Below are 56,234 nucleotides of genomic sequence, written 5' to 3'. Positions count from 1 at the left end.
GCGCCATGCCGATCCACCTGTTCGGCACCGAGGAGCAGAAGCGCGCGTGGCTGCCCCGGCTGTGCGCGGGCGAGATCCTGGGCGCGTTCGGCCTGACCGAGCCGGACGGCGGCAGCGACGCGGCGGCCACCCGCACCACCGCCCGCCTGGACCCGGACACGGACGAGTGGGTCATCAACGGCACGAAGTGCTTCATCACCAACTCCGGCACGGACATCACGGGTTTGGTGACGGTCACCGCGGTCACCGGCCGCAAGCCGGACGGCAGGCCCCGGATCTCGGCGATCATCGTCCCGTCCGGCACACCGGGCTTCACGGTGGCGGCGCCCTACTCCAAGGTCGGCTGGAACGCCTCCGACACCCGTGAGCTGTCCTTCCAGGACGTCCGGGTGCCGGCCGCCAACCTGCTCGGCGAGGAGGGCCGCGGCTACGCCCAGTTCCTGCGCATCCTGGACGAGGGCCGCATCGCCATCGCCGCGCTGGCCACCGGCCTGGCGCAGGGCTGTGTGGACGAGTCGGTGAAGTACGCGAAGGAGCGCCACGCCTTCGGCCGGCCGATCGGCGCCAACCAGGCCATCCAGTTCAAGATCGCCGACATGGAGATGAAGGCGTACACGGCCCGCCTGGCCTGGCGGGACGCCGCAGCGCGGCTGGTGGCCGGCGAACCCTTCAAGAAGCAGGCCGCCCTGGCCAAGCTGCACTCCTCCACGGTCGCCGTGGACAACGCCCGCGACGCCACGCAGATCCACGGCGGCTACGGCTTCATGAACGAGTACCCGGTGGCCCGCATGTGGCGCGACGCGAAGATCCTGGAGATCGGCGAGGGCACGAGCGAGGTCCAGCGCATGCTCATCGCGCGGGAGTTGGGACTGGCGGGCTGAGCCGGCCGGGCCGAGGGGCCGGGGCGACGGGGACGGCGACGGCCGCTGCCGCCGGGTCCCGGGCCCCGTCCCCGGACGGGGCCCGCCCCCTGGACATTACGTGAGGTTAGGCTAACCTACCTTCGAACTTGTCCGGCGGGCGTCCCGCCCCGTTCGAAAGCAGTCATACCCATGCCCCATGCCCGTGCCACCCACCTCACTCGCCGCGGTCTGCTCGCCGCCGGCGGCGCCCTCGGACTCGGCGCCGCGCTCACCGCCTGCGGGGACGACAAGGGCGCCGACAGCGGCTCCGGCGGGGGCGACGGGAAGGCGGCCGGCAGGTCCGGTCCCTGGTCCTTCCAGGACGACCGCGGCACCAAGGTGAAGCTGGACCGGATCCCGGCGAACATCGTCGCCTTCACCGGGGTCGCCGCCGCGCTGTACGACTACGGCATCCAGGTCAAGGGCGTCTTCGGCCCCACCAGGACCACCGCCGGCAAGCCCGATGTCCAGGCCGGCGACATGGACGTCAGCAAGGTGACGGTCCTCGGCAACGCCTGGGGCCAGTTCAGCATCGAGAAGTACGCCTCCCTCGCCCCGGACGTGCTCATCACGACGATGTTCGACGACGCCGGCACCCTCTGGTACGTCCCCGAGGAGTCGAAGAAGAAGATCGCCCAACTGGCCCCCAGCATCGGCCTCTCCGTCTACGACCGCCCGCTCACCCAGCCCCTGCAGCGCGTGTGGGACCTCGCCGAGTCGCTGGGCGCGGACATGAAGGCCGCCGAGGTCACCGGCGCCAAGAAGCGGTTCGAGGAAGCCGCCGCCCGGCTGCGCGCGGCCGCCAAGGCCAAGCCCGACCTCAAGGTGATGGTGGGCAGCGCCAGCGACCAGCTGTTCTACGTCTCCGGCAGCAACCTCTCGGTCGACCTGGAGTACTTCAAGTCCCTCGGCGTGAACTTCGTGGAGCCCCCGGAGAGCGCCAAGAAGCAGGGCGGAGGCTGGTACGAGTCGCTCAGCTGGGAGAACGTCGACAAGTACCGGGCCGACATCATCATGATGGACGACCGCTCCTCGGCCATCCAGCCCGCCGACATCAAAAAGGCCACCTGGAAGAAGCTGCCCGCGGTGAAGGCCGGGCAGGTCATCGCCCGTTCCCCGGAGCCGATCCTGTCGTACGACAAGTGCGTGCCGCTGCTGACGAATCTGGCCGAGGCCCTGGAGAAGGCCAAGAAGGTCGGCTGACCTCCGGCGGGCCCGCCGAGGGCCCGCCGGCGATGCCCTGAACCCCATCCCCGGGAGCCACAGATGACGACGGCCGTAGCCGCCCCGTTCCGGTTCTTCGCCCTGCAGGTCGTACGGACCAGGCGGCTCGGCCCGTCCCTGGTGCGGGTCACCTTCACCGGTCCCGATCTGCACGCCTTCCGCTCCGACGGCCGGGACCAGTCCCTGTCCCTGTTCCTGCCGCACCCCGGCCAGCGCGAGCCGGTCGTCCCGCTGGAACTGGGCGACGGCTGGTGGCAGGGCTGGCGCGAACTGCCCGAGGACGTACGGGCCGTGATGCGTTCGTACACCCTGCGGGCGCTGCGGAGCGACGCGTGGGGGCGGACGGCGGAGATCGACATCGACTTCGCCCTGCACGGCATCGGGCCCGGCGCGCCCACGCCCGCCGGTCCGGCCTCCCGCTGGGCGGCGCGGGCCGGCGCCGGGGACCGCGTCCTGCTGCTGGGGCCGGCGGTCGCCGACAACCGCGCGATCCGCTTCCGCCCGCCCGAGGACACCGGTCTCGTCGTCCTGTGCGGCGACGAGACCGCCGTGCCCGCGGCGACCGCCGTGCTGGAGTCGCTGCCCGCGGGCGCGCGCGCCCGGGCGTGGCTGGAGGTGCCGCACGCCGGGGACGTCCAGGAGGTGCACACCCGGGCGGACGCGGAGATCACCTGGCTGGTGCGGCACGACGGGTCCCCCCGGGCCGCCGAGGCGGTACGGGAGGCCGAACTGCCGCCGGCCGAGCGGCCGTACGTGTGGCTCGCCGGCGAGTCCGGGCAGGTGAAGGCGCTGCGGCGGCACTTCGTCGGCGAGCGCGGGGTGGACCGGCGGCGTATCACCTTCGTCGGTTACTGGCGGCAGGGGATGACGGAGGAGCAGCTCCGGGCGGCCGGATGACCCCGCCGCACGTGACGCCGGTCACGGACGGACATGCCCCACACCGATCAACTTAGGTTAGGCTAACCTAAGTTGATGTTCCGCCACGGACCGTCCCCACGGAGGACCCCCCATGCGCTCGCACCTGCTCAATGGCCTCACCGCGGAGCACTACCGCCGCTCCGTGACCGAAGGAGTGGAGCGGGTGGCGGCCAGACTCGCCACCACCGACCGTCCGTTCACCGGCGTCACCGTGGACGCCCTGGCCCCCCGCATCGACGCCATCGACCTCGACCGCCCGCTGGGCGACACCGCCGCCGTCCTGGACGAGCTGGAGGACGTCTACCTCCGGGACGCCGTCTACTTCCACCACCCCCGCTACCTCGCCCACCTCAACTGCCCGGTCGTCATCCCGGCGGTGCTCGGCGAGGCCGTGCTCTCCGCCGTCAACTCCTCCCTCGACACCTGGGACCAGTCGGCCGGCGGCACCCTCATCGAGCGCAGACTCGTCGACTGGACGGCCGCCCGCATCGGCCTCGGCCCGGCCGCCGACGGCGTCTTCACCTCCGGCGGCACCCAGTCCAACCTCCAGGCCCTGCTGCTGGCGCGGGAGGAGGCCAAGTGCGACACGCCCGCCCGGCTGCGCGTCCTCACCTCCGAGGCCGGCCACTTCAGCGTCAGCAAGGCCGCGACGCTGCTCGGCCTGGGACCGGACGCCGTGGTCACCGTCCCCGTCGACCGCGACAAGCGCATGCAGACGGTCGCGCTCGCCCACGAGCTGGAGCGCTGCGCGAAGGACGGCCTGGTCCCCATGGCCGTCGTCGCCACCGCCGGCACCACCGACTTCGGCTCCATCGACCCGCTGCCCAAGATCGCGGAGCTGTGCGCCCGGTACGGCGTCTGGATGCACGTCGACGCCGCGTACGGCTGCGGGCTGCTCGCCTCCCTCCGCCACCGGGACCGCCTCGCCGGCATCGAGCGCGCCGACTCGGTCACCGTCGACTACCACAAGTCCTTCTTCCAGCCGGTGAGCTCGTCCGCCGTGCTGGTGCGGGACGCGGCCACCCTGCGGCACGCCACCTACCACGCGGACTACCTCAACCCGCGCCGCATGGTGCGGGAACGCATCCCCAACCAGGTCGACAAGTCCCTGCAGACCACCCGCCGCTTCGACGCGCTGAAACTGTGGATGACCCTGCGGACCATGGGCGCGGACGGCATCGGACAGCTCTTCGACGAGGTCTGCGACCTGGCGCAGGAGGGCTGGGAGCTGCTGGCGGCCGACCCGCGCTTCGACGTCGTCGTCCGGCCGGCCCTGTCCACCCTCGTCTTCCGCTACGTCCCGGCGGCCGTCACCGACCCGGCCGAGATCGACCGCGCCAACCTGCACGCCCGCAAGGCGCTGTTCGCCTCCGGGGACGCCGTGGTCGCGGGCACCAAGGTCGCCGGCCGCCACTACCTGAAGTTCACCCTCCTCAACCCCGAGACCACGACGGCCGACATCGCCGCCGTCCTCGACCTGATCGCCGGCCACGCCGAGCAGTACCTGGGAGAGTCCCTTGACCGCGCGTCCTGAAGCCCACGGCACCGTCCACGACTTCGTGGGGATCGGGCTCGGCCCGTTCAACCTCGGCCTGGCCTGCCTCACCGAGCCCATCGCCGAACTGGACGGCGTCTTCCTGGAGTCCAAGCCCGACTTCGAGTGGCACGCCGGCATGTTCCTGGACGGGGCGCACCTGCAGACCCCGTTCCTGTCGGACCTGGTCACCCTGGCCGACCCGACGTCGCCGTACTCCTTCCTCAACTACCTGAAGGAGAAGGGCAGACTGTACTCGTTCTACATCCGCGAGAACTTCTACCCCCTGCGCGTCGAGTACGACGACTACTGCCGCTGGGCCGCCCACCAGCTGAGCAGCGTCCGCTTCGGCGCCACGGTCACCGAGGTGACCTACGAGGACGGGCTGTACGCCGTCCGCACCGGGGCCGGGGACACCTACCGCGCCCGGCACCTGGTGCTCGGCACCGGCACGGTCCCCTACGTCCCGCCCGCGTGCCGGGGGCTCGCCGGCGACTTCCTGCACACCTCCCAGTACGTGCCGCGCAAGGCGGAACTGCTGGAGAAGAAGTCCATCACCGTCGTCGGCAGCGGCCAGAGCGCGGCCGAGATCTACCACGAGCTGCTCGGTGAGATCGACGTCCGCGGCTACCAGCTGAACTGGGTGACCCGCTCCCCCAGGTTCTTCCCGCTGGAGTACACCAAACTGACCCTGGAGATGACGTCCCCGGACTACGTCGACTACTTCCGGGCCCTGCCCGAGGAGACCCGCTACCGGCTGGAGAAGCAGCAGAAGGGCCTGTTCAAGGGCATCAACTCGGACCTGATCGACTCGATCTTCGACCTGCTCTACCAGAAGAACGTCACCGGCGGCGGCCGTCCGCTGCCCACCCGCCTGCTCACCAACTCCACCCTGCGCACGGCCTCCTACGAGGACGGCGTGTACACGCTCGGCTTCCGGCAGGACGAGCAGGGCAAGGACTTCGAGATCCGCACCGAGGGCCTGGTGCTGGCCACCGGCTACCACTACAGTCCGCCGGACTTCCTCGCCCCGGTCCGCGACCGCCTGCGCTTCGACGGCCGCGGCCGCTTCGACGTCGCCCGCAACTACGCCGTCGACGTCACCGGCCGCGGCGTCTTCCTGCAGAACGCCGGCGTCCACACGCACAGCGTCACCAGCCCCGACCTGGGCATGGGCGCGTACCGGAACGCGTACATCATCCGTGAGCTGCTCGGCACGGAGTACTACCCGGTCGAGAAGACCATCGCCTTCCAGGAGTTCGCCGTATGACCTTCACCTTCCGCACCGTCGACCCCCTGAAGGACGCAGAGTTGCTGCACTCCTGGGTCACCCACCCCAAGGCCGCCTTCTGGATGATGCAGGACGCGAAGCTGGAGGACGTCGAGCGGGCCTACATGGACATCGCGGCGGACGAGCACCACCACGCGCTGTTCGGGCTGCGCGGCGAGACCCCCGTCTTCCTGATGGAGAAGTACGACCCCGCGCACCGCGAGCTGACCGGGCTGTACGAGGCGCGGCCCGGGGACGTCGGCATGCACTTCCTGGTGCCGGCGACCGACACGCCCGTGCACGGCTTCACCCGGTCCGTCATCACCGCCGTGCTGGCACACCTCTTCGAGGACCCCGCCGTGCAGCGGGTCGTCGTCGAGCCGGACGTGCGCAACACGGCCGTGCACGCGCTGAACGCCGCCGTCGGCTTCGTGCCGGAGCGGGAGATCCGCACACCGCACAAGCGGGCGCTGCTCAGCTTCTGCACGCGCGAGCGGTTCGAGGAGGCGGTGGCCGCGTGAACCCCGCCGACAGCGTCGCCCACCTGTCCCCGGAGCGCTGGGAGACCGCCAACCGGCTGCTGGTCCGCAAGGCGCTCGCCGAGTTCGCGCACGAGCGCCTGATCACGCCCGAGGAGGACGGCGGCGCGTACGTGGTCCGCAGCGACGACGGACGCACCGCCTACCGGTTCTCCGCCGTGCGGCGGGCCCTCGACCACTGGCAGATCGACGCCGGGTCCGTCACCCGGCACCGGGAGGGCGAGCGGCTGCCCCTGGCCGCGCTGGACTTCTTCCTGGAGTTCCGGCGGTCGCTGGGGCTGAGCGAGGACATCCTGCCCGTGTACCTGGAGGAGATCTCCTCCACCCTCTCCAGCACCTGCTACAAGCTCGCCAAACCGCAGGTGACCTCCGCCGAGCTGGCCGCGAGCGGCTTCCAGGCCGTCGAGACGGGGATGACCGAGGGCCACCCGTGCTTCGTCGCGAACAACGGGCGGCTGGGTTTCGGCGTCCACGAGTACCTGTCGTACGCGCCCGAGACCGCGCACCCCGTCCGGCTGGTGTGGCTGGCCGCGCACCGCTCGCGCGCCGCGTTCACGGCGGGCGCGGGGATCGAGTACGAGTCGTTCCTGCGGCAGGAGCTGGGCGAGGACACGGTGCGCCGGTTCCGCGCCGTGCTCACCGGCCAGGGCCTCGACCCCGCCGACTACCTGTTCATCCCGGTGCACCCCTGGCAGTGGTGGAACAAGCTCAGCGTCACCTTCGCCGCCGAGGTGGCCCGCCGGCACCTGGTCTGCCTGGGCGAGGGCGACGACGAGTACCTGGCCCAGCAGTCGATCCGGACGTTCTTCAACACCAGCGACCCGCGCAAGCACTACGTCAAGACCGCCCTGTCGGTTCTCAACATGGGCTTCATGCGCGGGCTCTCGGCCGCCTACATGGAGGCGACCCCGGCCGTCAACGACTGGCTGGCCCGGCTGATCGAGAACGACCCGGTGCTGAAGGCGACGGGTCTGACGATCATCCGGGAGCGGGCGGCCGTCGGCTACCGGCACCTGGAGTACGAGCGGGCCACCGACCGCCACTCCCCGTACCGCAAGATGCTGGCCGCGCTGTGGCGGGAGAGCCCGGTGCCGTCGCTCGGGGACGGCGAGTCCCTCGCCACCATGGCCTCCCTGCTGCACGTGGACCACCGGGGCGCCTCCTTCGCGGGCGCGCTGATCGAGCGCTCCGGCCTCGCGCCCGCCGAGTGGCTGCGCCGCTACCTGCGGGCCTACTTCACCCCGCTGCTGCACAGCTTCTACGCCTACGACCTGGTGTTCATGCCGCACGGCGAGAACGTGATCCTGGTGCTGAAGGACGGGGCCGTGCAGCGGGCGGTCTACAAGGACATCGCCGAGGAGATAGCGGTGATGGACCCGGACGCGGCCCTGCCGCCGGAGGTCCGGCGCATCCGGGTCGAGGTGCCCGAGGACAAGAAGCTGCTGTCCCTGTTCACGGACGTCTTCGACTGCTTCTTCCGCTTCCTGTCGGCCCTGCTCGCCGACGAGGGCGTGCTGGCGGAGGAGGACTTCTGGCGCACGGTCGCCGAGGTCACCCGCGAGTACCAGGAGGCCAACCCCGAACTGGCCGACCGGTTCCGCCGGTACGACCTGTTCGCGCCCGAGTTCGCGCTGTCCTGCCTCAACCGGCTCCAGCTGCGGAACAACCGGCAGATGGTGGACCTCGCCGACCCGTCCGGCGCGCTCCAGCTGGCCGGGACCCTGAAGAACCCCCTCGCGGGCCTCTGACGGCCGCGGACGGCCGCGGACGGCCTCTGACGGCCGGGCCCGCGGCGGCACGGGCCGGCGGGCGCCCCGGAGCACGGTCCTCCGGGGCGCCCGCCGGCGTGTGCTCAACCCGCCGGCCAGGCCACCTGCGGGGACCGGTAGTAGGCGATGCCGAGGGCGTCCCAGCGCGGGCCCTGGGCGGCCAGCCGCACCCGGTAGGCGTCCCAGTCGTGGGCGGCCGCCGGCGACCAGCCCAGCTCGGCGGCGCCGGCGAGCCGCGGGAACGCCATGTACGCGAGGTCGGCGGACGTCTTCAGCGTCTCCGTCCACAGGGGCGCCTCGACGCCCCGGACGGCGGACGCCGGGACGCCCGGCAGGTAGGCGCCCGGATCCCAGTCGTAGGACCGCCGGACCTCCACCAGGCCCGCCCAGCTCATGCCGAGGGGGGTGCTGCGCGTGTACTTCATGTCGAGGTAGACCCGGTCGGCCGGGGACAGGATCAGCCCGGTGCCGTTCCGGGCGGCCTCGGCGACCTGCGCCTTCTCCGCGGCGCTCGTGCCGTCCAGGCCCCAGTACTGGGCGAGGGCGCCCTTGGCCGGGTGGGCGCCGGTGAGCTGGTGCCAGCCGATGACCGTCTTGCCGTACCGGGCGACGACCGGCTGCACGCGGTCCATGAACGTCACGTAGTCGGCGTGGGCGGTGGAGTGCGCCTCGTCGCCGCCGATGTGCAGGTAGCGGCCCGGGGTGAGGGCGGCCAGCTCCCGGACGACGTCGTCGACGAAGTCGTACGTCACCTTCTTGGGCACGCACAGGGAGCTGAAGCCGACGGCGGTGCCGGTGTACAGCGGGGGCGCCACGCCGTCGCAGTTGAGCTCGGCGTAGGAGGCGAGGGCCGCGTTGGTGTGGCCGGGCATGTCGATCTCGGGCACGACCTCCAGGTAGCGGGAGGCCGCGTACCGGACGATCCGCCGGTAGTCGTCCTTGGTGTAGAAGCCGCCCGGGCCGCCGCCGACCTGGGTGGAGCCGCCGTAGGAGGCCAGCCGCGGCCAGGAGTCGACGGCGATGCGCCAGCCCTGGTCGTCGCTGAGGTGCAGATGCAGCTTGTTGACCTTGTAGAGGGCCACCTGGTCGATGTAGCGCTCGACCTGGGCGACGGTGAAGAAGTGCCGGGAGACGTCCAGCATGGCGCCCCGGTAGGCGTACCGGGGGCGGTCCCGCACGGTGCCGCCGGCGATCAGCCAGGGGCCGCTCTGCACGGTCTTGCGCTCGACGGCCGCCGGGAGCAGCTGGCGGAGCGTCTGGACGCCGTGGAAGAGCCCGGCGGGGGTGCGGGCGGTGAGGGTCACGCCGCCGGCGCCGCTGTGCAGCCGGTAGCCCTCGGCGCCGAAGTCGCCGTGGGCCAGGCGGAGCCGGATGCCTCCGCGGCCGTGGTCGGTGACGGGCAGCGGATAGCCCGTGGAGGGCCGCAGGATGCCGGCGAGGTAGGCGCCGATGCGGCGGACCTCGGCGGAGCCGCCGGCGCGGATGGCGGTCGCGCGGGTGATGCGGTACGGGGTGGCGGCCGGGGTGGCCGAGGCGGGCGCCGGGACGACGCGGTCCAGCGGCGTGGGGGCGGCGGCCCGGGCCGCCGGGGCGGCGCCGAGGGTGACGACGCCGGTCGCCGCGAGCAGCATCAGGGATCCGAGGATGCGGGCCGTTCGGGGAGTCGTGCTGTGGTTCCTTCTCACATGCGCTCCCTTCGGTGTGGTCGACCGTCAGATGCGGTCGGGACCACTCTCCCGCAGATGCGGCGGGACGATCCCCGCCCGGCTCCCGCCGGGCGGAAATCATCCGGAAGGGCGGCTCCCCGGCGCCCGGCCGCGGCCGGCCGGGCCCGCCGGCACCGCGCCGCCACGGGTGCCGGCGGGCGGGCAGCCGTCCGATGCGGGGCGCTGACGGAGGCTCACTTGGCCGTGCGGGACACCGTGAAGTGGTCGATGCGGGCGCCGGTCTCGGCGATGCCCGACACCTTCAGCACGGCCTGTCGGCCCTTGGGGGCGGGGACGACGTCCACGCGCAGGAAGGAGTAGTCGAGGTAGCGCACCCGGGACCAGGCGACGGTCTCGGCGGCCTTGCCGTCCGGCGTGTTGACGAACGAGGCCACCGAGTCGGTCCTGTGCTCGTGCCCCTCGTAGGAGTCCGGGGCGGTGAAGGCGTACAGGCCGCGGCCGGCCGCGCCCGCGGTGACGTAGACCACGCCGTCGGTCTCGGGGTGGGCCGTGCCGCCGATCGGCAGCTTCCTGGCGACCCGGCCCGCCTTGATGGCGTCGGTGCGCTCGTACTGGTGGTTGTGGCCGTTGATGACGAGGTCCACCGTGTACTTCTCGAACAGCGGCACCCACTCCCGGCGCACCCCGCCCTCGGAGGCGTGGGCGGTGGAGGTGCAGTAGGCGCAGTGGTGGAAGAACACCACGATGAAGTCGACGTCCTTCGAGGCGCGGTACGTCCGCAGCCGGTTCTCCAGCCACTTCGTCTGGGTTCCGCCGGAGATGCCCAGGTTCGCCGGGATCTCGAAGGAGACGTCGTTGGCGTCGAGCGAGACGACCGCCGTGTTGCCGTAGACGAAGGAGTAGACGCCCGGCAGGTTCTCCGGGTCGGGGCCGTTGTCCGGGAGGGTCCAGCGGGCCGCCTCGCCCCCGTAGCCGTTGGGCGAGTACCAGGCCTCCATGTCGTGGTTGCCGTAGGCGGGCATCCACGGGACCTGCTTGGCGACCGACTCGGTCTGGGCGAGGAAGGAGTCCCAGGTGCGCGCGTCGAAACCGGTGTCGCCGGTCCTGCCGGCGCCGGACGGGTCGGCGTACGCGATGTCGCCGGCGTGCAGGTGGAAGGCGGGGTTCTGGCCGAGCAGCAGGCTGTTGTTGGCCAGGCCGTGGTAGCCGACGCCCTCGTCGCCGAAGGCGGTGAAGGTGAACGGCGCCTTGTGGGCGGGGGCGGTGGTGAAGGTGCCCAGGGTGCCCGCCAGATGCGGCCTGGCCGGGTCGAAGCCCTGGTGGCCGACGCCGTAGAAGTACGTCGTGCCGGGGCGCAGGCGGGTGAGCTTCGCGTGCAGGTAGTACTGGGTGTGGTCGCCGCTCGCGCCGACGCCGGCCGGGGTGTGCAGGGTGCGGACCTCGGCCTCGATCTTCCGGGAGAGGTCCCAGGGGTGGACGCCGACGCGGAGGAACGGCTTCTGCACGGCGACCGGAACCTGCCAGGAGACGGTGATCTCGGTGCGCGGGTCGCGGCCCCAGGCCAGGTGGCGGCCGAAGGGGGCGACGAGGGCGCCGTCGACCGAGGCGGCGGCCGGCGTGACGGCCGGCGCGGTGCGCCGCGCCGGCGCGTCCGCCCGGGCGGCGGCGCCCGGCACGAAGGCGCCGCCCGTGACCGTGCCCAGCGTGACGGCTCCGCCCCTGATCAGGGTGCGCCGCGAGAATCTGGCCCGCAGGTACTCGTGCTGCTCGGCCATGCTCATGCGTGCGGCCAGCTTCTCGGGTACGCCCATACGAGGAATGTCCATGGCGTCTGAAACTCGTCCGCCCGGGCGACGCGACGCGGGACGCCGGATGGACGGCGTGCGAACAGAGCCCCATGAGAGATACAAGGAGCGCCGCCTGCCCGGAATCGGGCACGTTTCTTGCGAAACACGCGCCGGTACTCCAGGATCTACCGGGTGCACGACGAACTCGTTGATCATCTGACGCGGTCCACGCCCCTGAGCCGGGGCGAGGCGCTGCGCGTGGTCCAGGACGTGCTCGCCTACTTCGACGAGACGACCCAGGAGTTCGTCCGTCGCCGCCACCGCGAACTGCAGGCCCAGGGCCTGGTGAACGCGGAGATCTTCGAACGGATCGGGGCGGACCTGAAATACCGGGCGGTGGCGCCGCCGGAGCTGACGCTCAGGCAGCTGCGCCGCATGGTCTACGGCTGAGGAACCAGCCGTACCGGACCAGTGACAGCCAAGGGATACCTCTATACATGTGCGGAATTGTCGGATACATCGGGAAGCGTGACGTGGCGCCCCTCCTCCTGGAGGGCCTCCAGCGCCTGGAGTACCGCGGCTACGACTCCGCGGGCATCGTCGTCACCTCCCCGAAGACGCCCGGCCTGAAGATGGTCAAGGCCAAGGGCCGGGTGCGCGACCTGGAGGCCAAGGTCCCGGCGCGCTTCAAGGGCACCACCGGCATCGCCCACACCCGCTGGGCCACCCACGGCGCCCCGTCCGACGTGAACGCCCACCCGCACCTGTCGGCCGACGGCAAGGTCGCCGTCGTCCACAACGGCATCATCGACAACGCCGCCGACCTGCGCCGCAAGCTGGAGGCGGACGGCGTCGAGTTCCTCTCCGAGACCGACACCGAGGTCCTCACCCACCTGATCGCCCGCTCGCAGGCCGAGAAGCTGGAGGACAAGGTCCGCGAGACGGTGCGCGTCATCGAGGGCACCTACGGCATCGCCGTGATGCACGCCGACTTCCCGGACCGCATCGTCGTGGCCCGCAACGGCTCCCCGGTCGTCCTCGGCATCGGCGACAAGGAGATGTTCGTCGCCTCGGACATCGCGGCGCTGGTCGCCCACACCCGCCAGATAGTCACCCTCGACGACGGCGAGATGGCCACCCTCAAGGCCGACGACTTCCGCACCTACACCACCGAGGGCACCCGTACGACGGCCGAGCCCACCACCGTGGAGTGGGAGGCCGAGTCGTACGACATGGGCGGCCACGACACCTACATGCACAAGGAGATCCACGAGCAGGCCGACGCCGTGGACCGCGTGCTGCGCGGCCGCATCGACCACCGGTTCTCCACCGTGCACCTCGGCGGCCTCAACCTGGACGCCCGCGAGGCCCGGCAGATCCGCCGCGTGAAGATTCTCGGCTGCGGCACCTCGTACCACGCGGGCATGATCGGCGCGCAGATGATCGAGGAGCTGGCCCGCATCCCCGCGGACGCCGAGCCGGCCTCCGAGTTCCGCTACCGCAACCCGGTGGTCGACCCCGACACCCTGTACATCGCGGTCTCCCAGTCCGGTGAGACCTACGACGTCCTGGCCGCCGTCCAGGAGCTCAAGCGCAAGGGCGCGCGGGTCCTCGGCGTGGTGAACGTGGTCGGCTCGGCGATCGCCCGCGAGGCCGACGGCGGCATCTACGTGCACGCGGGCCCCGAGGTCTGCGTCGTCTCGACCAAGTGCTTCACCAACACCACGGTCGCCTTCGCCCTGCTCGCCCTGCACCTCGGCCGCACCCGGGACCTCTCCGTGCGCGACGGCAAGCGGATCATCGAGGGCCTGCGCAAGCTGCCCCGGCAGATCACCGAGATCCTGGAGCAGGAGGAGGAGATCAAGAAGCTGGCGGAGAGCTACGCCGACGCCCGCTCGATGCTCTTCATCGGCCGTGTGCGGGGCTACCCGGTGGCCCGCGAGGCCTCCCTGAAGCTGAAGGAGGTCTCCTACATCCACGCCGAGGCCTACCCCGCCTCGGAGCTGAAGCACGGCCCGCTGGCCCTCATCGAGCCGGCCCTGCCCACGGTCGCGATCGTCCCCGACGACGACCTGCTGGAGAAGAACCGCGCGGCCCTGGAGGAGATCAAGGCCCGCGAGGGCAAGATCCTCGCGGTGGCGCACCGGCACCAGGAGAAGGCGGACCAGACCATCGTCGTCCCGAAGAACGAGGACGAGCTGGACCCGATCCTGATGGGCATCCCGCTCCAGCTCCTGGCGTACCACACGGCCAAGGCCCTGGGCCGGGACATCGACAAGCCGAGGAACCTCGCCAAGTCGGTGACGGTGGAGTAGGCCGGGAAGCAGCCGGGCACACCGGACAGAACGGACCCCCACGTACGCCACCGAACACGTGGGGGTCCTCTCCGCGCCGCGCACATCGGCCGGTGGCCGTCACCCCCCGGCCCGCGGCACGTCCCGGAGGGGCCGCCGGCCGGCGCGGCTCCCTCGCCCGCGGACGAAGTCGCGCGCTGACCTGTATATGCCCTTCGCGGGCGCAGGGACACCTCCGCGCGGGCACGGCCGTGCGGCGGGGGGAGAGGTGACACGCCGTGAGGCGGGTCTACGGGATGACGATCACGGGCCGCCGCGCCCGCTTGGCGAGCCGGCCCGCGACGGAGCCGAAGATCCGGCCGACGATGCCGTGCGTGGAGCCGACGACGATCGCGTCGGCCTCGTACTCCCGCCCCACTTCTTCGAGTTCATGACAGATGTCCCCGCCCCGCTCGACCAGGATCCACGGGACCTCGGCCAGGTAGTCCGCGCAGGCGAGCTCCAGCCCGAGCACCTCGGTGCGGTGGTCGGGCACGTCCACGAAGACGGGCGGCTCGCAGCCGGCCCACACGGTGGTGGGCAGCCGGTTGGCGACGTGCACGATGATCAGGCCGGAACGGGAGCGGTGGGCCATGCCGATCGCGTAGGCGAGGGCGCGCTCGCTGGAGGTGGAGCCGTCGAAGCCGACGACCACGCCGTGACGGAAGGCGGGATCGCAGGAGGGGCGTGACTCGGCCGCCGCCAGGGGATCGGCCGCCGTCGGATCGGCGACCGGCCGCTTGCGGTCCGCGGGTTCGAAGAATTCGTGACCGGCCATGACTGTCTCGGCGTTGTGATCCTTTATGGGTGGGACAGTGTGCGGCGGAAGTGTGCGGCGGAGCTGTGTCCGGGAAACATCTTCCCAACCCCATACCCCCAAGGGTACGGCGGCACGCCTCCTGAGCCCAGATCCCGCGCACGCTCCGTAAGCGGTCCCCCGACGTCCGTAGGGGTTCACCGGAGCATGCACGAGCCACGCCCGTAACGCAATGGTTGCTGCCCCGTACAGGCGGTTTGCGCGGAGTTCACAGATGCGCGGCCGGTGACCGGCCGGCCGCGGGGGCGCCGGGCCGGGGTGGACCGGCGCCACAGGGAGCACGAGACGCCCGCCCGCCGATGCCCCCGCACCCCCCACCCCGCACCGCACCCGGTGGGCGATGTGCTGTGCTGGGCGGTCTCAGCTGCGTGCTCGCGCCCGTGGTCCCCGTCCGGCACGACGCCCCGCCGGCCGGCGCCGCGGGCGCCGCGCCGGGCCTCGCGGCCGCACGGCCGCCTGCCGGGTGCCGCCGCGCCGCCGCGAGCGCGGCGCCGCGCGTTGCTCCGCGCAAAGGGGCGGGCGTCGCACCCGGGCGCGGACACCGGTCGATTGACCTGTTTCCGTATCCCGGAGCGCTGGTTTTCAGCCAACTTCTGGATATCGGCCAGGAGGGGTCCCGACCGCCCTCCAACCCCCGTTCCACCTGCACGGAAAGGGTCCACGGCCCGCTGCGCACCCTACGCGGTTTGGCCACGGCGACAAGGCGCACTTCCCTGCGCGGCTCCCGAGTGCAACGCTTCGTGATCGAATGCTTCACGCCAAGTTGTCATGTCGACAATCTGCGGCGTGTCGAACTGGTCACCGTGCGATCGCGGAAGCCAGTAGATTCGATCTTGACTGTCTTACGGCGGGGGACTCGTGCAGGACCGAGGGGAAACGTGCAGGAGCGACACAACCGAGGAGCCGCGACCACCGAGGGGGGCTTAGCAGTATGAGCCACGACTCCACTGCCGCGCCGGAAGCCGCGGCCCGGAAACTGTCCGGGCGACGCCGCAAGGAGATCGTCGCGGTGCTGCTGTTCAGCGGCGGCCCCATATTCGAGAGTTCCATTCCGCTTTCGGTGTTCGGGATCGACCGCCAGGACGCCGGAGTGCCGCGCTACCGCCTGCTGGTGTGCGCCGGCGAGGAAGGCCCGCTGCGGACCACAGGGGGCCTGGAACTCACCGCACCGCATGGGCTGGAGGCGATCTCGCGCGCCGGCACGGTCGTCGTGCCGGCCTGGCGCTCGATCACCTCGCCGCCGCCGGAGGAGGCGCTCGACGCACTGCGCAGAGCGCACGAGGAGGGCGCCCGGATCGTCGGGCTGTGCACGGGCGCGTTCGTGCTCGCGGCGGCCGGACTGCTGGACGGCCGCCCGGCGACCACGCACTGGATGTACGCGCCGACGCTGGCCAAGCGCTACCCGTCGGTGCACGTCGATCCGCGGGAGCTGTTCGTCGACGACGGCGACGTGCTGACGTCGGCCGGCACGGCGGCGGGGATCGACCTGTGCCTGCACATCGTGCGGACGGACCACGGCAACGAGGCGGCCGGCGCGCTCGCCCGGCGCCTGGTGGTGCCGCCGCGCCGCAGCGGCGGGCAGGAGCGGTATCTCGACCGGTCTTTACCGGAGGAGATCGGCGCCGACCCGCTCGCCGAGGTCGTCGCCTGGGCGCTGGAGCACCTCCACGAGCAGTTCGACGTGGAGACGCTGGCGGCACGCGCCTACATGAGCCGCCGCACGTTCGACCGCCGGTTCCGCTCGCTCACCGGCAGCGCTCCGCTGCAGTGGCTGATCACCCAGCGGGTGCTGCAGGCGCAGCGGCTGCTGGAGACGTCGGACTACTCGGTGGACGAGGTGGCGGGCCGGTGCGGGTTCCGGTCGCCGGTCGCGCTGCGCGGGCACTTCCGCCGCCAGCTCGGCTCGTCCCCCGCCGCGTACCGGGCCGCCTACCGGGCCCGCCGGCCGCAGGGCGACAAGCCGGGCGAGGCGGAGCAGGCCGTGCAGCAGTCCGGCCAGCAGGGCTCGCCCGCGGGACTGCCCGGCCCCGGACCGGTCGGCCCGCCGCCCGCCCTGCTGCACCCGGAGCGGGACGGCGGGGTGCCGATGCAGAGCCGGCGGTCCGCGGCCGGCGCGGTGAGCCTGCTGCCGGGGCCGCGCAGCGGCGGCTGAGCGGGCAGTGACGGCAAGGGGGGCGTGGTCGCGTGACCGCGCCCCCCTTCCCGCTGCACCCCCCTTCCCGCCGCGCCGCCGCATGGGCGCGCCCCGTGCCGGTCTGACCGCGCACCGACAAGGTGGGGACGGCCCGGGTCCGGCGCACGGCGGCGCGCCGTAAGGTGAGACGCATGAACGATCGCATGGTGTGGATCGACTGCGAGATGACCGGCCTCTCGCTGTCCGACGACGCGCTCATCGAGGTGGCCGCCCTCGTCACCGACTCCGAGCTGAACGTGCTGGGCGAGGGGGTGGACATCGTCATCCGGCCGCCGGCCCGGGCGCTGGAGACGATGCCGGAGGTGGTGCGTCGGATGCACACCGCGTCCGGACTGCTCGCCGAGCTGGAGAACGGCACGACGCTGCGGGACGCCGAGGAGCAGGTGCTCGCCTACGTCCGCGAGCACGTCAAGGAACCCGGCAAGGCCCCGCTGTGCGGGAACTCCGTCGGCACCGACCGCGGCTTCCTGCTGCGCGACATGCCGACCCTGGAGAACTACCTCCACTACCGGATCGTCGACGTGTCCTCGATCAAGGAGCTGGCCCGCCGCTGGTACCCGCGGGCCTACTTCAACAGCCCGGAGAAGAACGGCAACCACCGGGCCCTCGCCGACATCCGCGAGTCGATCGCCGAGCTGCGCTACTACCGCGAGGCCGTCTTCGTCCCGCAGCCGGGCCCGGACTCGGACACCGCCAAGGCGATCGCCGCCAAGCACGTGGTGCCCGCGCGCTAGCCGTCCGCGGGGTCCGCCCGGGGCGCGCGGAAACCTGTGCGCGAGCACCCCTTCGGACCCTGTAGACTTCTTCTCGGCCGGTCGGGGAGAGCACTCCTCAGCGCCGGTCATGGTGGGTGTAGCTCAGCTGGTAGAGCACCTGGTTGTGGTCCAGGATGCCGCGGGTTCGAGTCCCGTCACTCACCCTGTGCGATCAGCCGGTGACTTCGTCGCGAGACGGGTCACCGGCTGCTTCCGTTCCGGGGGCGCGGCCGGCGTCACGACGACGCCCGTGCCACCAGTTCCGTCGGCAGCACCGCCCGGCGGCGCTCCAGTCCGCGGGACACGGCCGGGCGACGGTCGGCGATCTCCGCGAGGAGCAGGTCGATCATGGCGCGGCCCATCTCCTCGATGGGCTGGCGGACGCTGGTGAGCGGCGGGTCCATGTGGCGGGCGATGGCCGAGTCGTCGTAGCCGACCAGCGCGACGTCCTCGGGGATGCGGCGGCCCCGCTCGCGCAGCACCTGCCGGGCGCCCGCCGCCATCACGTCGGAGCCGGCGAAGACGGCGTCCACGTCCGGGTGGCGGTCGAGCAGGACCGCCATCGCACGGCGGCCGCCCTCCTCGGTGAAGTCACCCGGCTCCACCAGCAGCTCGTCCACCGGGTGGCCCGCGTCGCGCAGGGCGTCGCGGTAGCCGTCGACGCGGCGCTGGGCGCCGTAGACGTCCAGGCGGCCGGTGATGTGGGCGATGCGGCGGCGGCCGCGGCCCAGCAGGTGCTCGACCGCCGAGCGGGCGCCGCCGTAGTTGTCCGAGTCCACCGAGGTCAGCGTCTCGGCCGCCGAGCGCGGGCCGCTGATCACCGCGGGGATCTCCAGCTGGGCCAGCAGGTCCGGCAGCGGGTCGTCGGCGTGCACCGAGACCAGCAGGACGCCGTCGACGCGGTGGGCCGCCAGGTACTGGGCGAGCCGCTGCCGCTTGCGGTCGTTCCCGGCGAAGATCAGCAGCAGCTGCATCTCGGTGTCGGCCAGCTCGGCGCCGACCCCGCGCAGCATGTCCGAGAAGTACGGCTCGGCGAAGAACCGGGTCTCCGGCTCGGGGACGACCAGGGCGATGGCGTCGGTGCGGTTGGCCGCGAGGGCGCGGGCGGCGGTGTTGGGGACGTAACCGAGCTCGGCCACCGCCGCCTCGACCGCCGCGCGGGTCGCGTCGCTGACCCGGGGCGAGCCGTTGATCACCCGGGAGACCGTGCCCCGGCCGACCCCGGCCCGGGCGGCGACCTCCTCGAGTGTCGGCCGCCCCCCGCTCCGGCCCCGCCCTGAGTGGCTTGCCATGGGCTCCGCCTTTCTCGACCTCTGCATCACGGCTGGCTGGAATCTAACAGCCCTGGCCAGGGAGGCGAGGAGGGCCGGGACGTCCGCCGGGGGGCGCCCGACGGCCGGACAACCGAACGCAACGCATCGCGTCAGCTGTCTTGACACCCCGCGCCGGAGCGACGACTCTTCACTTCATCACTGGTGGGAGCGCTCCCACAGTACCTGACACATACACATCCCGCACGTTCCCCGCCCGAGCCGCAGCGAGTACAACCGGGCCCGATCCATGCAGTTGGCCGGGGGGTCGGCACGTCAGGCAACAGGAGGACGCAATGCGCACGAGCATCCGCCGGTCCCAGCGGCTGATGGCCCTCGCGGCCGTCGCCGCGCTGACCACGGGGCTGCTGGCCGGCTGCGCCGACGACTCGGACGACGACTCGTCGGGCAACTCGGGCGGCGACGGCAGTGGCAAGGGCAGGACAACGCTGACCATCGGGACCTTCGGCGTCTTCGGCTACAAGGAGGCCGGCCTCTATGACGAGTACATGAAGGCGCATCCCGAGATCAATATCAAGGAGAACGTCACCACTCGCACCGACGTCTACTGGCCGAAGGTGCTCACCCGCCTCCAGGCCGGGTCCGGCACCGACGACGTCCAGGCCATCGAGATAGGCAACATCACCGAGGCTGTGCAGACCCAGGCGAACAAGTTCGTCGACCTCGGCAAGGAGGTCGACAAGTCGCAGTGGCTGGGCTGGAAGCTCGCGCAGGCCACCACCAAGGACGGCAAGCTCATCGGGCTCGGCACCGACATCGGGCCGATGGCGGTCTGCTACCGCAAGGACCTGTTCCAGAAGGCCGGGCTGCCGACCGACCGCAACGAGCTGGCGAAGACCTGGAAGGGCGACTGGGCCAAGTACGTCGACCTCGGCAAGCAGTACATGAAGAAGGCCCCCGGGGGCAGCAAGTTCGTGGACTCCGCCGCCTCCATCTACAACGCGGCCCTCGGCGGCGGCGACCAGCGGTACTACAGCGACGACGGCAAGGTCGTCTGGGACCGGTCCGACGACGTGAAGAAGTCCTGGGACGTCGCCATGAGCGTCGCGACCAGCGACATGTCGGCCAAGCTGAAGCAGTTCGACAAGCCCTGGGACCAGGGCCTGGCCAACGGCACCTTCGCCACCGTCGCCTGCCCGGCCTGGATGATCGGCTACATCCAGCAGAAGTCCGGTGAGTCCGGCAAGGGCAAGTGGGACGTGGCGGCGGCCCCGACCGCGGCCAACTGGGGCGGCTCCTTCATCGGGGTGCCGACGGCGAGCAGGCACCGGAAGGAGGCCATCGCGCTGGCGAAGTGGCTGACCGCCCCCGAGCAGCAGGCCAAGGTCTTCGCCAAGCAGGCCAGCTTCCCGTCCACCCCGTCGGCGTACCCGACCCTGAAGCCCGCCGCGGAGACCACGGCGTACTTCTCGAACGCGCCGATCACCCAGATCTTCTCCGACTCGGCGAAGACCATCCCGACGCAGTACTACGGCATCAAGGACCAGCCGATCAACACCGCGCTCACCGACGTCGGCATCCTCCAGGTCGAGCAGCGGGGCAAGTCGCCCGAGCAGGGCTGGAACGCCGCGAAGAACGAGATCAAGGACGTGCTCGGCCAGTGAGCAGCTCCAAGCAGGCTCTCGCGCATCCCGCGTCGAGCGCCGAGGCCGCGCCCGGCACCCCGCCGGGCGCGGCCCGGGGCGCGCACGGTCGCGGTGGGCCGGCGGGCGCCGACTCCTGGCGCAGCCGGCTGTACCGCTGGGACATGAAGGCGTCGCCGTACGCCTTCATCGCCCCCTTCTTCCTCCTGTTCGGGGCCTTCTCCCTGGTCCCGCTGCTGTACACGGCCTGGTACTCGCTGCACGACGTGCAGCTGTCGGCCCTCGACCACCAGACCTGGGCGGGCCTGGACAACTACGAGAACCTGCTGTCCTCGGACTTCTTCTGGAACGCCCTGCGCAACACCCTCACCATCGGCGTCATCTCGACCGTGCCGCAGCTGCTGGCCGCGATCGGGCTCGCGCACCTGCTGAACTACAAGCTGCGCGGCTCGACCGCGTGGCGCGTGGTGATGCTGACCCCGTACGCCACCTCGGTCGCCGCGGCGACCCTGGTGTTCACGCTGCTGTACTCGTGGGACGGCGGCATGGTCAACTGGGTCCTGCACTTCTTCGGCGTCTATCCCGTCAACTGGCGCGAGTCGGACTGGGGTTCGCAGTTCGCGGTGTCGTCGATCGTGATCTGGCGGTGGACGGGGTACAACGCGCTGATCTACCTGGCCGCCATGCAGGCGATCCCGGCCGACCTGTACGAGTCGGCGGCGATCGACGGCGCCAACCGCTGGCAGCAGTTCCGGCACGTCACCATTCCGCAGCTGCGGCCGACGATCCTGTTCACCGTCGTCGTCTCCACCATCGGCGCCACCCAGCTGTTCGGTGAGCCGCTGCTGTTCGGCGGGGTCAGCGGGTCCAAGGGCGGCTCCGAGCACCAGTACCAGACGCTCGGCCTGTACATGTACGACCAGGGCTGGATCATCGGCAACCTCGGCAAGGCGTCCGCGATCGCCTGGACGATGTTCCTGATCCTGCTGCTCGTCGCCGCGGTCAACCTGCTGCTCACCCGACGGCTGAGGAAGTCCCAATGAGCCAACTGACCCTCCCCCGGACCGTGCGCAAGGAACCGGAGCGGCAGCGGCGCCGCGGCCGCACGCGGGCCGGCAGGCAGCTGCACGCCGGCCCGACGACCTACGTGGTGCTGACCGTCTTCGCGCTGGTCTCGCTGGCCCCGCTGGTGTGGACGGCGATCGCGGCCTCGCGCAGCGACCGGCGGCTGGCCCAGACGCCGCCCCCGCTGTGGTTCGGCGGCAACCTGTTCGAGAACCTCCAGGCGGCCTGGGACGAGGCCGGGCTCGGCACCGCGATGCTCAACTCGCTGATCGTGGCGGGCACGATCACGGTGAGCACCGTGCTGTTCTCCACGCTGGCCGGCTTCGCCTTCGCCAAGCTGCGGTTCCGCTTCTCCGGCGTGCTGCTGCTGCTGACCATCGGCACGATGATGATCCCGCCGCAGCTCGCCGTCGTCCCGCTGTACCTGTGGATGTCGGACCTGGGCTGGTCCAACCAGTTGCAGACGGTGGTCCTGCCCAGCCTGGTCACCGCGTTCGGCACGTTCTTCATGCGGCAGTACCTGGTGCAGGCGCTGCCCGGCGAGCTGATCGAGGCGGCCCGGGTCGACGGGGCGAGCAGCCTGCGGATCGTCTGGCACGTCGTCTTCCCCGCGGCGCGCCCCGCGATGGCGGTGCTGGGCCTGCTGACGTTCGTCTTCGCCTGGAACGACTTCCTGTGGCCGATCATCGCCCTGACCCAGCAGAACCCGACCGTGCAGGTGGCCCTGAACTCGCTCGGCACCGGGTACGTCCCCGACCAGGCGGTGATCATGGCGGGTGCGCTGCTCGGCACGCTGCCGCTGCTGATCGCCTTCCTGCTGTTCGGCAAGCAGATCGTGGGCGGGATCATGCAGGGCGCGATCAAGGGCTGATCCCCCCGACCGGCTTCACGGGGGCCGGGCCACCGCCGCCCCGGCCCCTCCCGCCCACTCGTCCGTCGGTCCCTCCGACCGTTCATGGGAGCGCTTTCATGCCTGACTCCGTTGTGTCGTCCGTGGCCTTCCCCCCTGCCTTCCTCTGGGGCGCCGCGACCTCGGCGTACCAGATCGAGGGCGCGGTGCGGGAGGACGGCCGCACCCCCTCGATCTGGGACACCTTCAGCCATACGCCGGGCAAGACGGCCGGCGGCGAGACCGGGGACGTCGCCGTCGACCACTACCACCGCTACCGCGAGGACGTGGCGCTGATGGCGGAGCTGGGCCTGAACGCGTACCGGTTCTCCGTCTCCTGGTCCCGGGTGCAGCCGACCGGCCGGGGGCCGGCGGTCCAGCGCGGCCTGGACTTCTACCGCCGCCTGGTGGACGAGCTGCTGGCCGCCGGCATCAAGCCGGCGCTCACCCTCTACCACTGGGACCTGCCGCAGGAGCTGGAGGACGCGGGCGGCTGGCCGGAACGCGACACCGCGTTCCGGTTCGCCGAGTACGCGCAGTTCGTCGCCGAGGCGCTGGGCGACCGGGTGGAGCAGTGGATCACCCTCAACGAGCCGTGGTGCAGCGCCTTCCTGGGGTACGGCTCCGGGGTGCACGCCCCCGGCCGCACCGACCCGGTGGCGTCCCTGCGCGCCGCCCACCACCTCAACCTGGCGCACGGACTGGCCGCCTCGGCCCTGCGGTCGGCGATGCCGGCCCGCAACCAGATCGCCGTCAGCCTCAACTCCTCCGTGGTCCGGCCCCTATCGCAGGACCCGGCCGACCTGGCCGCCGCCCACCGGATCGACGACCTGGCCAACGGCGTCTTCCACGGCCCGATGCTGCACGGCGCCTACCCCGCGACGCTGCTGTCGTCGACCGCGTCGATCACCGACTGGTCGTTCGTCCGGGACGGCGACGTCCGCACGATCAAGGCCCCGCTGGACGCGCTGGGCCTGAACTACTACACGCCCTGCCTGGTCTCCGCCGCGCCGGGCGGGGTCAGGGGGCCGCGCGCGGACGGGCACGGCGCCAGCGACCACTCCCCCTGGCCGGGCGCCGACGACGTCCTGTTCCACCAGACCCCCGGCGAGCGCACGGAGATGGGCTGGACGATCGACCCGACCGGCCTGTACGACCTCCTCATGCGCTACACGCGCGAGGCGCCGGGGCTGCCGCTCTACGTCACCGAGAACGGCGCGGCCTACGACGACAAGCCCGACTCCGACGGCCGCGTCCACGACCCCGAGCGCATCGCCTACCTGCACGGGCACCTCGCGGCGGTGCGCCGCGCCCTCGCCGACGGCGCCGACGTCCGCGGCTACTACCTGTGGTCGCTGATGGACAACTTCGAGTGGGCGTACGGCTACGGCAAGCGGTTCGGCGCGGTGTACGTGGACTACGCGACGCTGGAGCGGACGCCGAAGTCGAGCGCGCGGTGGTACGGGGAGCTGGCGCGGACCGGCGTGCTGCCGGCCGCGGTGCCGGTGGCCTGACCGGGCGGGGCACGGCGGGGTGCGGCGCTCCGTGGGGGGCGCCGCGCCCGTGGCGGTCCGCCCCGCCCTTGCGGGGGTGCGGGGACGCCACGAGCCCCGGCCGGGGGTGGGGGGACGCCACGAGCCCCGGCCGGGGGTGGGGGGGAAGTCCGGCCGGGGCTCGTTCCCCGTTGTTCCTGGCGGTCTCAGGTCACTTGTAGGCGCCGAACGCCTTCGTGAAGGCGAACTGGTCCTGGGTGACGGAGCTGCACGTCGCGTCGGCGGTGGGCTTGGTGCCGCCGGCGCACTGCTTGTCGCGGGTCGCGGACCACATCGACAGCCAGCCCAGGCCCTTGGACTTGGCGAAGTTCACCAGCTGGGTGGCGTCCTCGACCTTGAAGACCTCGGAGGCCACGTCGTTGACGCCGATCATCGGGGTCACGGCGACGGTCTTCCAGGCGGCCGTGTCGGACAGGCCCAGCACGCCCTTGACCTGGGCCTGGGTGGCGGTCGCGGCCTGCTCGGCGTAGGTGCCCATGTCGCCGCTGTACGCGGGGCCGTAGTCCATCGCCATGATGTTGACGGTGTCGATGCGCACGCCGTTGGACTTGGCGTCGGCGAGCAGGTTCACGCCGTCCTGGGTGAGGCCCTCCGGCATCACCGGGAGGGTGAAGGAGACGTCCAGGTCCGGGTGCTGGGCCTGCAGCTTGGCGATCGCCTGGGCCCGGCGGGTGTTGGCCGCGGTGTTGGGCAGCGCGCCGCCCTCGACGTCGAAGTCGACCTTGGTCAGCTTGAACGCGTCGACCACCTTGCCGTACGCCGCCGCCAGCGCGTCCGCCGAGGAGCACGCGGTGGCCAGCTCGGAGCCGGAGGCGCCGCCGAAGGAGACCCGGACGTCCCCGCCCTTGGCGCGCAGCGAGCCGATCTGCGCGGCCACGCCGTCGCCGGTCAGGTCGGTGACGCCGCCCCACTTGGGGGTGCAGCCGCCGCCGTCGGTGATGAAGGCGAGGTTGAAGTTCTTCACGCCGGTCGCGTCCGCGGCGCCGAGGAGGTCGAAGGCCGGGTAGAGGGAGGTGTCGACGTACGGGGCGAAACCGGCGGACGAGGCGGTGCCGGCGCCGGTGCCGCCGGTGGGGGCGGGGGCCGGGGCCGTCTTCTCCGGCTCGGCCGGGGGGGTCGGCGCGGGGGTGGACGGGCGGCCGCTCGGCTCGGGGGTCGCCCCGCCGTCCGCGGAACACTGCTCGCCGTCGATGCGGCAGCCCGTCGGGTCGCCGCTGCCGTTGACGACGAAGCCGACGGTGACCGACTTGCCCGGGGCCAGGCCCTCGCCGTCCCACTTGGGGGCCTTCACGGTGACGTGCCGGCCGCTCACGTCCGACTGGCCGTTCCAGAGGGAGCTGAGCGTGGCGCCCGCCGGGAGGTCGAACTCCAGCGTCCACGTCTTCTCCGGCGCACCGGTGTTGTTGGTGACGACGTACTGCGCGGAGTAACCGGTCGACCAGTCACTGGTCTTGGTGTACGCGGCGTTCACGCCGGCCGCGTTGGCGGTGCCGGTGAGCACGACCGCGCCGCCGGCCGCCACCGCCGCGGCCACCAGACCGCCTATCGCCTTGTTCCTGCCGCTGATCCTGCGCCGGTGCGTGCTCATGCGCGTGCCTGCCTTCACTGCTCACGGGGGGCCACAGAAGTTTGGGGACCTGTGGGACGAGGCAGCACGCTAGCGAGCCGGATTCGGACAATCCCCCTGATCGGGGCGGTGGTTGAAGACTTTATGGTGCGCTTAAGGAAGCGATCGGGATCGGTTAATGGTCAGGGCCGGCCGGCCCGGCCGACGGCGGCGCACCGCTCCCCGGTGCCCCCGGCCCGCCGGTTTCCGTCCGGCCAGCTGGAACCAGATCCGCACCTCCGTGCCGCCCAGCACCGAGGCGCCGATGCGGACGTCGCCGCCGGTGGACTCGGCGAGCCGGCGCACGATGTCCAGGCCCAGTCCGGTGGAGCCGGTGTGCCCGGAGCCCCGGCCGCGGGCCATGGCCGCCTCGGGGTCGGGTATGCCGGGGCCCGCGTCGGAGATCAGCACGATCACCGCGTCGTCGCTGGTGTGCACGTCGACCGCGAAGGCGGTGCCCTCCGGGGTGTGCCGGAAGACGTTGCCGAGCAGGGCGTCGAGCGCGGCTGCCAGGTCGGCGCGGGCCACGGGTATGCGCACCGGCCGCTCGACGCCGGCGACCCGCCACTTGCGGCCCTCGTCCTCGGCGAGCGCCGACCAGAACTCCATGCGCTCGCGCACCACTTCGGCCACGTCGCACCCGGCCACCGGGCCCGCCGGGGCGGTGTGCGGCTTGGCCTCCCGGGCCGTGCGGATGATGGTGTCCACCTCGCGCTCCAGCTGGGTGACGGCGGCCCGGGTCTGCTCGGCGGCCGGTGAGGCCCCGAGGGAGGCGGCGTTCAGCCGGAGGACGGTGAGCGGGGTGCGCAGCCGGTGCGAGAGGTCGGCGGCCAGCTCCCGCTCGTTGGCGAGGAGTTGCACCACCTGGTCGGCCATGGAGTTGAACGCCACCGCGGCCATGCGCAGTTCGGTCGGGCCCTCCTCCGGCACCCGCGTGCCCAGCCGGCCCTCGCCCAGCTCCTGCGCGCCCTCGGCGAGCAGCTGCGCGGGCCGCACCATGCGCACCCCGAGCCGGTCGGCCACCGCGACCGAGCCGACGATCAGCGCGATGCCGACGGCCGCGAGCACCGCCCAGGCCGTGCCGACGCCGTTGGTCACCTCGGACTCGGGGACGTACACCTCGACCACGGCGATCGCGCCGGTGCCGAGAGCGACCGGCTGCAGCAGGGTGGAACCGCCGGGCACGGGTGTGGTGGAGGCGCGGCCGAGTTTCCGCACGGCCTCGATGTCGCGGGCGGGGGCGTGCCGCCGGCCGATGTCCAGCGCGGCCCGGCCGCCGTCGGCGGGCAGGTGCACGGCCATCCCGGAGTCGGCGCCGGCCGAGGCCACCACCCGCTCCAGCTTGTCCCGGTCGGTGGTGATGGACAGCGCGGGCGCGACGGCGGCGGCCTCCCGTTCCGCGTTGGAGAAGGCGCGGTCGCGGGCCATCTCCTCGACGACCAGTCCGAGCGGCACGGCGAACGCGACCACGACCATCGTGGTGACCGCCAGGCAGACCTTGACCAGGGCCCATCTCATCGCTGCGCCTCCGCGTCCGCGGGGGGCTCCAGCTTCACGCCGACACCGCGCAGGGTGTGCAGGTAGCGCGGCCGGGCGGCCGTCTCCCCCAGTTTCCGGCGCAGCCAGGACAGATGGACGTCGATGGTCTGGTCGTCGCCGTAGGACTGCTGCCAGACCTCGGCGAGGAGTTCCCGGCGCGGGACGACGACACCGGGCCGGGCGGCCAGGAAGGCGAGCAGGTCGAACTCCCGGCGGGTGAGGTCGAGCCGGGCGCCGTCCAGTTCGGCCTGGCGGCGCAGCGGGTCGACGGTGAGCCCGCCGACGCGGACCGCGCACGAGGGCGGGGCCTCCACGCCGCCGGAGCGGGTCCGGCGCAGCACGGCCGCGATGCGCGCGGAGAGGTGCTCGACGGAGAACGGCTTGGTGAGGTAGTCGTCCGCCCCGGCGTTCAGCAGCCGGACGACCTCCGCCTCGTCGTCGCGGGCGGTGGCGATGATGACGGGCACGTCGGTGATGCCGCGGAGCATCTTCAGGGCCTCGGAGCCGTCCAGATCGGGCAGTCCCAGGTCCAGGATGACCACGTCGAAGCGGAAATGGGCGACCTCGCGCAGCGCCTCGAGTGCCGTGCCGACGCTGCGCACGGTGTGCGCGGCGTCGGTCAGATGCCGGATGAGCGCCGAGCGTACGAACTGGTCGTCCTCGACCACGAGCACACATGCCATGCGCCGCACCGTACGCCATGCGGGCGGCAACGGGCGGACGCCTGTGGACAACTCGGGGCGCGTGCGCTCGGCGGCGCCCTGAGGCAGTATGGCCGCGATGCGCAGAGGACTCGTACACGTACTGGCGTGGCTGCTCGCCACCGGAGCGGCGGTGACGCTGTCGTGGTGGGGCGTGCACACGGTGATGGCGGGCACCGCGTACGACCCGCCGCGCGCCCTGCCGGTCACGGCGGCCGAGGCGACCACGCAGCGCTCCAAGCCGCTGGATCCGCCGGCCGTCCGGGCGTCGCCGTCCACGCCTGCCGCCCCCTCCCCGTCCCCGTCCTCGTCGTCGTCGGGCCCGGCGTCCGAGGCGCCGGCGCCCTCCCCCTCGCGGACGCCGGCCCGCACCCCCAGCGCCTCCCCCACCGCCGCCGCCCCGGCCTCCGGCCAGGTCAAGTCCTACGACACCGACGGCGGACGGGCGGTGTTCGACCTGGGCGCCTCCGCCGCGACCCTCGTGTCGGCGACGCCGGGGACGGGCTGGTCGATGCAGGTGTGGAAGACGCAGAGCTGGATCCGGGTGGAGTTCAGCCGGGACGCGGACCGGGTGTCGGTGTTCTGCACGTGGCACGACGGGCCGCCGCGGGTGGAAGTGGTCACCTACTGACCCCCGGGTTCTCTCGCGGCCCCGGGCTGGCCCGGTCGGGTTCCCCCTAGTGGAACACCGAGGGCGGCGGCGCCGGGGAGGCCACCGCGTCCTCGTCCGTCACCGGGGCCGCGCCGCCGGTGAAGTCGGTGAGCGGCCTGCCGTGTTCGACCCGGGCGGGGTGCGGGTCGCAGGCGGCGCGGCGGGTGAGTTCGGCGAGCGGCAACGGCAGGTCGGAGGCGACCAGGATCGCGTTGCCGAAGCGCCTGCCGCGCAGCACCGCCGGGTCGGCGATCAGGGCGAGTTCGGCGAACCGGGCGGCGGCGGTGGCGATCTGGCCGCGCAGGTGGGCGAGCGGCGGGCCGTCGGCCACGTTGGCCGCGTACACCCCGGAGGGCTTCAGGGCACGCCGGACCTCGTCGAGGAACTCGGTGGAGGTGAGGTGGGCCGGGGTGCGGGCGCCGCCGAAGACGTCGGCGACGACCAGGTCCGCCCAGCCGTCCGGCACCTTGGCGAGTCCCTCGCGGGCGTCCGCCGAGCGCACCCGTATCCGCGCGTTCGGATCGAGCGGCAGCTCGCGGCGGACCAGCCGGACGAGGCTCGCGTCGCGTTCCACGACCTGCTGGGTGGAGCGGGGGCGGGTCGCGGCGACGTACCGGGCGAGGGTGAACGCGCCGCCGCCCAGGTGCACCGCGTGCACGGGCCTGCCGGGCGGGGCGGCGAGGTCGATGACGTGCCCGAGGCGGCGCTGGTACTCGAAGGAGAGGTACGCGGGGTCGTCCAGGTCGACGTGCGACTGGGGCGCCCCGTCGATCAGCAGCGTCCAGGCCCGGCCGCGGTCCGGGTCGGGCACGAGCTGCGCGAGCCCGCCGTCGACCGGTTCCTCGACGGCCGCGACGGCGGCCTGCCTGCGCCGCGTGTTCCTGGACCTGCCCATCCGTCCATTCTGGCAGCCGGCCCGGCCGCGCCCGTCACCGGCAGCTGTCGGCCGCCGCGATCAGCCGGGCCGCCTCCCCCAGGGCCCGGCGCAGCACCGCCGGGTCGGTGGCCAGGTCGGTCTCCCCGGGCGGCAGCAGCCAGTCGGAGCCCTCCACCGGCGGCACGGGGTCCAGCCGCAGCCCGCGCCCGTCCGTCTCGGTGCAGGTGCTGCCCGGCACGTCCCAGCCGGCCGCCGTGCCGGCCGGCACCACGAAGCCGAGGGTGCCGCGGCCGTCGTCGTGGAACACGGGCCCCACCGCCTCCGCGGCCCCGCGCCGCAGGATGTCGACCGCCTCCAGGCCCTGCCGGGCCGGCACGGTCACGAGGTCGCATCCCGTGCCCCCGCCCGTGCCCCCGCCCGCGGACGACGCCGAAGGCGGCGACGACGGCGACGACGGCGGTGACGAGGGTGACGGCGGTGACGAGGGTGACGTACAAGGTTCGTTGCTCTGGCTGGTCTCCATGCCGGCCTCCACACAGCCCTGTTGCGGTCCGCAGGGTTCAACGCGCGAGCGGGCCGACGGCTACGGCACAGGTGCGCGGCAAAGGATGGCACTTCATGGCAGATCGTGGAGGAGTTATCCGTTTTGTGGCCGAACTCCGCGTGGCGGCACCTTCACAGCGGGTACGTTCATGCCCGCCGGAACCAGGGCGTCGCACGGGCAACTCGTCCGTGATTCGCCCCGGATCCGGCATGGTTCGACGGTTCGCACGAGAGGACCCGGCCATGACGTCGTCCACGGCGGCCTCGTCACAGCCCGAACGGCCACCCCGGCCGAACCTCGCCTTCCGGCGGCTGCGCGGCCGGCGTTCACCGGCGGAGTTCGCGGCGCTGGTTCGGCGGGCCGCGCGCCAGATCGGCGAGCGGGTGAGCTGTGACGCGCGCTACATCGGCAGGGTCGAGGCGGGCGAGATCCGCTGCCCCAACTACGCGTACGAACGGGTGTTCCTGCACATGTTCCCTGGCCGCACGCTCACCGACCTCGGTTTCGCCCCCCGCTCGTCGGTCCGCGGACGCGCGGCCCGTACGGCGGCGGCTCCGGGCGGCGCGTCCGGCGCCGTCGAGACGCCGGGGACCGGCGAGCCGTACGGCACAAAGCCGGCCGGGACGGACCCGAGCGGCGCGGAGGCGAGCGGCGCGGAGCCGGCCGGGACCCGTCCGTCCGGAACGGAGCCGTCCGAGAGCCCGGGCGCACGGATCCCCCACCCCGGCCCCCCGCCGGACGCGTACGGCCCGCACGAACCGTCCGCGACAGACCCACGGAACCACGAGGAGAGCGACGTGCTGCGTCGCGCGTTCATGACCGGCGGGGGCGCCACCGTGGCCGCCGCCACGCTGGGCCCGCTGGGGCTCACCACCGGCGCCGCGGCGGCGGAAGGGCCGCCGCGGCGGGCCGGGGCGTCCGAGGCGGCCGCCCTGGAGGAGGCCGTGCGCCGCATCCGGCTGCTCGACGACCGGCACGGCGCGGACGGCCTCTACCGGCGCGCGGCGGCTCCGCTGCGCGCGGCCTACGCGCTGCTGGACGCCGGCACGACCCGGCAGGCCACCGCCGACCGGCTGCACGCGGGCGCCGGCGAACTTGCCGTCTCCGTGGGCTGGCTGGCCCACGACTCCGGCCGGTTCGACGACGCCCGCTCGCACTACGCGGAGGCGCTGGCCACCGCCCGCATGACCGGTGACGCCGGACTGGAGGCGCACGCCTTCTGCAACACCGCGTTCCTGGCCCGCGACGCGGGACGCCCCCGGGAGGCGGTCCGGGCCGCGCAGGCCGCCCAGCGCGCCGCCCGGCCCCTCGGCTCGCCCCGCCTGATGTCCCTGCTCGCGCTGCGCGAGGCGGGCGGCTGGGCGGCGCTCGCCGACCGCACCGGCTGCGAGCGGGCACTGGCGCGCGCGCACGCCCTGTTCGCGCGCGGCCGCGCGGACGCCGACCCCGAGTGGATGAGCTTCTACGGAGAGGCCGAACTGGAGGGCCTCGAGGCGCAGTGCTGGTCCGCGCTGGGCGACTGGCGGCGGGCCTCCCGGCACGCGCGGCGGGCGGCGCGGCTGCAGGATCCGCACTTCACCCGCAACATCGCGCTCTACACCGCGGAACTGGCCGACGACCTCGCCCGCGAGGGCCGTCCCGACGAGGCGGCCGAGGCGGGACTGCGGGTGCTGTCCCTGCTGGACCAGGTGCAGTCCTCGCGCATCCACTCCATGCTGGCGGGCACGGCCCGGGTGCTGCTGCCGCACCGGCGGGTGCCGGGGGTCTGCGCGTTCCTGGACCGGCACGCGTCCCTGCCGAGGACCGGAAGGTCGTAGCCCGCCCCCGAGACGGACGTCCACCGCGCCCCCGGGCCGGCGTGCCCGGCGTGACCGGCTGGGGACGCCGGGCCGTCAGCCGGCCAGATGGCCCACGTCGTTCCAGGTCTCGATGGCCGGCTCCCCGTACGCCCATCCCAGCACGGACAGGGACGTCGGGTTCAGCCGTATCCGGGCCGCGAAGTCCAGCGGCAGGCCCAGCCACCGCGCGCCGATGGACCGCAGGATGTGCCCGTGGGCGAAGACCAGCACGTCGCGGTCGGCGGAGCGGGCCCAGGACACCACCTCGTCCGCGCGGGCGGTGACCTCGGCGAGGGTCTCCCCCTGCGGGACCCCGTCCCGCCAGATCAGCCAGCCGGGCCGGACGGCACGTATCTCCTGCGGGGTCATGCCCTCGTACGCGCCGTAGTCCCACTCCATGAGGGTGTCCCACGGGGTGGCCCGGTCCCCGAACCCGGCCAGTTCGCACGTCTCGCGCGCGCGTGCCAGCGGGCTGGTGCGCACCTCCGCGCCCGGCAGTCCGTCCAGCGGAGCGCGCTGCAGCCGCTCCCCGAGCAGCTTGGCCCCGCGCCGGCCCTCCTCCAGCAGCGGCACGTCGGTCCTGCCGGTGTGCTTGCCGGACAGCGACCAGGCCGTCTGTCCGTGCCGGGCCAGCAGGATGCGCGGTGCCATGGGGAACCTCTCCGGAAGACGCGTGGATGCGGGTCCCTCCATCATCGCGCACCCCCCTGCGGGGCAACCCGGCGGGCGATCCCGGCGTCTTGCAGGGCTGAGCGCCCGACCGGAAGGACACGGGAGGCGTCACCGCAGCGGCCCTCCTGGGCGGCGCACGGAACACCGTAAAGTGACACGGTCGCCCGCCGGGCGGGCCGTACAGCAGAAGGGGGAGGGCGATCGGATGCCGCAGACCGAGACACCGGGCACCGAGGCGGTCCCGCGATCCCGGCTGCGCTGGTGGACCGAGCTGCCGCTGATCCTGCTGGTCTACGGCTGCTACTCGGCCGGCCGGCTCCTGGCGCGCGGCGACGTCGGCAGCGCCGTCGACCACGGCCTGGCGATCCTGCGCGTCGAGAAGGCGCTGCGCCTGAACGCCGAGCACCCGCTGAACCGGCTGTTCACGCGGGAACCCTGGATCGGCGTGCCGGCCGACTTCTGGTACGCCTCGCTGCACTACCTCGTCACGCCCGCCGTGCTGGTCTGGCTGTTCCGCGCGCGCGCCCGGCACTACCGCGCGGCCCGCACCTGGCTGATGACGTCCACGTTCATCGGCCTGGTCGGCTTCACGCTGCTGCCGACCTGCCCGCCCCGCCTGCTCTCCGCCGGCCACGGCTTCGTGGACACGATGGCCCACTACAGCGCGTACGGCTGGTGGGGCGGCGAGGCCAGCGCCCCGCGCGGCATGGGCGGCATGACCAACCAGTACGCGGCGATGCCGAGCCTGCACGTGGGCTGGGCGCTGTGGTGCGGTGTGATGGTGTGGCGGCACGGAGGCACGCGCCCGGCCAAGGCGTTCGGCGTCGCCTACCCGCTGCTGACCGCGATCGTGGTCATGGGCACGGCCAACCACTACTTCCTGGACGCGGCCGCGGGCGCCGCCGTGATGGGCGTCGGCCTGCTGCTGGCGCCGCGCGTGATGCGGGCCGCGGACCTCGCGCGGGCCCGTCTGGCGCGGCCCGTCGCACCGGTCGCGGGCGGTGCCGTTTCCCCGATTGTCAGTGCCGGATGCCAGACTTCCGCGGGTGAGCGAATTCCACGGCAGCGCGCGTCGCAGTTCGACCCCGTCGCCGGACCGGACGCCTCCCCCACCGACGCGGGCGAGGGGGCTCCGGCACCGGCTCGCTGAGCTGCGCGGTCCCGAGGTGCCGGCCAAGCCCCTGGACGCGCGCGCCCTCGCGGCGCTCGCCGCCAACCCGGGGTGCGCCCGGCGGGCGATCCTGGACGGCGCCGGGGTGGACAAGGCCCGGCTGGCGACCGCGCTGGGCGCGCCGTCCGGCTTCGGGCAGTCGCAGTTCGCGCTGACCCGGGGCAACGCGTTCGAGGCGCGGGTGAAGGCGGACGGCGGCGCGGAGCTGCTGCGGCTGGCGCACGCCCGCCTCGACCCGGGCGCCGAACCGCCCGCCGCGGCGGCCGTACCCGACCTGAGCGCGCACGGCCCGGAAGGGCGCACCGCCCGTACGGCGCTGGCGCTGCGCGAGGCCACGCGGGCCGGCGGCTGGACGCTGCTGGACCACCCGATGCTCGCCCTGGACGTGGCGGGGTCGCTCGCCTTCCTCGAGCCGGACGCGGTGGTGGTGCACCCGGACGGGAGCTGGTCGGTGGTGGAGATCAAGTCCTTCCCGATGGTGGACGGTTCCGCGGACCCGGCGAAGGTGGGCGCGGCGGCCCGCCAGGCGGCGGTGTACGTGCTGGCCCTGGAGGAGGTCGCCGCCCGGCTCGGCGCGGAGCCTGGAGAGCGCGCCGACGGCGGCCCGGCCCCGCGGGTGCGCGACCGGGTGCTGCTGGTGTGCCCGAAGGACTTCTCCAACCTGCCCACGGGCTCCGCCGTGGACGTCCGCAAGCAGCGTGCGGTCACCGCGCGGCAGCTGGCCCGGCTGACCCGCGTCGAGGAGATCGCAGGCGCGCTGCCCGAAGGCACGTGCTTCGCGCCCGACCGGCCCGCCGAGGAGCTGACGGCCGCCGTGGACGCGGTGCCGGCGACGTACGCGCCCGACTGCCTGTCCGCCTGCGAACTGGCCTTCCACTGCCGGGAACGCTCCCGCGCGGCCGGCGCCGTCACCCGCCTCGGCCGGCCCCTGCGGGCCGAACTGGGGGGCCTCGACACGGTGGCGGACGTCCTCGCGGCGGCCCGCGGCGAGGCCGGCGACCCGGACGACCCGGCGGTGGCCGCCCTGCGCCGGGCGGCGGCCCTGCGCGCCGAGGCCCTCGGGGCGGCCGGTCGGGCCGCGGCGGCACGCGCCCAGGCACCGGCCGGGGAGGCGCTCGCGTGTCGCTGATCACCACCCTCGCCCGGCTGGAAGCCGTCGAATCGGGCCGGGCGCAGCCCGCCGCGACCGTGCGGCACCGGCATCTGTCCGACCGCCCGCTGGTGTTCGTGCCGCTCACCACGGCCGGTGAGACCGGCGCCCCGCTCGGCGCGCTGGTCGGCGCCGACCGGGACGCGCCGCGGCTGCTGGTCGTCCCGCAGCCCCGCGACCGCGAGCTGCGCTTCCAGTTCCTCGCCGACCTGGCCGACGTCGTGCTGCCGCACATCGACGCCCATGCGCGGTCCGTGGAGGCGGCCGAGCGCACAGAGACGGACCCGGAGACCGGCAAGCGGGTCAAGGTCGAGGTCGAGCTGTGCGCGGACGCGCCCCAGCTGATCGTGCCGAGCCGTGCGGGTGTGGAGTTCGTCCGGCTCCTCGGGCGTTCGATGCGCTTCCGGCGCACCGCCGAGCAGGACCCCGACGCGCCCTACCCGGCGCCGCCCCGGGTGCCGCTGCTCGGCCGCTGGCTCACCCACTACGGCGAGCGGGCCCGGGTGCCCGGCTCCTCGCTACTGCTCGCCCTCACCGACGTGCTGGCCCGGCACTGGGCGACCGGCCAGTCCGGCCTGGAGGACCAGCACCTGGGCGCGCTGCTCGCCTGGATCGACCCGCCGCGGGGGACGAGCGGCGCACAGGCCGCGCGCCGGGCCGAGCTGGAGCGGGACGCCGACGGGCAGTTGCTGTGCCCGCCGGCCGGACCCGCGACCGACCCGGCGTTCGACAACAAGCTGCTGGCCCCGGCGATCGAACGCTACGACCGGGCGCGCACCGCGCTGGCCGCCGCCGAGGACCCGCTGGAGGCCGACGACCGGCTGGCCGCGCTCGGCGCGGCCGAACGGGACGTCCGCGCGCTGGTCGAGAGCCGGGTCCGGCCCACGTGGGACGCGGTGTGGCGGGGCCTGGACCTGCTGCGGGCGCTGCCGGAGGGCGCGCACGTCGAGGAGCGCTGGACCCGGGACCGCTGGTCGTTCACCGGGCACCGGGACCGGGTGCTGGCCGGCGAGCCCCCGCAGCCGCGCCGGGACGACGCGGTGACGGCGGCGAACAAGCTGGCCACGCGCGAGCGGGAGCAGGCACGCCTTCAGGCGCAGGAGGCGCTGGACGATCCGCTGGTGATGGCGGAGCGGCGGCTGGCCGGGGAGGCGTTCGCGGGCGAGGTCACCGACGTCGTCATGGCGTACGGCGAGGGGAAGCGGCCGAGCCCGCGTCCGCTGGTGACGGTCCGCACCGAGGACCGGCCGCATCTCGGGGAGCGGACGCGGGTGTACCGCTCGCTGGGCGGCCGGCCGCAGTCGGCGGAGTTCGTCGGCCAGGAGGCCGACGGGGCGCTGGTGCTGCGCATCCTGGACAAGATGGGCCGCGGCAAGGAGCCCGAGCCGGGGTCGGTGTCGGAGAAGGGCGACCGGGTCTGCTTCACCCTCTTCGAGCACGAGCAGCGCGGCGGCGCGAAGCTGCCCGACCCGGAGCAGACGCCGTGGACGCACGGCGGCCCGCCGGGCGAGCCCGTGCCGGAAGCCCCCGACACCGTGACCGAGGAGGACGTGCTGTGACGGCCGTCGACTTCGACCCCGCGGCCGCGGCCGCGCGCGCCACCGACGCGATCCTGCACGACACCCTGCACGGCGCCGAGCGGGGCGTGGTGGTGGACTCCCCGCCCGGCGCCGGCAAGTCCACGCTGGTGGTCCGCGCCGCCCTGGAACTGGCCGACGCGGGCCGCCCGCTGATGGTGGTGGCCCAGACGAACGCCCAGGTGGACGATCTCGTGCTGCGCCTCGCGGAGAAGAACCCCGATCTGCCGGTCGGCCGCCTGCACAGCAGTGACAGCGACCCGTACGACAAGGCGCTGGACGCCCTGCCGAACGTGCGTGCGTCCGCGAAGGCCGCCGACCTGAACGGGCTTGCGGTGGTCCTGTCCACGGCCGCGAAGTGGGCGCACGTGAAGGTGGACGAGCCGTGGCGGCACGCGATCGTGGACGAGGCGTACCAGATGCGCTCGGACTCCCTGCTCGCCGTGGCCGGCCTGTTCGAGCGGGCGCTGTTCGTGGGCGATCCGGGGCAGCTCGACCCGTTCGCGATCGTCGGCAGCGAGCAGTGGGCGGGGCTGTCGTACGACCCCTCGGCCTCGGCCGTGAGCACCCTCCTGGCGCACAACCCGGGCCTCCCCCAGCACCGGCTGCCGGTCTCCTGGCGCCTGCCTGCCTCCGCGGCCCCGCTGGTCTCGGACGCCTTCTACCCGTACACGCCGTTCCGCAGCGGCACGGACCACGGCGACCGCCGCCTCACCTTCGCGGTCCCCTCCGACGGCTCCGGGCCCGACCGGGTGATCGACGAGGCCGCCGAGTCCGGCTGGGGTCTGCTGGAGCTGCCCGCCCGGCACACCCCGCGCACGGACCCGGAGGCGGTGCGCGCCGTCGCCACCGTGGTCCGGCGCCTGCTGGACCGCGGCGGAGCGGCCGTCTCCGAACGGGCGCCTCAGCGTCCCGCGCCCCTCACCGCGGACCGCATCGCCGTGGGCACCGCGCACCGCGACCAGGCGGCGGCCATCCGCGCGGCCCTGGCGGAGCTGGGCGTGCCGGACGTGACGGTCGACACCGCCAACCGCCTCCAGGGCCGCGAGTACGACGTCACGGTCGTGCTGCACCCCCTCTCCGGCCGCCCCGACGCCACCGCCTTCCACCTGGAGACCGGCCGCCTGTGCGTCCTGGCCTCCCGCCACCGCCACGCCTGCATCGTCGTCAGCCGGGCCGGGGTGACCGACCTCCTGGACGCGTACCCGTCCACCGAGCCGGTCCAGCTGGGCACGCTGGTGAAGTTCCCGGACGGCTGGGAGGCGATGATGGCGACGTGGGCCCACTGGTCCGCCCACCGGGTGGTGTGGCGGCGCCCAGACTGAGCACGCGGCCGACGGCGGCGCGACGCCGTCCGGGCCCGCCCCTTGCGGTCGCGCGGGACAATGGACGGTGGCCCACCCGAAGGCGGTGCCGAGCGGACCGTACGAGGAGGAGAGAAGACATGGCGGAGCCCAGGCCGCGTCGTGACGAACCGCGGCTACGCCCCGCGCCCCTGCTGTTCGAGCCCGCGGAGGCGGTCGCCGATCCCGAGCACTTCTTCGATCTGGAGTCGATCGAGGATCCGCGGGAGCTGCTGGCGCGGGCGACGGAGCTGACCCAGGCGTTCCGCGCGGCTGCCGACCGGGCGCTGGAGTTCCAGGCCCTCGCGGCGGCCCAGCTCGCCGACCCGCGCCGGTTCGACCGGCTCACCCCCGCGGACATCGCCGAGCGGGCGGAGTGGACCGAGGACTACGCGAAGAAGATGGTCGAGTTCGGGCGGGACCTGATGCGCGGGGAGGGCGAGGGGCGCACGTCCGCCGGTCCCGTGTGACCGGTCCCCGCCGTCCCGTCCCACCCCCACGGCATATGCCAGGCGGGCAAGATACTCCTCCCGTCCCGCTCCTGTCCCGAATTCTGGCGACTCCACGGAGAGGGGCGCTCACGGACGGTATCTGTGGATGTCATGAGCAGCGCATCGAACGTCACCCGAGCCCGTTCCGAGGGCGCCGCCTGGCTCGCCTCGGCAGGAACGTATCCGCGCAGCACCCTGGCCCTGTGGGAGGAGCGCCCGGACGCCCCGGTCGTCCTGTCCTGCGGGACCGTCTTCGACGTGGTCAGCGCACCGGCGGTCTTCGGGCGCCGGATGCTGGACCGACTGTGGGAGGAAGGGCCGGGATCGGGGCCCGTCGCGGTGTTCCGGGGCCGGACGCTGCTGTTCGCCGCCCCGGGCACGGCCCAGCGTCTGCCCTCGCTGCTGGCCTGGGAGGAGTGGGGGTCGCACCGGGCCGAAGCGGTGCCCCCGCTGCTCTGCCACGGCACGGGGGACGCGGTGACCGTACCGGCGCCGGGCGCGGACGACGCCCCCGGCGCCTCCCGCTGGCTGGTCGCCCCCGACACGCTGCGCCCCTGGCTGCCCGGCCCCGAGGTCCTGCTCTGGGCGGCCGTGCGGGCCGCCCGGACGGCGGTGCGGATATCGATTTTTCCTCCCGCCGACCAGGATGCTAAGGTCTACGACGTCAGCAGGCGCCGCTAGCTCAGTTGGTTAGAGCAGCTGACTCTTAATCAGCGGGTCCGGGGTTCGAGTCCCTGGCGGCGCACCATGACGAAGGCGAGCCCTTGTCGCGAAAGCGGCGAGGGCTCGCCTTCGTCATGCGCGCACGTCGGCTGTGCACGCCCTCGCCCCTCTGCCTCACCGCAGCCGTGACGCTCCCCGCAGCACCGGACACCGCCCTCCGCCGACACCTCCCTCAGGTCGCCCCCGTTCCCGGCGGAGCGGGTACGTCGCCCGCGTCCCGACAATCCGGCATCCCCGGCCCCTGCCCTCTGCGACCCGCGACGAAGCCCCCCAACCGGGGAAGCCCGCCCGCCGGGCCCCCGAGCCGACCGCACCCCATCGGGTCGCCCCCGCCGTCGGCAGGGCAGGTGCACCGCCCAGAGTTCGCCCGCGTCCCCCAGCCCCGGCACCCTCGGACACCGCCCGCCGCGTCCCCCAGCGAAAAGCCGCCCCACCGGGGAAGCCGTCCACCGCACGCCGCCGGGCCAGCGGGCCCCGCCGCCCCCCATCGGTCGCCCCCGTTCCCGGCGGGCTCGGGTACGCCGCCCCCGTCCCGACGATCCGGCACCCCGGCGACCCCGGCCCCCGCCCTCTGCGACCCGCGATCAAGCCCCCAACCGGGGAAGCCCGCCCGCCGGACACCTCACGCCGCTGACCCCGCGAGCCGACCGCACCCCATCGGGTCCCCCCGCCGTCAGCAGGGCAGGTGCACCGCCCGGAGTCGCCCGCGTCCCCCAGGCCCGGCACCCTCGGACACCGCCCGCCGCGTCCCCCCAGCGAAAAGCCGCCCCACCGCACGCCGCCGGGCCAGCGGGCCCCGCCGCCCACACCTCCCTCAGGTCGCCCCCGTTCCCGGCGGGGCGGATGCACCGGGCGGGGTCCGCCCACCCCGGCACCCCCTGCGACCCGCGACGAGGAGCCGTCCCACCGGGGGAGCCCGTCGCCCGACCCGCCCCGCGCCGCCCACACCCCCATCCCGGCGGACCCGGGTGGGCCGTCCCCGTCCCTACGAACCGGCACCCCCGGCACCCCCGGCATTCCCGGCCCCCGCCCTCTACGCCCCGCGACTAAGCCCCCCAACCGGGGAAGCCCACCCGCGCCCGCCCCGGCCGGGCCGCTCGCAGCTCCGTCGGGGCGCTTTCCGGTCGGCGGATCAGCCGAGGGGCCCCGGGGTGATCTTCACCGTCCACGCCCCCGACGCCGTCCGGTCCTCGACCTCCACCTTCACGCCCGCCCCGGGCACGGTGAAGCGCTCCCCGAGGGAGACCGGAGCGTCGGCGAGGGGCGGGTAGACCGACTCCTCCCAGCAGGCCTCGGTGCGCGGATGGGCGTCCACCACCTGGATCGGGCCGCCGCCGGACTCGGCGCCGCTGTGGACCCGGTAGACCAGGATCCCCTGCCGGCAGGACGCGTGGTCGCTGCCGGCCGCGCCGCGCGCCTCGAAGGCCAGCGCGCTGTCCGGGCCGGTGCGCACCACGGCCAGTTTGACCCCGTGGCCGAGGCCGAAGGCGGGGGCGCCGCCCGCCCCCCGGACCGGGACGCCCGGCCCGGCGGCGAGGGGTTCCAGGGTGAGCCGGGTCGGCCCGGCGCCGCGCACGCACACCACCTGGCGGGGATCCAGCCAGCCGAGCCGCCACTTGTGCCAGGCGAACAGGTCCGGCGCCAGCCCGAACTGGCTGCCCATCAGGTCCCAGTCCCCGACGTAGGTGTCCCAGTCGCCCTTGCCGTCGACCGGGCGGTGGTAGAGGTCGGGGAGGTCGAAGACATGTCCGGTCTCGTGGGCGAGGACGAGACGGTCCGGCGGGTGGTTCTCGAACACCGTGACGACCCGGCGCACACCGACGCCGTCCACCCGCAGGGGCGCGTCGAGGTTGACGACCTTCGTGGCGTCGGAGTCGACGCCGGGCGCGTCCGGGTCGGCTACCAGGTACACGACCTGGTAGCGGGAGAAGTCGACCTGCCGGTCGGCCACGGCGAACGCGTCCCGCAGATAGGCGGCCCGGTTCTCGGCGCTCCAGTCCCGCCTCATGGCGTAGGCCGTCGAGGGGCGCGGCATGCGCAGCCAATGCGGCACCGGATGCGGGTTCAGGGCGAACCTGCCGTAGGAGGCCTGCGCGAAGAAGCGGCTGGTGGCCGGGAAGTGGTCGGCGGCCAGCTGGGCGGGGGTGGTCCGCGGGACGGCGTCCGGGAAGGAGAGGAAGACCAGCACCGCGTCGAGCGTGCCGACGGGCCGGGTGTAGGCGGGGTTCCAGGAGTCCACGCCCTCGGAGTGGTGGGCCGCCGTCCGGTGCAGGGCACAGGGGGCCGGCGAGAAGGGCTCGGCGACCGAGGAGCCGGTGAGGATCGAGGTCGCGGCGAGCGCCGACATCGTGGTGACCACGGCGGCGGTGCTGCGCAGCTTGGGCACGGACATGACCTCCGGATGCGGTTCGGGGACCCGCACCCAGATTGATGGCATTCGTCATGTTCTGCCCTGTTCACCTGCACCAGAAGGGTGAATGCGCCCCTCGTGAGCGCCGGCGCGCTCCGGCGCTCGCCACCAGGAACACTCACGGAACGTCACAACCTGTCAGGCGGGCGAAGAACCCGTCCAGGACCGGGCAGAAACGATCTGTCAGAAACCGTGTTCCGTCCGGGACACTGGGAAGCGGCTGGAAGGGCCCGGGGCCAGCCTCTATGATCGGCACACTTTCCGGCACGGACAGCGATCGAGTGCACTGCGGGAGCGAGCGGTGAGCGGAACGTCCGAAGGGCCGACGCCCGCGGCAGACCTCGACCGGTCAGCCGTCACAGACAGTGATCACACCACCTACCACCATGTCTTCGCGACCGCCCCGCTCTCCATGGCCGTCGTGGACGGCGCGGGACTCGTCGTCAGCGCCAACGCCGCGCTCGGCGAGCTGCTCGGCGCGGATCCGGAGGCGCTCACCGGGCGGGTCGCCGCCGATCTGGTGGAGCTGGCCTCGGACGCCCGCAGCCGGTACGCGTACCAGGAGGTGCTGCGCGGCCGGCAGGCCCGCCTGCGCTGCACCCGCCGGCTCAAGCACCCCGAGGGGCACTCGGTGTGGGTGCAGATCACCGTCGCACCGCTGACCGGCGGCCGCCCCGGTGTGCTGATGTCGGTCACCGACATCAGCGCCCGCCGCGAACTCCAGGCCCGGCTGCGGCACTTGCAGATGCACGACCCGGTGTCCCGGCTGCCCAACCGCACGCTGTTCTTCGAGCGGCTGACGGCCGCGCTGGAGGCGCAGTCGTACGAGCTGGGCGGCACCGGCCGGATCGGCCTGTGCTACCTGGACCTCGACGGGTTCAAGGCCGTCAACGACACCCTCGGCCACCGCGTCGGCGACCGGCTCCTCGCGGCCGTCGCCGAACGCCTCACCCGGGTCGCCGACGAGGCCGGCTACGCGCGCGCCGCGACTCCCCTGGTGGCCCGGCTCGGTGGCGACGAGTTCGCCCTGCTGGTCGAGGACTCCACCGGCACCGAACAGCTCGCCGATCTCGCCGAGTCGGCGCTGAAGGCGCTCCAGGAGCCGTTCGACCTGGCCGGCCAGCGGCTGTCGTTGACCGCGTCCATCGGTGTCGTCGAGCGGCATGCGAGCGGCACGACCGCGACCGGCCTGATGCAGGCGGCCGACACGACCCTGTACTGGGCGAAGGCCGACGGCAAGGGCCGCTGGACGCTGTTCGACCCCGAGCGCAACGCGCACCGCATGACCCGCCAGGCGCTGTCCTCCACCCTGCGCCCCGCCATCGAGCGCGGTGAGTTCGCCCTGGAGTACCAGCCACTGGTCGGCATGGAGGACGGACGGCTCAGCGGGGTCGAGGCGCTGATCCGCTGGAACCACCCGCAGTTCGGCACGTTGACGCCGAATCGGTTCATCGGGCTGGCGGAGGAGGACGGTTCGATCGTGCCGCTCGGCCGCTGGGCGCTGAACACCGCCTGCCGGCAGGCCCGCCGCTGGCAGCTCGACCGCCCCGGCGAGCCGCCGATCTTCGTCAGCGTGAACGTGGCCGTGCGGCAGGTGTGGGACTCCGACCTGGTGGCGGACGTGGCGGAGATCCTCGCCGAGACCGGCCTGGCCCCGCATCTGCTCCAGCTGGAGCTGACCGAGTCCGCCGTGATGGGTTCGGCGGGCCGCCCGCTGCAGGCCCTGCAGGCCCTCAGCGACATGGGCGTGCGCATCGCCATCGACGACTTCGGCACCGGCTACTCCAACCTCGCCTACCTCAGCCGCCTGCCGGTGTCGGTCCTGAAGCTGGACGGCTCCTTCGTACGCGGCTTCCAGTACGAGGCCGACGCGAAGGCGGACGCGCCCAACCCCGCCGACGAGGTCATCGTGGAGGCGATGATCCAGCTCGCCCACCGCCTGGGGCTGACGGTCACCGCCGAGTGCGTGGAGACCGCCGCGCAGGCCGTCCGGCTGCGCCGCATCGGCTGCGACACCGGGCAGGGCTGGCTGTACTCGCGCCCGGTGCCGCCGGGCCGCATCTCCGAGCTGCTGGGGGCGCGTACCTACGCGGTCGGCAACCCGTAGGCGTCCGCGATCAGTTCGTAGGAGCGCAGGCGCAGTTCGCCGCGGTGGGCGTGGGAGGTGATCATCAGCTCGTCGGCGCCGGTGCGCTTGTGCAGGCCGTCCAGGCCGGCGCGGACCTCGTCGGCGGTGCCGTGCACGATGTCGGCCGTCCAGGAGGCGGCGAACTCCTCCTCCATCGGGCTGAACTCGTGCCGCGCGGCCTCCTCCGGGTCGGGGAACAGGCCGGGGCGTCCGGTGCGCAGCCGGATCATGTTCAGCGCCATCGCCCGGGTCTGCCGGCGGGCCTCCCGTTCGTCGTCCGTGGCGAGAGCGGACACCCCGATCAGGGCGTACGGCTCGGCGAGGACGGCGGAGGGGCGGAAGGTCTGCCGGTACAGGTCCAGGGCCGGGACGGTGTTCCGCGCGGAGAAGTGGTGCGCGAAGGCGAACGGCAGGCCCAGCATGCCGGCCAGGCGGGCGCTGAATCCGGAGGAGCCGAGCAGCCAGATCGGCGGGCGGTGCGGGGACTGCACGCCGCCCGGGGCGGTGCCCTGGACGGGGCCCGGGATGGCGTGGATGCGGCGGTAGGGGTGGCCGTCGGGGAAGTCGTCGTCCAGGAAGCGGGTCAGTTCGGCGAGCTGCTGCGGGAACTCGTCGGCGCCCTCGTCGAGGGTGTCGGTGCGGCGCAGGGCCGCGGCCGTGGCGCCGTCCGTGCCCGGAGCCCGGCCCAGGCCCAGGTCGATCCGCCCCGGCGCCATCGCCTCCAGCGTGCCGAACTGCTCGGCGATCACCAGCGGGGCGTGGTTGGGCAGCATGACGCCGCCCGAGCCGAGCCGGATGCGGTCGGTGTGGGCGGCGAGGTGGGCGAGGATCACGGCGGGCGAGGAGGAGGCCACGCCGGGCATGGAATGGTGCTCGGCGACCCAGTACCGGTGGAAGCCGCGGGACTCCGTGAACCGGGCGAGGGCGACGCTGGTGCGCAGGGCGTCGGTGGCGGTGCTGCCCGCGCCGACGGTCACCAGGTCCAGCACGGACAGGGGGACGGGGGCGGACCCGCGCGTCGTGCCCCGGATCTCGTCTGCCTCGGCTGCGGACACGGTCTGGGCCTCCTGTGTGTGGCGTGCGCTCTTCGCCGGGCCACAACAGGAGGCTGTCCCCGCTTATTCCGCGGGCGGGCCGGGAGGTCCCCGACCCGGCGCCCGGGGCCTACGCCTGCACCAGCGGCTCCCTGGTGAACAGCGTCCCCAGCACCGGCGCGTTCACCCTGCGGTCCGCCAGCCTGAGCCCCTCCCACACCGTGACCTGGTGGGCGGTGAGCACCGGCTTGGACAGCGCCTTCTCCAGCATCGGCAGGTGAGCGGCGGTGTGCAGCGCCGTGTCCGGCAGCACCACGGCCTGCGCGCCGGGGGCGTCCGCCGCCCGCGCCAGCGCCAGCACCTCCTCCTCCCCCCACGCCGCGGCCTGCGCCGCCGTGGCGGTCCCCGCGGACCGCACCCCGGTCACCTCCAGTCCGCCGGCCCGCAGGAAATCGGCGAACCGTCCGGTGACCTCCTCCGGGCAGGCGGCCCCGACGGCGACCCGCCGCACGCCGATCTCCCGGGCCGCGTGCACGAACGCGAAGGACGTCGAGGAGGCCGGCATGCCGGCCAGCCGGGCCAGGGTCCGCACCTGCTCCTGGGCGCCCTCCCAGCCGTGCGGGGAACCGGTGCAGGTGCTCGCCCACACGACCGTCTCGGCACCGGCCAGCCGCAGCCTCTCCACACCCTCGGCGAGCCGCTCGGCGGACCCGCTCCCGAGCGGGGCGCCGGCCCGGTACGCGTCCTCGCCGGCGTCCGTGCGCACCAGGTCCACCCGGATGTCGCTGCCCAGGAGCTGCTCGATGCGCGGGTAGTCGTCCTCGGCGAAGTGGCCCGGGTGGAGGATTCCGAGAGCGGTCATGTCCAGCCTTCCTGCTGTCGTTCGGGCGGTACGAGCCGTGTGCGGGCGGCACGTCCGGCAGCTCAGCACGGCTCGACGGCCGGGTACCCGTTCGGCGCGCCGCCGCCCCCACCGTGCCACCGGCCGGCGCCGGGGAGGCCGCGGCCCGCCGGACGCCCGGCCCCGCTCCGGGCCCGCTCCGGGCCCGCTCCGGCCGGCGCGGGGCGCGGACGTCTCCGCCCTTTCGTGCCGGCGCCGTCGGCGTGCCGGGACGGGAAGCGGCCAACGGGACGCCGGTACGCCCGTGTTGACGAAGGCGGGCCGGGGTGCGAGCGTGGTCCGTCCGAGCCCGCCGGACGCCGGGAGCCGCCGCGCATGACGCCGACCGTCCTCGTCCTCGACGCCGAGCCGCCGCCCCGGCTCGGCCGTCTCACCGGCCGTGCCCGGATCGTGCGGACGGACGCCGCGCACCTCGCCGCGCGGCTGCCGGAGGCGGACGTGCTGCTCGTCTGGGACTTCACCTCCCAGGCGGTGCGCGCGGCCTGGCCCGGCGACGGGCCCCGGCCCCGCTGGGTGCACACCGCGAGCGCGGGCGTGGACCACCTGCTGTGCCCGGAACTGGTCGCGTCCGACACGGTGGTCACCAACGCGCGCGGCGTCTTCGAGCAGCCGGTCGCCGAGTACGTGGCGGCGCTCGTGCTGGCCGTCGCCAAGGACCTGCCGCGCACCCTGGACCTCCAGCGGGAGCGGACCTGGCGGCACCGGGAGGGCCGGCGGGTGGCGGGCACGCGCGCCTGCGTGGTCGGCTCGGGCCCGATCGGCCGCGCGACCGCCCGCACGCTGAAGGCCCTCGGGGTCACGACGGCGCTGGTCGGGCGGGTGCCGCGGACCGGGGTGCACGGTCCGGCCGATCTGGACCGGCTGCTGTCCCGCGCGGACTGGGTGATCGCGGCGGCTCCGCTGACCGGGCAGACGTACGGCATGTTCGACACGCACCGCTTCGACGTGATGCAGCCGTCGGCGTTCTTCGTGAACGTCGGCCGCGGCGGGCTGGTCGACGAGGACGCCCTCGCGCGGGCGCTGACCCGGCGCTGGATCGCGGGCGCGGCCCTGGACGTGTTCACCGCCGAACCGCTGCCCGCGGACAGCCCGTTGTGGGGGCTGCCGGGGCTGATCGTGTCCCCGCACATGAGCGGGGACACCGTCGGCCGGTGGGACGAACTGGGCGAGCAGTTCGTCGCGCTGTACGAGCGGTGGGCGGCCGGCAGGTCCCTGCGGAACGTCGTCGACAAGGCACTCGGTTACGTGCCGGGCCACTGAGGCCTCCCCGTGCCGGCGCCCGCGCGCCACAGCCGGCGCGCGCCACAGCCGTCCGCGCCCCGGCGCGGTCGCGCGAACACGCCGGGTGAGGGGCGTGCGCGGGCGGGAAACAGCAGGCAGGCCGGCCGTTTCTTGCCCCAGGCACATGCCAGGGGACCTCCGGCCCAGTGGGGCACGCCGGAGAGCGCCGCCGCCGAACTTCCCGAGCTCCCCTCCCCGGGACCCGTCCGGCGGCTATCGTGGAGACGATCCGCTGACCTGGATCGCGGCCGAGGGGGACCTGCATGAAGATCGAGCCGACCGCCCCGTACCACTCCGCCCAGGACGCGCTGCGCATCCTGGAGACCGTGGCCCGGCACTCCGCCGGCCTGACCGACACCGAGCTGGCCCGCCGCACCGGCCTCGGTCCCGAACGCCTCACCGCGCTGCTGCGCATGCTGCGCCGCGAGGGCTACGTCGAGCAGATCGGCGAGGGGGCGTACGTGACCGGTGACACCCTGCGCCGGCTCACCTCGGCGCACGACCACGAGCGGGCCCTGCGCGACAAGCTGCAGCGCACCCTGTGCCGGCTGCGCGACCAGGTCGGCGCGGCCGTCTACATCAGCCGGTACGTGGACGGCGAGGTCCGGGTCACCCAGTACGCCGACGGGCCCGCCACCCCGGCGGTCAACGAGTGGGTGGACTTCCGCTGCTCCGCCCACGCCACCGCCGTCGGAAAGAGCCTGCTGACCCAGCTCGACCACAACGCCCGGCGCGACCACCTGGCCCGGCACAAGATGGCCCGCCTCACCTCGCGCACCATCACCAGCGACAAGCTGCTGCTGTCCCGGCTGGAGTCCCAGCCGCCGACGGTGCCGGTGCTCGACCTGCAGGAGTACGCGGTCGGCACGGTCTGCGCGGCCGTGCCGATCACCGCGGGCTCGTCGGTGGGCTGCCTGGCCCTCTCGCTGCCCGTGAAGGACGCGCACCGGCTCAAGCGAGCGGCGCAGGCCCTGAACCGCAACGCGGCGCCGGTCCTGCTCTCGCTGACGCTCTAGCGCGCCCGGTGGTCCTGAGCACCCCCTCGGACCAGGTACTATTTTCTGCGTCGCCCACCGCGGGAACCGCGGTCGGCGGGAGTCATGCGCCGCTAGCTCAGTTGGTTAGAGCAGCTGACTCTTAATCAGCGGGTCCGGGGTTCGAGTCCCTGGCGGCGCACGTCATCGAAGGGCCCCTCGTGGTACGGGGGGCCCTTCGGCGTCCCCGGGCTCGCGGGCGTGGCGGCGACCTGTCCGGCCGGCTCCGCCGTCGGCCTCAGGGGAGGCTCCGTTTCCTGGACCTGCCCGGACGGGGACTAGAACGTGACGTCCGAGCAGGCGTAGAACGCGTTGCCCGTGTCGGCGATCGTCCACACCGCGAGGATGACGTGGTGACCGCTCAGCCCGGTGGGCAGAGTGCCGCTGTGGCTGAGGGTGGCCGGCGGGCGCTGGCCGTTGTACGGCACGGTCAGGAACGGGGTGAGGTTGAGGTCCGAGCGGGCGAGGGCGTGGTCCTGGTTCCAGCCCGGCTTGGTGACGTAGTACCGGAAGTCGGTCGTGGCGTGCATGGCGGTGAACTGCCAGCGGAACGTGTACGACTGACCACCGGTCACCTTGGTGGTGGGCCAGGCCGCGCCCGACGGCGTCCGCGGCGCGCTGAGCTGGGCGAACTGTCCCAGGCCGGCGTTGCAGATCTGGCCGTCGGCGGGTCCGCCGGCCGGGAAGCCCTTGGGGCCCTCGACGCTCTGCGGCTCCCACTGGATCTGGCCGCAGTTCGCGACGGTGCCGTTCTGGCAGAGCTTCTGCCTGCTGATGGGGAGGTCGGTGTAGCCGTGGCCGCTGGCGCCGCCGGTGGAGAGCGCGAAGGCTCCGGCGGTCACCACGCCCAGCACGGCCGCGGACAACTTGGTCTTGGTGCGCATGCTGCCGCTCCTGGAGGGATGTGGGGAGTCCGATGAGCTGTGCAGGTAGGTCTAGACCAAGTGACAGATTATTGCCGCGAGTTGAACATGTCCATACCAGCCGAGGGCTGGACTACACCGGTTCCCCCCGGCCCGAGCAGAACGCCACCGTCAGATCGCGGACCAGGACCTTGCGTTCGTAGTCGTCGAGTTCGACCAGCCCGCGCATCGTCAGCCGGGTCACCGTGTCCTCCACCGAGTCGACCACGGAGCCGAGCATGCTGGCCCGCTGCCGGGCGTCCAGCGCGGCGATCCGCCGCCGGTGCATCGCGGCGGCCACCTCCGGGGCGTACTCCACCCGGACCGGCTGCACGGAGAACACCTCCACGCCGACCGGCGCCGCCTCCTGCGCCACCAGCCGCGTCAGCGCGTTCCCGGCCGCCGCCACCCCGCCCCGCGTCCCGCCCGCCGGCTCCACCGGCACCCGGGCCAGCGCCGCCTCCACGCAGTCGCGCAGATAGCTCTCGTGGTCCGCGACGCCGAGCAGGGCCCGCGCGGTGTCCCGCACCCGCCACACCACCAGCACGACCACCCGCAGCGCCATCCCGTCGGGATCCGCGGCCGGCATCGCCTCGCTGCGCCAGTGCCGCAGCCGCACGTCCACCCGGCGGCGCAGCACCAGCGGGTTGATCCACAGCAGCCCCGTGCGCCGGACCGTCCCCCGGTAGCGGCCGAACAGCCCGAGCACCCAGGCCCGCCCGGCACGCCCCCGGGCCAGCCCGCCGAAGCCGGCGACGCACAGCGCCCCGGCCCCGGCGTAGGCCGCCCACTGCGCCGGGCCCAGGCCCGCGCCCGCGTACGCCGGCAGCCGCAGCGCCTCGGCGACCAGCGGCGGGAGCAGTCCCGCCCACCAGGTGACGCCCAGGCACCCGGTGAGGCCGCAGGCGCCGGCCAGCACCCCGGCCGCGCCCGGCAGCACCCGCGCCGCGTGTTCCGCCAGCTCCGGGTCGACCTGCGGGAGGGGCCGCCTGCGCACCGGGGCCGGACGGTGCGGGCGGGGCTGCTCTCCGGCGCCCTGCCGGCGCGCCACCACGGCCGGCCCGAGCGGCACCCGCACCGGGTCGGGATCGTCCCGGAACAGCAGGTGGACCGGGATCTCGGTGGTCGCCTCGTTCTGGATCAGGCGGCCCGGCCGGGCGCCGGGGCCCGCGGCGCCGCCCTCCGGCTGCCCCTCGGACTCCGGTGGTGTGGGGGATGCGGTCGTACTCATGCGTGCCTCCAGCCTCCGCGCCAGATGCGTCATGAACGGGAGAGGGATGTGCCCGTGCGGGGCAGGGGGGTGTGCGGGGCGCGTCAGCCGAACAGGCGCCGCCAGGTCTCCGGGGCCGGGTAGCGGTCCTTCGCGCCGCCCCGCCCGCGGGCGCGCCGGAAGGCCTGCACGGCACGCCGGAGCGCCCGGTGCGGGCCCGGTCCGTGCGCGCAGAACCTGCCGCACCCTTTCCTCACCAGCTGGACGCCGAGCCGGGTGACGCGGTCGTCGGCCGCGCCCGGCCGGGAGCGCCGCCGGCCCGGGCAGCCGGGCGCCCGGCGCCGGGCGGCCCCGCCCGGTGCGGCCTCCCCCGGCCGGGTGCCCTTGCCCGCGCCGGTGCGGTCGAGGCTGCCCGTCCGCCCGTCGCCCGGCAGGCCCCAGGCCGTCCGGACGTGGCCCGAGCGGTCCCGCCGGTGCCCGTGGGACCCGTACGCGTCCATGCTGTGCGGCACCCGCGCCGCCACCGGGACCCCGGCCCGGTCGGCGATGTCGGTCCGGGTGGCGGCGGGGATGCCGGCGGCGGACCCCGCGGGCTGCCCCGCCCGCCCGCGCAGCGGGGTCCCGGCGCCCTGCGGGGTGCCGGGCAGGGCCTGCCGGTGCGGGAAGCGGCCGGGGGCGAGGGCCGCGGCCGGGGGGACGGCGGACGCGGCGGCCACGACCGCGGCCTCCGTCCGTCGGCGGTGGACACGGCCGGGGCAGTCGCAGCCGCTCGCGGGGTCGATGTCCTCGAACACCGGAGCGGTCATGCGATCTGCCTCACATTCCGGGGTGATATGTCCGCGAGTGTGCACGTCGATCAGTTTCACAACTCCGGCCGGGACGCGCATGCTGACGGTCCGAACGATGTACGAGGACCTCCCAACGGCCCGACGGGTCACCCCCGGATGGCCGGGAGGGCCCCGGGGCCGCCCCCGGGTGGTCGGAGCACCCCCCGGGGTCGGGTAAAGTTCTCTTCGTCAGCAGGCGCCGCTAGCTCAGTTGGTTAGAGCAGCTGACTCTTAATCAGCGGGTCCGGGGTTCGAGTCCCTGGCGGCGCACCGACCGGAAGGCCCCTCGCGGAAGCGGGGGGCCTTCCGCGTATTGGCCGGATACTCTCTCGCCATGGCAGCCCGGGACCTTCAGGAGCAGATCAAGAAGCTGATCGTGGACCGGCGGCTGCCCTCGGGCGCCCCGCTGCCCACCGAGCCGGAGCTGATGCGGCTCCTCGGGGCCGGCCGGAACTCGGTCCGCGAGGCCCTGAAGGCGCTGCAGGCCATGGGGATCGTGGAGATCCGGCACGGGTTCGGGACGTACGTCGGCCCGATGTCCTTCGCCCCGATGATCGAGGGCCTCGCCTTCCGGACGGTCGTCGGCCACTACCGCGGCGAGGACTCCCTGCTCCAGCTCCTCCAGCTGCGCGAGGCCGTCGAGACGGGACTGGTGTCGCGGCTGGCCGGGCGGCTGCCGGAGGCGGACCTCGTGGAGCTGGACGCGCTCGTGGACCGCATGGAACGGCAGGCCGCCGAGGGCACGGGCCTGGCCGAGACCGACCGCGCCTTTCACGCCACCCTTTACCGGGGCCTGGACAACGCGCTGCTCGGCGAGGTGCTGGAGGCCTTCTGGGACGCCTTCCACCGGGTCCGGCAGGACCTGGTGGACATCCCGCAGGACCCGCGCATCACCTGCCGCCAGCACCGGGAGATCCTGGACGCGGTGCGCTCCGGCGACTCCCCGCGGGCGGAACGCGCGATAAGGGACCACTTCGGCCACATCCGCTCCCGCCTGTCCCCGACGGCCCCGGCCCACCGGTAGGCGTGGCGGCCGCGCCGGACGCGGGCGGCCGGGACCGACGGTTCCGCAGGGGCGGCGGCACCGGCAGCGGCAGCGGCAGCGGCACGGGCCGTGGCCCGGACGTCCAGGACGGCGTCGGCGCCGAGGCCGGACGCGGCGACGGCGCGGTCCGCCGGGGCGGGCGCGTCGGCCGGGAGTACGGCGAGGTGGTCGGCGGTGCGGCAGGCGACGGTCATCGCGGCCATGCCGTGCCGCTCGGCGAGGGCGTCCAGCGGGCCGCCCGTCAGGGCGCGCACCCCGTAGGCGTGGGCGGGCTCGTCCCGGGCGCCGTGGGGGGGTCCGGGTCGCCGCACCCGGCGGTCCCCGGTGCCGGCGGCCCGCTCAGGGGCCGGCGCCGGTGAGGTACGCGAAGACCACCACGTTCGCCGTGTAGCTGCGGGCCGCGCGGTCGAAGGCGCCGCCGCAGGTGATCAGGCGGAGTTCGGCGCGGCCCGGCTCGCGCGGGCCGTAGGCGAGTTTGGCGTCGAAGTCGTCGCGGGGCAGGACGCGGAGGTCCTCGACGGTGAACGCGGCGACCCGGCCGTCCGCGCGGACCACCCGGACCTCGTCGCCGGGCTCCAGGGTGCTGAGCCGGTGGAAGACCGCGGGGCGGCTGGTGGTGTCGACGTGGCCCACCATCAGCGAGGCCCCCGGAGCGCCGGGTGCGGGGCCGGCTCCGTACCAGCCGACCACGCCCGGCTGGTCGTAGGGCGGCGGGTCGACGGCCCCCCGCGCGTCCAGGCCGCGGGTCGTCACCGGGGCCTGGACGCTCAGCCGGGGGATGTCGATGCGCTGGGGCGGCGCGGCGCGAAGGGGCTTCGCCGGGGGCGGCAGCCGGGTCGGGTGGCCGAGGGCGAAGACGTCGCCCGTGGCGGGGCTGTCCGTGCTCCGCTCGACATCGGTCACCCCGCGCCCCCACAGCCACAGCCCGAGCAGCAGCACCGTCCAGACCAGGGCGGTGACAAGCCGCCCGGCGCCGGTGCTGCGGCCGTGGTCGTGGTGGTCGCGGGACATGGCGGCGGTCAGCGTCCACCGCGGCTCCGGCGGGCGCGGAGCCCGACGGCGACCGCCGCGACCCCGGCGAGCGCGAGGCCGGTCGCCGCCTGGGCGGCGTCCGGGCCCGAGCCGCCGGCGGCCACCGTGGCGAAGTGCGCGGTGCCGCCGCCGCCCGCGGTGACCGGGGCGACGGGCGAGGCCGGGACGGCGAGCGTCCGGGCGGCGCCCTCCGGCCGGGCGGCGCCCGCCCGCACCACCGGGAACCTGCCGGTGACCACGTGGTCGGCGCAGGTGATCCGCACGGCGTAGCGGCCGGGCGCGACGGAGGACCGGACCCGGGTGTCACCGGACAGGGTGCCGCGGGCGCCGGTGAGGCGGGCGTCGGCGACGAAGGCGTCCGAGGCTGCGGTGCCCTGCCGGCCGCCGCAGCCGCTGACCCGCAGGGTGATGTCGGCGCCGGGTGACGGGGAGGCGGGAGTCACGGAGACCGAGCCGCCGTCCGCCGCGCGGGCGGCGGGCGCGAACGCGGCCACGGCCAGGATTCCGGTGCAGAGAGTGAGGCGAATCGAACCCATCGTGAACCTCCAGTCACAAGGAGGCTCCCCCGCGCGGGGCGCCCCCGCATCCTCGGAAGGCGCCCCGGTGCTCCGAACGGGTGAGCGGGAGCTTACGGCGACGGATCCCCGACGGGCCCGCGGCCACGGCCCCCGACGGGTGGACCACCGGCCCCCGGCGCCGGGCGCCGCGGGCCCGCCCCCGGCGCCGGGCGCGGGCCCGCGCTCAGACCAGGTCGACCAGGTCCGCGATGGAGTCCACCGTCCGCGAGGGACGGAAGGGGTAGCGGTCGATGTCCTCGGGCCGGGTCACGCCGGTCAGCACCAGGAACGTGCGCATCCCGGCCTCCAGGCCCGCGAGCACGTCGGTGTCCATGCGGTCGCCGATCATCGCGGAGGTCTCCGAGTGGGCTCCGATCGCATTCAGGCCGGCCCGCATCATCAGCGGGTTCGGCTTGCCCACGAAGTACGGCTTCTTCCCGGTCGCCGCGGTGATCAGGGCGGCCACCGAGCCGGTCGCGGGCAGGGCGCCCTCGGTGGAGGGGCCGACGTTGTCCGGGTTCGTGGCGATGAACCGGGCGCCGTCGTTGATCAGCCGGACGGCCTTGGTCATGGCCTCGAAGGAGTAGGTGCGGGTCTCGCCCAGTATCACGAAGTCGGGGTCGTGATCGGTGAGGATGTAACCGACGTCGTGCAGGGCGGTGGTCAGGCCGGCCTCGCCTATGACGTAGGCGCTGCCGCCGGGCCGCTGGTCGTTCAGGAACTGCGCGGTGGCCAGCGCGGACGTCCAGATGTTCTCCACCGGCACCTCCAGCCCCATCCGCTGCAGCCGGGCCTGCAGGTCACGCGCGGTGTAGATGGAGTTGTTGGTGAGCACCAGGAAGGGCCGGCCGGAGTCGCGCAGCTTCTTCAGGAAGGCGTCGGCCCCGGGGATCGGCACGCCCTCGTGGATCAGGACGCCGTCCATGTCGGTGAGCCATGACTCGATGGGCTTGCGGTCTGCCATGCTGTGCGTCTCCTGGCGTACGTACGGTCGAGAGGCTGGGCGCCGGAATACACGGCGTACCGACGGCCCAAGCCTAGTCAGACTGGCCTGATTCGTACCCCGTCGGCCGCCCGGTACCGGTTGCCGCCGCGGGCACACCTGTGATTCCGGTCGCGTTTCCCGCCTCTGGGCCCGGCCCGGTCGCCTCCGGGCGCCTGTGCCGCCCCGGACGCTTCCGGGACCGGCTCCGCGCCGCGGCGCGGCCGCGCGGCGGCACGGCGTACCGGTGTCAGCGGCGGAGTCTGCGGGCCAGCAGGAAGGCGCCGGTGACCGTGAGCAGGGCCGCGGCGGCGGCGACGAGCGGCCCGCGGGTGGGACCCGGCCCGGTGCGCGCCAGTTCGCGCCCCTGCTCACCGGCCCCGGCCCCGCCTTCGGCCCCGTCGGCCTCCGCCGCTCCTTCCCGCGCGGTCCCCCCAGTCGCGGCGGCACCGTCCGCCCCGCCGCCCCCGGCCCCCGCCCCGTCGGCCTCCTCGGCTCCGGCAGCCTGCTGTGCCTCGGCCTCGGGCGTCTCCTCGTCCTCGGGGGCGCCGGTCCCCCCGGTCCCCTCGGCGGACGGAAGGGGGGAGTCCGGCGTGGCCGTGCCGGGGGCGGTGGCCGGTGCGCTGCCGGTCGGGGCCGCCGTCGCGTCCCCGGCGTCGGGCGCGTCCTCCCCGTCGGCGCCGCGGATCGTGAAGCGGTAGGCGTCGGACTCCCCGACCCAGTCCCCGTCCTCGCCCCGGCGCTGCACGACGGCGGCGGTGGCGGTCACCTGGCCGGCCACGGCGTCGGAGCGGAGCGCCAGCCGCAGCCGGACGCTGACGGTCCCGCCGGGCGGCACCGTGAACCCGCCGAACCCGGCGCCGTCGAGCACGCCGACCAGTTCCTCCTCGTCGGTCCGCTGGAAGGACACCGGCCGGGCGAGCGAGCCGTCGTGGAACTCCAGCAGGGGCTGTTCCGGCCGCAGGGCCCGCCGGTCGTCGACGAGGACGACGACCGGGTGGATGCCGGCGCAGGTGCGGCGGGTGGTGTTGGTCAGGTCGATGTACCAGGTGCCGTATCCGCCGCCCGCCCGGTAGGAGGCGGGCCCGCCGCGGATCCGGGCGGCCAGCGGGAAGGCGCGGGCGTCCGCGCCGGTGCAGGAGCGGGTCGCGTCGGCGAGGGCGGTGTCCGGTGCCACGGGGACGACCACGGCGGCGGCCGCGGCCGCGGCGGTGGCCGCGGCGAGGCGGAGGGACGAGGGCGTGCTCAGTCGCATGAACACATGAGCATGCCGGGCGGGGCCGGAGGAGCGGAGGGACCACCCGGGGTGCGGGCCCGAAGTCCCCTCGATCGGCGCAGCCGCCTCCGCGGGCCGCGCACGGTCAGCCGTCCCCCCGCCCGAACAGCGGCGCGAGCAGCAACTGCGCGGCGCCCTCGGCCACCGCCCGCTCCCCGCGCGGAGCCACCCGCACCGGGACCGGTTCCCCGCCCGAACCTTCCCGCCGGGCCCGCGCCCGGAGCACCTCCGCCACGCCCCGCGCGTACGCCTCGGGCGCCGCGGCGACCGTGCGCCCGCCGAGCAGCACCCGGTCGATGTCGAGCAGGCCCACCAGGTTCCCGGCCGCCACCCCCAGCACCCGTGCCGCCTCGGCCGTCTCCCCCCGGGCGACCGCCGCCAGGCAGAGCGCCTCGACGCACCCCCGGTCGCCGCACTCGCACAGCGGGCCGTCCAGCTGGAGCACCTGGTGCCCGAACTCCCCGGCTCCGGTCCGTGCCCCCCGGTGCACGCTGCCCCCGATCACGAGTCCCGCGCCGAGGCCCGTCCCGAGGTGCAGGTAGGCGAAGGAGCCGCCCGCCGTGCCCTGCTCGCCCCCGACCGCCAGCCCGAGCGCCGCGGC

48 protein-coding genes, 4 tRNA genes and 1 pseudogene (2 of these 53 cut by a window edge) are annotated in these 56,234 nt (G+C 74.0%); 31 read left to right on the top strand and 22 right to left on the bottom strand.

Annotated elements, in window-relative coordinates:
- From ABZ261_RS07615 to ABZ261_RS07585, 7 genes are all read left to right on the top strand, one after another.
- Positions 1-881, top strand: the 3' portion of a protein-coding gene (locus tag ABZ261_RS07615) for an acyl-CoA dehydrogenase family protein (RefSeq protein WP_356856351.1). Its footprint begins 280 nt before the window's first position; only the last 881 of its 1,161 coding nucleotides appear in the window; its start codon lies beyond the left edge, outside the window; its stop codon occupies positions 879-881.
- 171 nt (positions 882-1,052) lie between these two features.
- Positions 1,053-2,105, top strand: coding sequence for an ABC transporter substrate-binding protein (locus ABZ261_RS07610; RefSeq protein WP_356856349.1), 1,053 nt, complete (start codon positions 1,053-1,055; stop codon positions 2,103-2,105).
- Positions 2,106-2,168: 63 nt separating this feature from the next.
- Entirely contained in the window at positions 2,169-3,023 is an 855-nt protein-coding gene (locus ABZ261_RS07605; RefSeq protein WP_356856347.1) for a siderophore-interacting protein, read from the top strand.
- Positions 3,024-3,135: 112 nt separating this feature from the next.
- On the top strand, positions 3,136-4,578 hold the full coding sequence (gene desA / locus ABZ261_RS07600; protein ID WP_356856345.1) for a lysine decarboxylase DesA: 1,443 nt from the start codon (positions 3,136-3,138) through the stop codon (positions 4,576-4,578).
- A complete protein-coding gene (locus tag ABZ261_RS07595) occupies positions 4,562-5,848 on the top strand; it encodes a lysine N(6)-hydroxylase/L-ornithine N(5)-oxygenase family protein (protein WP_356856343.1) in 1,287 nt (428 codons plus the stop codon). Before desA ends, ABZ261_RS07595 begins: the two co-directional genes overlap by 17 nt.
- Positions 5,845-6,369: a GNAT family N-acetyltransferase gene (locus ABZ261_RS07590; RefSeq protein ID WP_356856341.1), complete on the top strand. Its 525-nt coding sequence runs from the start codon at positions 5,845-5,847 to the stop codon at positions 6,367-6,369. Before ABZ261_RS07595 ends, ABZ261_RS07590 begins: the two co-directional genes overlap by 4 nt.
- A complete protein-coding gene (locus tag ABZ261_RS07585) occupies positions 6,366-8,135 on the top strand; it encodes an IucA/IucC family siderophore biosynthesis protein (RefSeq protein ID WP_356856339.1) in 1,770 nt (589 codons plus the stop codon). The genes ABZ261_RS07590 and ABZ261_RS07585 overlap by 4 nt, the downstream gene beginning before the upstream one ends.
- 104 nt (positions 8,136-8,239) lie before the next feature.
- Here the strand turns inward: ABZ261_RS07585 and ABZ261_RS07580 are convergent, their stop codons facing one another.
- Together ABZ261_RS07580 and ABZ261_RS07575 are read right to left on the bottom strand one after the other, a co-directional pair.
- On the bottom strand, positions 8,240-9,787 hold the full coding sequence (locus ABZ261_RS07580; protein WP_356856689.1) for a family 20 glycosylhydrolase: 1,548 nt from the start codon (positions 9,785-9,787) through the stop codon (positions 8,240-8,242).
- Between the two features lie 269 nt (positions 9,788-10,056).
- Entirely contained in the window at positions 10,057-11,634 is a 1,578-nt protein-coding gene (locus tag ABZ261_RS07575; protein ID WP_356856337.1) for a metallophosphoesterase family protein, read from the bottom strand.
- A 168-nt stretch (positions 11,635-11,802) separates the two neighbouring features.
- Here ABZ261_RS07575 and ABZ261_RS07570 point away from each other — a divergent pair, with 168 nt between their 5' ends.
- On the top strand, positions 11,803-12,060 hold the full coding sequence (locus ABZ261_RS07570) for a hypothetical protein (protein WP_356856335.1): 258 nt from the start codon (positions 11,803-11,805) through the stop codon (positions 12,058-12,060).
- Between the two features lie 47 nt (positions 12,061-12,107).
- The gene (gene glmS / locus ABZ261_RS07565) at positions 12,108-13,925 is read left to right on the top strand and encodes a glutamine--fructose-6-phosphate transaminase (isomerizing) (protein WP_356856333.1); all 1,818 of its coding nucleotides are present in this window, start codon (positions 12,108-12,110) and stop codon (positions 13,923-13,925) included.
- A gap of 268 nt (positions 13,926-14,193) precedes the next feature.
- Here the strand turns inward: glmS and ABZ261_RS07560 are convergent, their stop codons facing one another.
- The gene (locus tag ABZ261_RS07560) at positions 14,194-14,721 is read right to left on the bottom strand and encodes a universal stress protein (protein WP_356856331.1); all 528 of its coding nucleotides are present in this window, start codon (positions 14,719-14,721) and stop codon (positions 14,194-14,196) included.
- 970 nt (positions 14,722-15,691) lie between these two features.
- On the opposite strand from ABZ261_RS07560, the gene ABZ261_RS07555 reads away from it, so the two are divergent.
- From ABZ261_RS07555 to ABZ261_RS07545, 3 genes are all read left to right on the top strand, one after another.
- Complete coding sequence (locus tag ABZ261_RS07555) at positions 15,692-16,912, top strand: helix-turn-helix domain-containing protein (protein ID WP_356856329.1); 1,221 nt, start codon at positions 15,692-15,694, stop codon at positions 16,910-16,912.
- 173 nt (positions 16,913-17,085) lie between these two features.
- Complete coding sequence (gene orn / locus ABZ261_RS07550) at positions 17,086-17,688, top strand: oligoribonuclease (RefSeq protein WP_356856327.1); 603 nt, start codon at positions 17,086-17,088, stop codon at positions 17,686-17,688.
- Between the two features lie 112 nt (positions 17,689-17,800).
- A tRNA-His gene (locus ABZ261_RS07545) sits at positions 17,801-17,873 on the top strand.
- Between the two features lie 72 nt (positions 17,874-17,945).
- Here ABZ261_RS07545 and ABZ261_RS07540 read toward each other — a convergent pair.
- A complete protein-coding gene (locus ABZ261_RS07540; RefSeq protein WP_356856325.1) occupies positions 17,946-19,001 on the bottom strand; it encodes a LacI family DNA-binding transcriptional regulator in 1,056 nt (351 codons plus the stop codon).
- 314 nt (positions 19,002-19,315) lie between these two features.
- Here ABZ261_RS07540 and ABZ261_RS07535 point away from each other — a divergent pair, with 314 nt between their 5' ends.
- From ABZ261_RS07535 to ABZ261_RS07520, 4 genes are all read left to right on the top strand, one after another.
- On the top strand, positions 19,316-20,644 hold the full coding sequence (locus tag ABZ261_RS07535; protein ID WP_356856323.1) for an ABC transporter substrate-binding protein: 1,329 nt from the start codon (positions 19,316-19,318) through the stop codon (positions 20,642-20,644).
- A complete protein-coding gene (locus ABZ261_RS07530) occupies positions 20,641-21,666 on the top strand; it encodes a sugar ABC transporter permease (RefSeq protein WP_356856321.1) in 1,026 nt (341 codons plus the stop codon). The genes ABZ261_RS07535 and ABZ261_RS07530 overlap by 4 nt, the downstream gene beginning before the upstream one ends.
- Entirely contained in the window at positions 21,663-22,559 is an 897-nt protein-coding gene (locus tag ABZ261_RS07525) for a carbohydrate ABC transporter permease (RefSeq protein WP_356856320.1), read from the top strand. The genes ABZ261_RS07530 and ABZ261_RS07525 overlap by 4 nt, the downstream gene beginning before the upstream one ends.
- A 98-nt stretch (positions 22,560-22,657) precedes the next feature.
- Positions 22,658-24,091, top strand: a complete 1,434-nt coding sequence (locus ABZ261_RS07520; RefSeq protein ID WP_356856319.1) for a GH1 family beta-glucosidase — start codon at positions 22,658-22,660, stop codon at positions 24,089-24,091.
- Positions 24,092-24,281: 190 nt separating this feature from the next.
- On the opposite strand, the gene ABZ261_RS07515 is transcribed toward ABZ261_RS07520, so the two are convergent.
- The 3 genes from ABZ261_RS07515 to ABZ261_RS07505 form a co-directional block, all read right to left on the bottom strand.
- Positions 24,282-25,718 carry a cellulose binding domain-containing protein gene (locus ABZ261_RS07515; protein WP_356856318.1) on the bottom strand — a complete coding sequence of 479 codons (1,437 nt, stop codon included), beginning with the start codon at positions 25,716-25,718 and terminating at the stop codon, positions 24,282-24,284.
- Positions 25,719-25,850: 132 nt separating this feature from the next.
- The gene (locus tag ABZ261_RS07510) at positions 25,851-27,254 is read right to left on the bottom strand and encodes a HAMP domain-containing sensor histidine kinase (protein WP_356856316.1); all 1,404 of its coding nucleotides are present in this window, start codon (positions 27,252-27,254) and stop codon (positions 25,851-25,853) included.
- The gene (locus ABZ261_RS07505) at positions 27,251-27,958 is read right to left on the bottom strand and encodes a response regulator transcription factor (protein WP_356856314.1); all 708 of its coding nucleotides are present in this window, start codon (positions 27,956-27,958) and stop codon (positions 27,251-27,253) included. The genes ABZ261_RS07510 and ABZ261_RS07505 overlap by 4 nt, the downstream gene beginning before the upstream one ends.
- 97 nt (positions 27,959-28,055) lie before the next feature.
- Here ABZ261_RS07505 and ABZ261_RS07500 point away from each other — a divergent pair, with 97 nt between their 5' ends.
- Positions 28,056-28,607 carry a hypothetical protein gene (locus tag ABZ261_RS07500; protein WP_356856312.1) on the top strand — a complete coding sequence of 184 codons (552 nt, stop codon included), beginning with the start codon at positions 28,056-28,058 and terminating at the stop codon, positions 28,605-28,607.
- 46 nt (positions 28,608-28,653) lie between these two features.
- On the opposite strand, the gene ABZ261_RS07495 is transcribed toward ABZ261_RS07500, so the two are convergent.
- The gene (locus ABZ261_RS07495) at positions 28,654-29,523 is read right to left on the bottom strand and encodes a fused MFS/spermidine synthase (RefSeq protein ID WP_356856310.1); all 870 of its coding nucleotides are present in this window, start codon (positions 29,521-29,523) and stop codon (positions 28,654-28,656) included.
- Positions 29,524-29,557: 34 nt separating this feature from the next.
- On the bottom strand, positions 29,558-30,028 hold the full coding sequence (locus ABZ261_RS07490; RefSeq protein ID WP_356856308.1) for a hypothetical protein: 471 nt from the start codon (positions 30,026-30,028) through the stop codon (positions 29,558-29,560).
- 263 nt (positions 30,029-30,291) lie between these two features.
- Between ABZ261_RS07490 and ABZ261_RS07485 the strand changes: the two genes are divergently transcribed.
- Positions 30,292-31,866: a hypothetical protein gene (locus tag ABZ261_RS07485; protein WP_356856306.1), complete on the top strand. Its 1,575-nt coding sequence runs from the start codon at positions 30,292-30,294 to the stop codon at positions 31,864-31,866.
- Between the two features lie 75 nt (positions 31,867-31,941).
- On the opposite strand, the gene ABZ261_RS07480 is transcribed toward ABZ261_RS07485, so the two are convergent.
- Positions 31,942-32,538, bottom strand: a complete 597-nt coding sequence (locus ABZ261_RS07480; protein WP_356856304.1) for a histidine phosphatase family protein — start codon at positions 32,536-32,538, stop codon at positions 31,942-31,944.
- Between the two features lie 226 nt (positions 32,539-32,764).
- Here ABZ261_RS07480 and ABZ261_RS07475 point away from each other — a divergent pair, with 226 nt between their 5' ends.
- The 7 genes from ABZ261_RS07475 (at position 32,765) to ABZ261_RS07445 (ending at position 39,039) form a co-directional block, all read left to right on the top strand.
- Entirely contained in the window at positions 32,765-33,709 is a 945-nt protein-coding gene (locus ABZ261_RS07475) for a phosphatase PAP2 family protein (protein ID WP_356856302.1), read from the top strand.
- A gap of 1 nt (position 33,710) precedes the next feature.
- On the top strand, positions 33,711-34,859 hold the full coding sequence (locus ABZ261_RS07470; protein WP_356856687.1) for a hypothetical protein: 1,149 nt from the start codon (positions 33,711-33,713) through the stop codon (positions 34,857-34,859).
- Positions 34,850-36,439, top strand: a complete 1,590-nt coding sequence (locus ABZ261_RS07465) for a hypothetical protein (protein WP_356856300.1) — start codon at positions 34,850-34,852, stop codon at positions 36,437-36,439. Before ABZ261_RS07470 ends, ABZ261_RS07465 begins: the two co-directional genes overlap by 10 nt.
- On the top strand, positions 36,436-37,782 hold the full coding sequence (locus tag ABZ261_RS07460) for an AAA domain-containing protein (RefSeq protein WP_356856298.1): 1,347 nt from the start codon (positions 36,436-36,438) through the stop codon (positions 37,780-37,782). The genes ABZ261_RS07465 and ABZ261_RS07460 overlap by 4 nt, the downstream gene beginning before the upstream one ends.
- 119 nt (positions 37,783-37,901) lie before the next feature.
- Positions 37,902-38,270: a hypothetical protein gene (locus ABZ261_RS07455; protein WP_356856296.1), complete on the top strand. Its 369-nt coding sequence runs from the start codon at positions 37,902-37,904 to the stop codon at positions 38,268-38,270.
- 132 nt (positions 38,271-38,402) lie between these two features.
- On the top strand, positions 38,403-38,972 hold the full coding sequence (locus ABZ261_RS07450; RefSeq protein WP_356856294.1) for a bifunctional DNA primase/polymerase: 570 nt from the start codon (positions 38,403-38,405) through the stop codon (positions 38,970-38,972).
- Positions 38,963-39,039, top strand: a tRNA-Lys gene (locus tag ABZ261_RS07445). Before ABZ261_RS07450 ends, ABZ261_RS07445 begins: the two co-directional genes overlap by 10 nt.
- Positions 39,040-40,146: 1,107 nt before the next feature.
- Here the strand turns inward: ABZ261_RS07445 and ABZ261_RS07440 are convergent.
- Positions 40,147-41,406 (bottom strand): M6 family metalloprotease domain-containing protein, encoded by a 1,260-nt coding sequence (locus ABZ261_RS07440; protein ID WP_356856292.1) that lies wholly within the window; start codon positions 41,404-41,406, stop codon positions 40,147-40,149.
- Between the two features lie 319 nt (positions 41,407-41,725).
- Here ABZ261_RS07440 and ABZ261_RS07435 point away from each other — a divergent pair, with 319 nt between their 5' ends.
- Positions 41,726-43,531, top strand: a complete 1,806-nt coding sequence (locus ABZ261_RS07435; protein WP_356856290.1) for an EAL domain-containing protein — start codon at positions 41,726-41,728, stop codon at positions 43,529-43,531.
- On the opposite strand, the gene ABZ261_RS07430 is transcribed toward ABZ261_RS07435, so the two are convergent.
- Both ABZ261_RS07430 and ABZ261_RS07425 read right to left on the bottom strand, forming a co-directional pair.
- Positions 43,510-44,607 carry an LLM class flavin-dependent oxidoreductase gene (locus ABZ261_RS07430; protein WP_356856288.1) on the bottom strand — a complete coding sequence of 366 codons (1,098 nt, stop codon included), beginning with the start codon at positions 44,605-44,607 and terminating at the stop codon, positions 43,510-43,512. The two genes, ABZ261_RS07435 and ABZ261_RS07430, sit on opposite strands and share 22 nt — an antisense overlap.
- Before the next feature lie 109 nt (positions 44,608-44,716).
- Positions 44,717-45,448, bottom strand: a complete 732-nt coding sequence (locus tag ABZ261_RS07425; RefSeq protein WP_356856286.1) for a decarboxylase — start codon at positions 45,446-45,448, stop codon at positions 44,717-44,719.
- 354 nt (positions 45,449-45,802) lie between these two features.
- Here ABZ261_RS07425 and ABZ261_RS07420 point away from each other — a divergent pair, with 354 nt between their 5' ends.
- The 3 genes from ABZ261_RS07420 (at position 45,803) to ABZ261_RS07410 (ending at position 47,944) form a co-directional block, all read left to right on the top strand.
- On the top strand, positions 45,803-46,747 hold the full coding sequence (locus ABZ261_RS07420) for a D-2-hydroxyacid dehydrogenase (RefSeq protein ID WP_356856284.1): 945 nt from the start codon (positions 45,803-45,805) through the stop codon (positions 46,745-46,747).
- Between the two features lie 284 nt (positions 46,748-47,031).
- Positions 47,032-47,784, top strand: a complete 753-nt coding sequence (locus ABZ261_RS07415; protein ID WP_356856282.1) for an IclR family transcriptional regulator C-terminal domain-containing protein — start codon at positions 47,032-47,034, stop codon at positions 47,782-47,784.
- Between the two features lie 86 nt (positions 47,785-47,870).
- Positions 47,871-47,944, top strand: a tRNA-Lys gene (locus ABZ261_RS07410).
- A gap of 136 nt (positions 47,945-48,080) precedes the next feature.
- On the opposite strand, the gene ABZ261_RS07405 is transcribed toward ABZ261_RS07410, so the two are convergent.
- The 3 genes from ABZ261_RS07405 to ABZ261_RS07395 all read right to left on the bottom strand — a co-directional run bounded on the left by ABZ261_RS07405 (position 48,081) and on the right by ABZ261_RS07395 (position 50,720).
- On the bottom strand, positions 48,081-48,686 hold the full coding sequence (locus ABZ261_RS07405) for a lytic polysaccharide monooxygenase (protein WP_356856280.1): 606 nt from the start codon (positions 48,684-48,686) through the stop codon (positions 48,081-48,083).
- Positions 48,687-48,798: 112 nt separating this feature from the next.
- Entirely contained in the window at positions 48,799-49,935 is a 1,137-nt protein-coding gene (locus tag ABZ261_RS07400) for an SPFH domain-containing protein (RefSeq protein WP_356856278.1), read from the bottom strand.
- 83 nt (positions 49,936-50,018) lie between these two features.
- Positions 50,019-50,720: a hypothetical protein gene (locus ABZ261_RS07395; protein ID WP_356856276.1), complete on the bottom strand. Its 702-nt coding sequence runs from the start codon at positions 50,718-50,720 to the stop codon at positions 50,019-50,021.
- Between the two features lie 217 nt (positions 50,721-50,937).
- On the opposite strand from ABZ261_RS07395, the gene ABZ261_RS07390 reads away from it, so the two are divergent.
- Positions 50,938-51,011, top strand: a tRNA-Lys gene (locus ABZ261_RS07390).
- Positions 51,012-51,075: 64 nt separating this feature from the next.
- Positions 51,076-51,765, top strand: a complete 690-nt coding sequence (locus tag ABZ261_RS07385) for a FadR/GntR family transcriptional regulator (RefSeq protein ID WP_356856274.1) — start codon at positions 51,076-51,078, stop codon at positions 51,763-51,765.
- An 89-nt stretch (positions 51,766-51,854) separates the two neighbouring features.
- Here ABZ261_RS07385 and ABZ261_RS07380 read toward each other — a convergent pair.
- The 6 genes and pseudogenes from ABZ261_RS07380 to ABZ261_RS07355 form a co-directional block, all read right to left on the bottom strand.
- Positions 51,855-52,061 (bottom strand): annotated as a pseudogene (locus ABZ261_RS07380) (hypothetical protein); the annotation flags it as partial.
- Between the two features lie 64 nt (positions 52,062-52,125).
- Positions 52,126-52,797, bottom strand: a complete 672-nt coding sequence (locus tag ABZ261_RS07375) for a class F sortase (RefSeq protein ID WP_356856272.1) — start codon at positions 52,795-52,797, stop codon at positions 52,126-52,128.
- Between the two features lie 8 nt (positions 52,798-52,805).
- Complete coding sequence (locus tag ABZ261_RS07370; protein WP_356856270.1) at positions 52,806-53,354, bottom strand: hypothetical protein; 549 nt, start codon at positions 53,352-53,354, stop codon at positions 52,806-52,808.
- 205 nt (positions 53,355-53,559) lie between these two features.
- Positions 53,560-54,339: an HAD-IIA family hydrolase gene (locus ABZ261_RS07365; protein ID WP_356856268.1), complete on the bottom strand. Its 780-nt coding sequence runs from the start codon at positions 54,337-54,339 to the stop codon at positions 53,560-53,562.
- A gap of 268 nt (positions 54,340-54,607) precedes the next feature.
- Positions 54,608-55,612 carry a hypothetical protein gene (locus ABZ261_RS07360; RefSeq protein WP_356856266.1) on the bottom strand — a complete coding sequence of 335 codons (1,005 nt, stop codon included), beginning with the start codon at positions 55,610-55,612 and terminating at the stop codon, positions 54,608-54,610.
- Between the two features lie 106 nt (positions 55,613-55,718).
- Positions 55,719-56,234, bottom strand: the end of a protein-coding gene (locus ABZ261_RS07355; protein WP_356856264.1) for an ROK family transcriptional regulator. 666 nt of this gene lie beyond the right edge of the window; the window shows 516 of its 1,182 coding nt (coding positions 667-1,182); its start codon lies beyond the right edge, outside the window; its stop codon occupies positions 55,719-55,721.

Origin of the sequence: Streptomyces sp. NPDC006193, assembly GCF_040613915.1 — a bacterium.
GTDB lineage: Bacteria > Actinomycetota > Actinomycetes > Streptomycetales > Streptomycetaceae > Streptomyces.
Note: the sequence above shows the minus strand (reverse complement) of the source record. Positions and strands in the feature narration are given on the sequence as shown.

Coding starts and splice junctions, on each gene's coding strand:
- ABZ261_RS07610 (WP_356856349.1), top strand. CDS start 1,053: ATGCCCCATGCCCGTGCCACCCACCTCACTCGCCGCGGTCTGCTCGCC.
- ABZ261_RS07605 (WP_356856347.1), top strand. CDS start 2,169: ATGACGACGGCCGTAGCCGCCCCGTTCCGGTTCTTCGCCCTGCAGGTC.
- desA (WP_356856345.1), top strand. CDS start 3,136: ATGCGCTCGCACCTGCTCAATGGCCTCACCGCGGAGCACTACCGCCGC.
- ABZ261_RS07590 (WP_356856341.1), top strand. CDS start 5,845: ATGACCTTCACCTTCCGCACCGTCGACCCCCTGAAGGACGCAGAGTTG.
- ABZ261_RS07580 (WP_356856689.1), bottom strand. CDS start 9,787: ATGCTGCTCGCGGCGACCGGCGTCGTCACCCTCGGCGCCGCCCCGGCG.
- ABZ261_RS07575 (WP_356856337.1), bottom strand. CDS start 11,634: ATGGGCGTACCCGAGAAGCTGGCCGCACGCATGAGCATGGCCGAGCAG.
- glmS (WP_356856333.1), top strand. CDS start 12,108: ATGTGCGGAATTGTCGGATACATCGGGAAGCGTGACGTGGCGCCCCTC.
- ABZ261_RS07560 (WP_356856331.1), bottom strand. CDS start 14,721: ATGGCCGGTCACGAATTCTTCGAACCCGCGGACCGCAAGCGGCCGGTC.
- ABZ261_RS07555 (WP_356856329.1), top strand. CDS start 15,692: ATGAGCCACGACTCCACTGCCGCGCCGGAAGCCGCGGCCCGGAAACTG.
- orn (WP_356856327.1), top strand. CDS start 17,086: ATGAACGATCGCATGGTGTGGATCGACTGCGAGATGACCGGCCTCTCG.
- ABZ261_RS07540 (WP_356856325.1), bottom strand. CDS start 19,001: ATGGCAAGCCACTCAGGGCGGGGCCGGAGCGGGGGGCGGCCGACACTC.
- ABZ261_RS07535 (WP_356856323.1), top strand. CDS start 19,316: ATGCGCACGAGCATCCGCCGGTCCCAGCGGCTGATGGCCCTCGCGGCC.
- ABZ261_RS07525 (WP_356856320.1), top strand. CDS start 21,663: ATGAGCCAACTGACCCTCCCCCGGACCGTGCGCAAGGAACCGGAGCGG.
- ABZ261_RS07520 (WP_356856319.1), top strand. CDS start 22,658: ATGCCTGACTCCGTTGTGTCGTCCGTGGCCTTCCCCCCTGCCTTCCTC.
- ABZ261_RS07515 (WP_356856318.1), bottom strand. CDS start 25,718: ATGAGCACGCACCGGCGCAGGATCAGCGGCAGGAACAAGGCGATAGGC.
- ABZ261_RS07510 (WP_356856316.1), bottom strand. CDS start 27,254: ATGAGATGGGCCCTGGTCAAGGTCTGCCTGGCGGTCACCACGATGGTC.
- ABZ261_RS07505 (WP_356856314.1), bottom strand. CDS start 27,958: ATGGCATGTGTGCTCGTGGTCGAGGACGACCAGTTCGTACGCTCGGCG.
- ABZ261_RS07500 (WP_356856312.1), top strand. CDS start 28,056: ATGCGCAGAGGACTCGTACACGTACTGGCGTGGCTGCTCGCCACCGGA.
- ABZ261_RS07495 (WP_356856310.1), bottom strand. CDS start 29,523: ATGGGCAGGTCCAGGAACACGCGGCGCAGGCAGGCCGCCGTCGCGGCC.
- ABZ261_RS07490 (WP_356856308.1), bottom strand. CDS start 30,028: ATGGAGACCAGCCAGAGCAACGAACCTTGTACGTCACCCTCGTCACCG.
- ABZ261_RS07485 (WP_356856306.1), top strand. CDS start 30,292: ATGACGTCGTCCACGGCGGCCTCGTCACAGCCCGAACGGCCACCCCGG.
- ABZ261_RS07480 (WP_356856304.1), bottom strand. CDS start 32,538: ATGGCACCGCGCATCCTGCTGGCCCGGCACGGACAGACGGCCTGGTCG.
- ABZ261_RS07475 (WP_356856302.1), top strand. CDS start 32,765: ATGCCGCAGACCGAGACACCGGGCACCGAGGCGGTCCCGCGATCCCGG.
- ABZ261_RS07455 (WP_356856296.1), top strand. CDS start 37,902: ATGGCGGAGCCCAGGCCGCGTCGTGACGAACCGCGGCTACGCCCCGCG.
- ABZ261_RS07450 (WP_356856294.1), top strand. CDS start 38,403: ATGAGCAGCGCATCGAACGTCACCCGAGCCCGTTCCGAGGGCGCCGCC.
- ABZ261_RS07440 (WP_356856292.1), bottom strand. CDS start 41,406: ATGTCCGTGCCCAAGCTGCGCAGCACCGCCGCCGTGGTCACCACGATG.
- ABZ261_RS07425 (WP_356856286.1), bottom strand. CDS start 45,448: ATGACCGCTCTCGGAATCCTCCACCCGGGCCACTTCGCCGAGGACGAC.
- ABZ261_RS07420 (WP_356856284.1), top strand. CDS start 45,803: ATGACGCCGACCGTCCTCGTCCTCGACGCCGAGCCGCCGCCCCGGCTC.
- ABZ261_RS07415 (WP_356856282.1), top strand. CDS start 47,032: ATGAAGATCGAGCCGACCGCCCCGTACCACTCCGCCCAGGACGCGCTG.
- ABZ261_RS07405 (WP_356856280.1), bottom strand. CDS start 48,686: ATGCGCACCAAGACCAAGTTGTCCGCGGCCGTGCTGGGCGTGGTGACC.
- ABZ261_RS07400 (WP_356856278.1), bottom strand. CDS start 49,935: ATGAGTACGACCGCATCCCCCACACCACCGGAGTCCGAGGGGCAGCCG.
- ABZ261_RS07395 (WP_356856276.1), bottom strand. CDS start 50,720: ATGACCGCTCCGGTGTTCGAGGACATCGACCCCGCGAGCGGCTGCGAC.
- ABZ261_RS07385 (WP_356856274.1), top strand. CDS start 51,076: ATGGCAGCCCGGGACCTTCAGGAGCAGATCAAGAAGCTGATCGTGGAC.
- ABZ261_RS07375 (WP_356856272.1), bottom strand. CDS start 52,797: ATGTCCCGCGACCACCACGACCACGGCCGCAGCACCGGCGCCGGGCGG.
- ABZ261_RS07370 (WP_356856270.1), bottom strand. CDS start 53,354: ATGGGTTCGATTCGCCTCACTCTCTGCACCGGAATCCTGGCCGTGGCC.
- ABZ261_RS07365 (WP_356856268.1), bottom strand. CDS start 54,339: ATGGCAGACCGCAAGCCCATCGAGTCATGGCTCACCGACATGGACGGC.
- ABZ261_RS07360 (WP_356856266.1), bottom strand. CDS start 55,612: ATGCGACTGAGCACGCCCTCGTCCCTCCGCCTCGCCGCGGCCACCGCC.